The following is a 57,671-nucleotide window of genomic DNA, read 5'->3' as shown; positions in this document are numbered from 1 at the left end:
GGGCTGGTGGTGGACGACGCCATCGTGGTCCTGGAGAACATTTCCCGGCACATCGACGAAGGTATCGCGCCGATGAAGGCGGCGTACCTGGGGGCCAAGGAGGTGGGCTTCACCCTGCTGTCGATGAACGTGTCGCTGGTGGCGGTGTTCCTGTCGATCCTGTTCATGGGCGGGATCATCGAGAGCCTGTTTCGTGAGTTCTCCATCACCCTGGCAGCGGCCATCGTGGTGTCCCTGGTGGTGTCCCTGACCCTGACCCCGATGCTCTGCGCCCGTTGGCTCAAGCCCCACACCCCGGGCCAGGAAAACGCCTTGCAACGCTGGAGCCGGCGTAGCAACGAGTGGATGGTGGGCAAGTACGCCACCAGCCTGGACTGGGTGCTGCGGCACAAGCGCCTGACCCTGCTCAGCCTGCTGGTCACCATTGGCGTCAACGTGGCCCTGTACGTGGTGGTGCCCAAGACCTTCATGCCGCAGCAGGACACCGGCCAGTTGATCGGCTTCGTGCGCGGCGACGACGGCCTGTCCTTCAGCGTGATGCAGCCGAAGATGGAGATCTTCCGCCGCGCGGTGCTCAAGGACGCCGCGGTGGAAAGCGTGGCCGGCTTTATCGGCGGCAGCAACGGCACCAACAACGCCTTCATGCTGGTGCGCCTCAAGCCGATCAAGGAGCGCGACATCTCGGCGCAGAAGGTCATCGAGCGTTTGCGCAAGGAAATGCCCAAGGTGCCCGGCGCGCAACTGATGCTGATGGCCGATCAGGACCTGCAGTTCGGCGGCGGCCGCGAGCAGACCACCTCGCAGTACTCCTACATCCTGCAAAGCGGCGATCTGGGCGAGCTGCGCCAGTGGTACCCGAAAGTGGTGACCGCGCTGCGCGCCTTGCCTGAGCTGACCGCCATCGACGCCCGCGAAGGCCACGGCGCCCAGCAAGTGACTCTGATCGTCGACCGTGACCAGGCCAAGCGCCTGGGGGTGGACATGGACATGGTCACCGCCGTGCTCAACAACGCCTACAGCCAGCGGCAGATCTCCACCATCTACGACAGCCTCAACCAGTATCAGGTGGTGATGGAGGTCAACCCGAAATACGCCCGGGACCCGATTACCCTGAATCAGGTGCAGGTGATCACCAGCGAGGGCGCGCGGATTCCCTTGTCGACCATCGCCCACTATGAAAACAGCCTGGAAGACGACCGGGTCAGCCACGAGGGGCAGTTCGCCTCGGAAAGCATTTCCTTCGACATGGCCGAAGGCGTGACGGTGGAGCAGGGCACCGCGGCCATCGAACGGGCGATTGCCAAGCTGGGCATGCCCGAGGACGTGATCGTCAAGATGGCCGGCACCGCCGACGCCTTCGCCGCCACCCAGAAGAGCCAGCCGTTCATGATTCTCGGCGCGCTGCTGGCGGTGTACCTGGTGCTTGGGGTGCTCTATGAAAGCTACATCCACCCGCTGACTATCCTCTCCACCCTGCCATCGGCCGGGGTCGGCGCCTTGCTCTCGATCTACGTGCTGGGCGGCGAGTTCAGCCTGATCTCGCTGCTGGGGCTGTTCCTGCTGATCGGGGTGGTGAAGAAGAACGCGATTCTGATGATCGACCTGGCACTGCAGTTGGAGCGCCACCAGGGCCTGGACCCGCTGCAATCGATCCGCAGTGCCTGCCTGCAGCGCCTGCGACCGATCCTGATGACCACCCTGGCGGCGATTCTCGGTGCCTTGCCCTTGTTGCTGGGCAACGCCGAAGGCTCGGAAATGCGCCAGCCCCTGGGCCTGACCATCATTGGCGGCCTGGTCTTCAGCCAGATCCTGACCCTTTACACCACCCCGGTGGTCTACCTCTATCTCGATCGCCTGCGCCACAAGTTCAACCACTGGCGTGGGGTCCGTACCGATGCTGCTTTGGAAACGCCGCTATGACCGACCATTCGTCCCGTCCTGTTTCTCCGCTGTCCGCCCAGCGCCTGGCCATGGCCCGGGGTTCGCGGGCCTTGAGCCTGGGCCTGTGCGTGGCGCTGCTCAGTGCCTGCGCCATCGGTCCCGACTATCAGCGGCCCCAGGTGGCCGAACCGGTGCAGTACAAGGAGGCCCAGGGCTGGCGTCAGGCCAACCCCAGCGATGCCCTGGCCCGTGGCGCCTGGTGGGAGCTGTACGGCGACACGCAGCTCAATGGCCTGATCGAGAAGCTCAACAACTCCAACCAGAGCGTCGCCCAATCGGAAGCGCAATACCGTCAGGCCCAGGCCCTGGTGCGCAGCTCCCGGGGGGCGTTCTTTCCCAGTGTCGACTTGAGCGCCGGCAAGACCCGCGCCAGCCAGGGCACCGGCAGCAGCAACTCGGGGCTGAGCAGTTCCAGCAGCGGCATTCGTGACACTTACAACACCCAATTGGGGGTGAGCTGGGAGGCGGACATCTGGGGCAAGCTGCGCCGCGGCCTGGAAGCCAATCAAGCCAGTGCCGAGGCGAGCTTCGCCGATCTGGCGGCCATGCGCCTGAGCCAGCAGTCGGAGCTGGTGCAGAACTACCTGCAACTGCGGGTGATCGATGAGCAGAAGCGCTTGCTGGAAGCCACGGTGGCGGCTTACCAGCGCTCCCTGACCATGACCCAGAACCAGTATCAGGCCGGGGTGTCCGGCAAGGATGCGGTGGCCCAGGCCCAGACCCAGCTCAAAAGCACCCAGGCCGACCTGATCGACCTGATCTGGCAGCGGGCGCAGTTCGAGAACGCCATCGCAGTGTTGATCGGCGTGCCGCCGGCGCAGTTCAACCTGGCAGAAACCCCGCAGATTCCGGCGCTGCCCCAGGTGCCCCTGGCGCTGCCCTCGCAGTTGCTGGAGCGGCGTCCGGACATCGCCTCGGCGGAGCGTTCGGTGATCGCGGCCAACGCCAATATCGGCGTGGCCAAGGCCGCCTATTACCCGGACCTGACCCTGAGCCTGGCCGGAGGCTACAGCAGCAGTACCTACGCCGACTGGATCAGCGTGCCGAACCGGTTCTGGTCGGTGGGGCCGAAACTGGCCATGACCCTGTTCGATGGTGGCCAGCGCTCGGCGGAAGTGGATCGCACTGAAGCCGCCTACGACCAGACCGTGGCCAAGTACCGACAGACTGTGCTCGACGGTTTCCGCGAGGTGGAGAACTACATGATCCAGCTCAAGGTTCTGGAAGACGAAGCCCAGGTGCGCCAGCAGGCCCTGGATTCGGCGCGTGAGGCCCTGCGCCTGACCGAGAACCAGTACAAGGCCGGATTGATTGCCTACCTGGACGTGGTCACCAGCCAGGCCACTGCCCTGAGCAACGAACGCAGCGTCCTCAGCCTGCTGCAGAGCCGGTTGATTGCCAGCGTGCAATTGATCGCCGCGCTGGGGGGTGGCTGGGATGGTCAGGTGCAGGGCGAAGAGCAGAAATAGGCCGCCGCCAGGGCTTTGCGCAGGGGGAGATGCAGGCCCCCTGCGACATGGGCAAAGCCTTTGGCCACAAGGGCTGTAGGGGTATTAAGGGCCCGTGCCAGACGTTCTGTCTGGCTACTGGCTTTTTGCTCACTTTGTAGATGCGTTCTTCTACGCAATCAGTACAATCTGCGCTTTTTCCCGCCGAGCAAACTGTCGGCACAACGACCAAGAGATGCCCCATGCTCATCGGTAGTTACTCCCCCGCACTGGTCGTGATTTCCATTTTCGTGGCGATCCTCGCTTCCTATACCGCCCTTGATCTCACCGGTCGCATTGCCACCACCAAAGGCCGTGCAGCCTATCTATGGATGTGCGGCGGAGCCCTGGCCATGGGCGTTGGTGTGTGGTCGATGCACTTTATCGGCATGCTCGCGTTCGAGCTGCCCATCGACCTGGGCTACGACATCGTGCTGACCGCCTTGTCGTTGCTGATTTCCATCCTGTCCTGTGGTTTTGCCCTGTGGCTGGTGAGCCAGCCGCGTCTGCCGCTGGGGCAATTGCTGTTCGGTGCCTTGATCATGGGCACCGGCATCAGCGGCATGCACTACACCGGCATGGCGGCCATGCGCATGCAGCCGGGTATCGACTACGACCCGAGCCTGTTCAGCGCTTCGTTGCTGATTGCCTTTGGTGCTTCGCTGGCGGCGTTGTGGATCGCCTTTCGCCTGCGCCAGAACACGCCCCATGTGCGTCTTGCCCGTACCGGCGCGGCGATTGTGATGGGCTTTGCCATTGTCGGTATGCACTACACCGGCATGGCCGCGGCGCGTTTCGCCGATGGCAGCTTCTGCGGTGCGCTGGGCAGTGGCTTGAGCGGCAACGGCCTGGACAATCTGGTGCTGATCACCACCCTGGCGGTGCTGATCATTGCCTTGCTGACCTCGGTGCTGGATGCGCGGCTGGAAGCCCGCACCGCAGTGCTGGCGCAGTCCTTGACCGAGGCCAACAAAGAACTGACCCAGCTGGCCCTGCACGACACCCTGACCGGGTTGCCCAATCGCATCCTGCTGGCGGACCGCATCGATCAGGCCATGCACCGGGTCACCGCCCATGGTGGCTGCTTTGCGCTGATGTTCATCGATCTGGACGGCTTTAAGCCGGTCAATGACGCCTTCGGTCACCACATGGGCGACCAGTTGCTGCGAGAAGTGGCCCAGCGCCTGCGCGAGGACCTGCGCACTGAGGACACCCTGGCGCGGATCGGTGGTGACGAGTTCGTGCTGCTGGTACAGCTCGGCGAGCCGGAAGATGCGCTGCGGCTGGCGGCACGCCAGGTGGGCCTGGTGTCCCGTTCGTTCCGCGTGGCCGACCACGATTTGCAGATCTCCGCCAGCATCGGCATCGCGGTGTATCCCGGCAATGGCCTGACCGCCCAGGAACTGTTGATGAACGCCGACGCGGCCATGTATCACGCCAAGGCCACCGGCAAGAACGGCTACAGCTTTTTCGACGCTTCGATGAACACCAATGCCCGGCGTCAACTGCAGTTGCTTCAGGACCTGCGCAATGCCCTGGAGCATCAGCAGTTCCGCCTGTATTACCAACCCAAGTTCGATGCCAGCAATGGTCGTCCGGTGGGGGCCGAGGCCCTGTTGCGCTGGGAACATCCGCAGCACGGCCTGCTGCTGCCGGACAAGTTCATCGAACTGGCGGAGAAGAGCGGGCTGATCATCGCCATCGGCGACTGGGTGCTGCAGGAAGCCTGCCGACAGATGCGCGAGTGGTATGTCCTGGGCTATACCCACTGGCGGATCGCGGTGAACCTCTCGGCCCTGCAGTTCTGTCACGTGGGGCTGGTCAAGAGCGTGCAGGAGGCCCTGCAGCGCTACCAGTTGCCGGCCAATAACCTGACCCTGGAGATCACCGAGACCACGGCGATGAACGACGCCGACGTCAGCATGATCGTCCTGCAGCAGTTGGCGGACATGGGGGTGGACCTGTCCATCGACGACTTCGGCACCGGCTATTCGAGCCTGATGTACCTCAAGCGCCTGCCGGCCAACGAGCTGAAGATCGACCGTGGCTTTGTCCGCGACCTGGAGCACGACAGCGACGACGCCGCCATCGTCTCGGCGATTGTCGCCCTGGGGCAGGCCCTGGGCCTGCGCATCGTCGCCGAGGGGGTGGAAACCGGGGTGCAGCAGACCTTCCTCACCCAACTGGGCTGCGATTCGTTGCAGGGCTATTACCTGGGCCAGCCATTGCCGCCCGAAGGCTTCATGCAGGGCATTCAGCTGGCTGAACACAGGTCCTGAGCAGGGCCCTGACCGTATCCCTGGCTGCAGTTCCTGCGACCTTTGGATAGGGGCTGATTGATGTCACTGCGGTTTTCATCGCTGCCGGTGCAGTGTTTAATGACGGGCGTTGAAACGATCAGTCAGGGAGTCGGCAGCATGGACAAAGTCATCGTCATCACCGGTGGCGGGCGGGGAATCGGCGCAGCCACGGCGTTGCTGGCTGCTCAGCAGGGTTTCAAGGTGTGCATCAACTATCAGGCCGACGAACAGTCGGCTCAGCAGGTTCTGGAGCAGGTCCGCGCCCTGGGCGCCCAGGCCATTGCGGTGCGGGCCGATGTCAGCATCGAGGACGAGGTCATTGGCCTGTTTCACCGGGTCGACAACGAACTGGGCCGGGTCACTGCCCTGGTCAACAACGCTGGCACCGTGGGGCACAAGTCCCGTCTCGACGAAATGTCCGAATTCCGTATCCAGAAGATCATGAAGACCAATGTCATGGGGCCGATCCTCTGCGCCAAGCACGCGGTGCTGCGCATGTCGCCGCGCCATGGCGGGCAGGGTGGCAGCATCGTCAACGTGTCGTCGGTGGCCGCGCGCCTGGGGGCTCCCGGCGAGTACGTCGACTACGCCGCCTCCAAGGGCGCGCTGGACACCTTTACCATCGGTCTGTCCAAGGAAGTGGCGGGCGAGGGCATCCGCGTCAATGCGGTGCGCCCGGGTTACATCTACACCGATTTTCATGCCCTGAGCGGCGATGCCGACCGGGTCAGCAAACTGGAATCGGCGATTCCCATGGGGCGTGGCGGACGTCCCGACGAAGTGGCCGAAGCCATTCTCTGGCTGCTGTCGGACAAGGCGTCCTACGCCACCGGCACCTTCGTCGACCTGGGCGGCGGCCGCTGAGCCCCCGCAAGTCTGCGGCCTATCCCGTAGGGGCCGGCGTGCCGGCGAAGGGGCCCTCAAGTCTTGCGCCGACTTCGCAGACGCTTTCGCTGGCAAGCCAGCTCCTACGGTTTTCTCAGCGGGCGCGGCGGCGGCCGGGGCCGATCAGCAGTGCCAGCAACAGCCCCAGCACGCTGATGCCAAAGCTCATCAACTGTGGCATCAGGTAGCCCTGGGTTTCCCCCGGGCGGGTGCAGCTGTAGCCATATCCATTGCCTTGTTCATGGGCCCAGACGCCCGGTGTGGCGCTCACGTCCACGGGCGCCGAAGGCGCGGGTTCCTCACTGGAGAACCCCAGGTTCGAATGGCTCGCGCTGCGCCTTTCCAGCTGTTCGATGGCCTGCAGCTGAGAGTCGTTGCAGCGGTTATGCGCCCAATTGCCGACCACCACCAGGACGGACAGCAGAAGCAGCAGCGGCACCGGGTAGTAACGCCGGGTCCGCAGCAGGGGCGCCACCACCAGCCCGGCCAGGAAACCCGCCAGCAGCAGATTGACCCAGAACCACGGGCCGCCTTCCCAGCTCGGCGGTATCAGCTGCACCAGCAGCGGGGGCAGCACAACGCGGGCGAACAGCAGGCACAGGGCGGCCGCGAGCAGGGTGATCAGCAGGGTCTTGATCCAGGATTTCATGGGCAATGCATAACCTTTAAGCAGGGGCGGTAAACGCGGTCTATCAGTGCTGCGCCAGCTGTTGGGGAATCGGCGGCGGGGTAAAGCGCCGGGCGTAGTCGAGCATCTCCCGGGGGAAGACCATGTGCTTGACCGCACTGTCGTCCAGGCCGTACAGGTAGGCCACTGCCGCGGCTTCAAAGGCCCAGTAGCCGAAGTAGGATTCACCGTCCAGGTGGGAGTCGTGCCATGGGGCCTGTTCGAACGCTTCGTACCACTGGTCGCAGTACTCCACCAGCAGCTCCCGGGCCTCGTCCGCTTGATCGGCGTAGATGGCCCTGATCAGCGGCGTATAGACCGGGTGGTACCACTCATCGATGTCTGCGCGGCCCGGCAGGCAGGGCTTGAGCAGGTCCTCGACCAGGGTGTCCTCGGCGTGGAAGCCGGCGCGGTCCTGCAGCGCCACCATGCGCGGCAGCAGGTCGCGGCGTTGCAGCAGGATGCACAGGCTGATGACCTGCACGTATTCCTCGTACTGGTCGAGGTAGTCCTCGATGTTCAGCGGCGCGATATCGGGCACCTCGTTGCACAGGGCCAAGGTGCGCTGATGCTCCTCGTAGCTGGCGATCAGTGCTTCCAGCTCCTGGGCCAGCTCCGGCATGGCCTTGCCGCCGGTGTAGCCCAGGATCAGATGGTCCAGGCGTGCTCGCTTGACCTCCCAGGCCTTGAGCGAGGCTTCCTGCCCGGGGTAGTCCTCTTCCATAGAATGTGTCTGCCAATGGGCTTCGGTACCCGCCAGGAACTCCAGGAGGATGTGGTACTGCTTCGGGTCGAGGAACACTTGCCTGCGTTGCATGTCAGCACCTGGTCTCAGTGGAAGGGCATCGGCGGCGGGGTAAAGCGCCGGGCGTAGTCGAGCATCTCCCGGGGGAAGATCATGTGCTTGACCGCGCTGTCGTCCAGGCCATACAGGTAGGCCACGGCAGCCGCTTCAAAGGCCCAGTAGCCGAAATAGGAACCCTCGTCGCCGTCCAGGTGGCTGTCGTGCCATGGGGCCTGTTCGAACGCCTCGTACCACTGGTTGCAGTACTCCACCAGCAGCTCCCGAGGTTCATCCGGATCTTCGGTGTAGATGGCCCGGATCAGGGGCGTGGAGACGTCGTGGAACCACTGATCAACGTCTTCACGATCCGGCAGGTAGGCCTTGAGCAGGTCCTCGATCAGGGTGTCCTGGCCGCCAAAGCCGGCACGGTCCTGCAGCAGCACCAGACGCGGTAGCAGGTCGCTGCGTTGCAGCAGGATGCACAGGCTGATGACCTGGACATATTCCTCGTACTCGTCGGGGTAGTCTTGGATGTTCAGCGGCGCGACATCCGGCCGTTCTTCATAAACCCCCATCTTGCGCTGGTAGTCCTCGTAACCTTCGATCACCCCATCCAGCTCCCGGGCCAGTTGCTCCATGGGTGCGCCGCCGGTGTAGCCCAGGATCAGGTGGTGCAGGCGCGCGCGGCACACATTGGAGGCCTTGAGGGAGGCTTCCTGCTCGGGGCTGTCGGCCATCATCGAATGGGCCTGCCAATGGGCCTCTTCGCCGGCCAGGCTTTCGAGGAAGTCGTGGTACTGCTTGTGGCTGAGAAACACTTGTCTGCGGTTCATGTCGGTGCCTTGGCTCGGTAGACGCGAATCAGGGATAAGGGCGCCCGCGAGTGGGCTGGCCCGCAGGGCTGGATCGAGGATGGAATGGGGCACTCATCGCCGGCAGGAGGCGTGTTTCAGTCCTGCGCCGCCTGCTGGGGAATCGGCGGCGGGGTAAAGCGCCGGGCGTAGTCGAGCAGGTCCCGGGGGAAGACCATGTGCTTGACCGCACTGTCGTCCAGGCCATACAGGTAGGCCACTGCCGCGGCCTCGAAGGCCCAGTAGCCGAAGTAGTAACCACCCTCGTCCATGTCCAGGTGGCTGTCGTACCACGAGGCGTGCTCGAAGGACTGGTACCACTGGTTGCAGTACTCCACCAGCAGGTCCCGAGGTTCGTCCGGGTCTTCGCTGTAGATCGCCCAGATCAGGGGCGAGTAGAGGGTGTGGTACCACTCATCGAGGTCGGCGCGATCCGGCAGGTAGGGCTTGAGCAGATCCTCGATCAGGGTGTCCTCGGCATGGTAGCCGGCACGGTCCTGCAACAGCGCCACCCGGGGCAGCAGGTCGCCGCGTTGCAGCAGGATGCACAGGCTGATGACCTGTACATATTCTTCGTAATCGTGGGGGTAGTCGTCGATGTTCAGCGGCGCGATATTCGGCAGTTCTTCACAAAGCCCCAGCTTGCGCTGGTAGTCCTCGTAGCCCTCGATCACCCCGTCCAGCTCCTGGGCCAACGCCTCCATGGACGCACCGCCGGTGTAGTTCAGGATCAGATGATGCAGGCGCGCGTCCTTGACTTCCGCGGCCTTGAGGGCGGCTTCTTGCTCGGGGCTGTCGGCCGTCATCGAGTGCATCTGCCAGCGGGCTTCGGTGCCCGCCAGGCTTTCCAGGTAGCGGTGGTAATGGGCGTGGCTGAGAAACACTTGTCTGCGGTTCATCTTGGCGCCTTGTCTCAGTAGACGGGAATCAGGGTGAAGGGCGCCTTGCGCTGCGAGGTTTCCAGCAGCAGCGTCGCCAGGTCCACTTCGGCCGGCTCCAGGTCGAGCTGCTCCAGTTCCTCTTCCAGCTGCTGCGCATTGGCGGGAAGGGCCGAGATCGGCTGGCGCAGGTAGGGGCGCGGGTCTTCGCCGTAATACACCTTGGCCGGACCGGGAGGAATGCCCTCCAGGCGGGCGAAGCCCTCTTCGTCAAGGTTGCCTTCGGCTTGCGAGCCGTCGCTGAAGATCACTCGGTAGGCGGCGCCGGACACCGGTTCCAGGTTGGGGTAGTGCAGGTTCAGCTCCAGCCAGTGGTCTTCGCCGGTGAGCTGTTCCATACCCTGGTTGACGTCCCGGGTGATGCGCGCGGCATCGCGGGTTTCAGGCTGCGCAGCGCGGTTGATGGTTGGCGTGCCGGCTTCCAGGGAGGACTGTGGCTTGGGCTGCAGGGCCGGGCCGCGGCTGTGGGCGGCGGCCGAGTTGTTGCGCTGTTCGGCGATCCACGGGGCGATGCGCTCTTGCACCGTCACCATGAGGAAGTCGGTGTGTTCGCAGGCTTCGTTGAGGTTGTGCAGCACCAGGCGCTGCTGCTGGGGCGTGAGGCCGTTGAAGGTGGTGGAGGCGCTCACGCCGCGGATGATCTCGGGCAGCTCTTCGGCCAGGCGCACGGGGTCCAGGCACTTTTCCAGCAGTTGTTCGGGGCTGGTTTTCAGGCGGCAGGCCAACAGGGTGTGGCGGATCAGGTCGAAGAGCTTCTCGGCGTGGCGCTGGGGGGCGCGATTGATCAGGCGCAGGAGGATCTTCAGGCCGTGCCCGGGGCCGGGAATCCAGCCGATCAGGGCCAGGGCCAGGTCGAAGAAGGCGTCTTCCTCGTCCTTGGGGTTGTTGATGGCGTCCAGTTCGAAGATCGCCTGGATGCAGTCGTAGGCGTTGAGTTCCTGGGTCAGCAGTGGCAGGCGGCCGCGTTCGATGGCCTTGATCAGTTCGGCCTTGGCCTCTGGGTAGTCGTCGTAATACAGGTCTTCGACCATGACGTGTTCCTTTCCCTGGAAAATTGGAGCGCGGATGCTGAATGAATTGAGGGGGTGGGGCAAGGTGCTTTGGCGGTTTTTTTATGTTGGGAGGTGTTCATTGTTGTGGTGAGGGGGGCGTTTGGTTTTGTGTGGGGGGTGAGGGGGGATATCCGTTGCTGCGGGTGGGGCGGTTGGCGGTTTCGCTCTTACAGCGACTCACTTTTGAAGAGCGCAAAAGTGAGCAAAACGCTTCTGCCCCTCCACTCGGTGCCTCGCCTAGGCTCGGCATGCCCGAACTCCGGCATTGATCCGTGGGCCGCCGCCACCGGCCATCCCTGGCCGGGTGGCGGCTAAACCGGCGTCCTGCCGGGTTACCCACGGCTCAATACCTGCGTTCGGCCATCGTGGTTAACGGGGCGTTCAGATCAAGATCAAGAGCAAGACGGCGGCCTGGCGGCCGGCCTGGTTTCATTTGTCCTTTACAGGGCGACGTTGCTCTTGGCAGGGGCGAAGGTCCTGCGGACCTTTGCGCAGCTTCGCAGGCTCAGCAGCGGCTACAGAACGCACATACTCTGTAGCCGCTGCCGCAGGCTGCGAACGGCTCCGCAGGAGACGCCACGATCTTTAGGTTGCTGTGCGTTCGACAGGCGATCGTCAGGCAAGGTCCTGCGGACCTTTGCGCAGCTTCGCCGTGGCTCAGCAGCGGCTACAGGGCCAATGCCGATCGGGGATTTGTGTAGACGCTGCCGCAGGCTGCGAACGGCTTGGGCGGCATTCCGGCGCAGCAGACGCTAAACCTGCTACCCCCTGCGCCGCACCACTCAAAAGGAGCGGATGATCCGCCCCAGGGTTTCCATGGCCTGTTCCGCCGCTTCGTTCCAGGGGCTGCCGTAGTTCAGGCGGATGCAGTTGCGAAAGCGCTGGGTCGGGGAAAAGATCGGTCCGGGGGCGATGCTGATGCCCTGGGCCAGGGCCATCTGGAACAGTTTCAACGAGTCCATCTGCGGTGGCAGTTCCAGCCACAGGAAGTAGCCGCCCGCCGGCTGGCTGACCCGGGTCTGCGCCGGGAAGTAGCGGGCAATCGCCGCCAGCATGGCGCTCTGTTGTTCTTCCAGGGCGTAGCGCAGTTTGCGCAGGTGGCGGTCGTAGCCGCCGTGCTGCAGGTAGTCGGCAATCGCCGCCTGGGCCGGCATCGAGGCGCACAGCGAGGTCATGAGTTTCAGCCGTTCGATTTTCTGCGCGTAACGCCCGGCGGCCACCCAGCCAATGCGGTAGCCGGGGGCCAGGCTCTTGGCGAAGGAGCCGCAGTGCATCACCAGGCCTTCGGTGTCGAAGGCCTTGGCCGGTTTTGGCGCTTGCTGGCCGTAGTACAGCTCGGCGTAGACGTCGTCTTCGATCAGTGGCACTTGATGCTGGCGCAACAGTTCCACCAGTTCCTGCTTCTTGGCCTCGGGCATGCTCGCGCCCATGGGGTTCTGGAAGTTGGTCATGCACCAGCAGGCCTTGATCGGGTGCCGCTCCAAGGTCTGGGCCAGGACCCCAAGGTCGATGCCGTCTCGCGGGTGCACGGGTATTTCCACCGCCTTGAGCTTGAGCCGTTCCAGCACTTGCAGGCTGGCATAGAAGGCCGGGGCCTCGATGGCCACCAGGTCGCCGGGCTCGGTCACGGCCTGCAGGCACAGGTTCAGGGCCTCCAGGGCGCCGTTGGTGATCAGCAGTTCCTCCATGGGCAGCATCAGCCCGGCCACCATGTAGCGCAGGGCGATCTGGCGGCGCAGTTGCGGGTTGCCCGGGGACATGTCGGTGACCACTACCCGCGGGTCCATCTCGCGGCTGGCGCTGGCCAGGGAGCGGGACAGGCGTTGCAGGGGGAACAGGGTCGGGCTGGGGAAGGCCGAGCCGAAGGGCACGGTGCTCGGGTCCTTGATCGAGTCGAGCACCGAGAACACCAGTTCGCTGACATCGACTTCGGTGGATTCGTTGACTTCGCTGCTGATCACCGGCTCGGAGAACGGGCTCGGTGCGTGAGCATTGACGAAGTAGCCGGAGCGCGGGCGGGCACGGATCAGACCGCGACGCTCCAGCAGGTAATAGGCCTGAAACACGGTTGACGGGCTGACCCCGTAGGTCTGGCTGGCGTAGCGCACCGAAGGCACGCGCTGGCCAGGGCCCAGGACCCCGGAGCGGATCAGTTCGGCGATGTCGTCGGCGAATTTTTCGTAGCGTTTCATCTGCGGTGCAAGATCCAGTCTGGTCATCGGGTCTAGGTGTTCAGATTCGCAAGGGAAGGCTCGACGGCCAGGGTGGGGCCCGTGGCGGCGTCGAGTACAGGGTTCCCGTGGCCGAGGGACGGCAGCAGGCTCCCTGGCCACGGCATTCTAGAGGCTCAGCGGTTCATCGGCGCAACAAAACGGCTTTTGGCGATGGCGTAGACGCTTGGCTCATCGCTGTCGGCGACCTTGAAGCTGATGGCCTGGGAGCTGCTTTGTGGGCGGTCCTGGGTCATCGCCACCGAGACCGGCAGGTCGGTGATTTCGCCCGGGGCCAGGCTCAGTTCGGTCTTGCCCTGCAGTTCGAAACCATCGCCATCCACCAGGGCCAGGCGATAGTTCTGGCGCTCCTGGGTCTTGTTGATGATCTTCAGGCTGTAGATGTTCTCGATCTGCCCCAGGGCGTTCTCGCGGAACAGGCCACGGTCCTTGCTCACGTCCAGGGACACCATCGGCCGTTGTACCAGGGCCAGGGCCAGGGCGCCGATCATCACCAGCAGCACCGCGCTGTAGCCCACCAGGCGCGGCCGCAGCAGGTGAGTCTTGCCCCCTTGCAGTTGGTGTTCCGAGGTGTAGGCGATCAGGCCCCGGGCGTAGCCCATCTTGTCCATGATCGAGTCGCAGGCGTCGATGCAGGCGGCGCAGCCGATGCATTCCATCTGCAGGCCGTCGCGAATGTCGATGCCGGTAGGGCAGACCTGCACGCACACCTGGCAGTCGATGCAGTCGCCCAGGCCGACGTCGGCGGGCTTGACGTCACGCTTGCGCGGGCCGCGGCTTTCACCGCGCACCGGGTTGTAGGAAATGGTCAGGGTGTCCTTGTCGAACATCACGCTCTGGAAGCGCGCATAAGGGCACATGTGCATGCACACCGCCTCGCGCAGCCAGCCGGCGTTGATGTAGGTGGCCGCAGCGAAGAACAGCACCCAGAACAGACTCAGGCCACCGATCTGCAGGGTCAGCAGTTCCTGGGCCAGAGGGCGGATCGGGGTGAAGTAGCCAACGAAGGTCAGACCGGTGAGCAGGCTGATGCCCAGCCACAAGGTGTGCTTCATGGCCCGGCGGGCCAGCTTGTTCAGGCCCCAGGGCGCAGCTTGCAGCTTGATGCGCTGGTTGCGTTCACCTTCAGTGACCTTCTCGCACCACATGAACAGCCAGGTCCATGAACTTTGCGGGCAGGTGTAGCCGCACCAGACCCGGCCGGCGAACACCGTGATGGCGAACAGGCCGAAGGCGCAGATGATCAGCAGCGCCGAGAGGAGGATGAAGTCCTGAGGCCAGAAGGTCGCGCCGAAGATGTGGAACTTGCTTTCGGCCAGGTCCCAGAGCACCGCCTGGCGGCCGCCCCAGTTCAACCAGACCGTGCCGAAGAACAGCAGGAACAGGAAACCTGCGCCGGTCATGCGCAGGGTACGGAACAAACCGGTGAAGCTGCGGGTGTAAACGTGTTTGTCGGTGGTCTTCGACTTCATCTGTTTAGGGGGTGAAGGTTCGAAGGTCTCTACTAATCGGACGGGGATTCTTTCGCTCATGGTCGTTCGCTCATCAGCCTCCATCAGGCCGCGCAACTATGACCACGGATCTGTTTGCATAACAGACTCAGGTATTTGATAAAAAACCGTATCAGATGAGCCTTTACGGTGCCCCTGCGACAACTTGCTGCACCCCCTCAAGAGCCACCAGGGAGGGCCGCAGGGACCTCTGGCACAGGCCTTCGCGGCGAGCCCTGATCCAGATCAGTCAAATCACCGAATCACCGTCGGTGGCCTTCAGATGGCGCCGACCGTCGGTGGCGCCTGCTACGGTCAAAGCATCGGCTTCTGCTTCGGTGACGTAGATGCGTTCTCCCGCCAGCTCCACCGCCGACATGGATTTGGCAGCGTCGGTGATGACGGTCAGGGCGCTGGCGGGAAGGCGTTGGTGGAGGGTGTCGGTGTCGATGTAGCAGGTCTGGTTTTCGATGCGCAGGCTCATGATGCGTACCTCTTGGCAATGGGCGTACAGATTAGGCTGCAGGGCCTGGCCAGGGTTCGGCAGCGGCGATCAACGGTGGTCGTTGCAGGCCGCGGGTGCAGGAGCCGACTGGCCGGCGAACAGGTCCGTCAAGAGGACGGGTGTTTTGGCCGGCAAGCTGGCTGCTGTGGTGTCAGCGGGTCGACGCTCCATGCGTGACCACCACCGGCGGCATGGTATTGGGAGGATCGCCCTTGGGCGGTGGGGTGGTCTCTGGTGGTTCCTGCTCGGGAACCGGTTGCGGCTCGCTGGGGGGCAGGGTCGGTTGGTCGATGTTCGGATCGGGAGTTTCTGCCGGGATCGGGATATTCATCGCTGTGGCCTCCTTTGTGCTTGTCGATGCACGGGCTCTCTGGGTGGACCCTGGGAGCAGGGAATTGATTCCCGTCGATTTGGCCAGCGATCGCGGTGAACTTTCGCCGATGCCGGTGGCTCGGAAACAAGGTGCATTGATTCATCGGGGCGCTGGGCGCCCTGCGACCAGAGCGTCCATGGCGCGTTAAAGGGGTGATGCTCAATGACTGCAGAAAAACCGACTGAACAGCAATACCAGGCGCAGTTGCCCTTGTCTCAGGCCTTGTTGCTGCCGCGCATTGCCATCGAGAACACTCGCCCGGTCCTCGACGGCGGGCAGTTCGCGGTCAAGGCGGTGGCCGGCCAAGAGGTCGAGGTGACGTGCAAGGTGTTCGCCGACGGCCACGACAAACTGGCCGTGCGGGTGCGCTGGCGCGAGGAGCAGCAGGACGCCTGGAGCAGCCAGGCCCTTGAGGACCAGGGCAACGATGGCTGGCTGGGGCGCTTTCCCGTGCCCACCGTGGGCCGCTATCGCTTTTGTATCGAAGCCTGGATCGATCAGTTCGCCAGCTTCTGTTACGAACTGGAGAAAAAACACCGGGCCGGGGTGCCGGTGAGCCTGGAGTTGCAAGAGGGGCGGACTTCGGTGCAGCAAGCCGCCGAGCGTAGCGAAGGGCCGTTGCGCGAGCGGTTGCTGGCGCTGCAACAACAGCTTGCCGGCTTGCTGGAGACCGAGCAGGTCGCCTTGTTTCTCAAGGATTCCAGTGCCCGGCTGATGGCCGAGGCCGACCACCGGCCCTACCTGAGCCTGAGCCCCGAATACCCGCTGGATGTGGAGCGGGTACAGGCGCAGTTCGCCAGTTGGTACGAGCTGTTTCCGCGCTCGATCACCGAGCATCCGTCCCGCCATGGCACTTTCAACGACGTCCACTCGCGGCTGTCGATGATCCACGACATGGGCTTCGACGTGCTGTATTTCCCGCCCATCCATCCCATTGGCCGCAGCCACCGCAAGGGGCGCAACAACGCGTTGACGGCGGCCCCGGGCGACCCCGGCAGTCCCTACGCGATTGGCAGCGAGGAGGGCGGCCACGAGGCGATCCATCCGCAGTTGGGCAGCCTGGATGACTTCCGTCGTCTGGTAGCCGCCGCTGCCGACCACGGCCTGGAGATCGCCCTGGATTTCGCCATCCAGTGTTCCCAGGACCATCCCTGGCTCAAGCAGCACCCGGGCTGGTTCAACTGGCGCCCGGACGGCACCATCAAGTACGCCGAGAACCCACCGAAGAAGTATCAGGACATCGTCAACCTCGACTTCTATGCCGCCGACGCCATACCCAGCCTGTGGCTGGAGCTGCGGGACATCGTCATCGGCTGGGTCGAGGAGGGGGTCAAGACCTTTCGCGTGGACAACCCCCACACCAAGCCGCTGCCGTTCTGGCAATGGCTGATCGGCGACGTGCGCCGCCAGTACCCGGAGGTGATCTTCCTCGCCGAGGCCTTTACCACCCCGGCGATGATGGCGCGCCTGGGCAAGGTCGGTTACACCCAGAGCTACACCTACTTCACCTGGCGCAACACCAAGAGCGAGCTGGCCAGCTACTTCAGCGAGCTCAATCAGTCGCCGTGGCGCGAGTGCTTCCGACCGAACTTCTTCGTCAACACCCCGGACATCAATCCGGCGTTTCTGCATGACTCGGGGCGCACGGGGTTTCTGATCCGCGCGGTGCTGGCCAGCATGGGCTCGGGACTGTGGGGCATGTACTCCGGGTTTGAACTCTGTGAATCGGCACCGGTGCCGGGCAAGGAGGAGTACCTGGATTCGGAGAAGTACGAGATCCGGCCCCGGGATTTCAACGCCGCCGGCAACATCATTGCCGAGATCGCCCAGCTCAACCGCATCCGCCGGCAGAACCCGGCGCTGCACAGTCACCTGGGGCTCAAGCTGTACAACGCCTGGAACGATCAGATCCTGTATTTCGGCAAACGCAACGCCGAGGGCGACAACTTCGTCCTGGTGGCGGTCAGCCTCGATCCCTTCAATGCCCAGGAGGCCCATTTCGAACTGCCGCTGTGGGAGCTGGGGCTGGCTGACGATGCCGCCACCCAGGGGGAGGACCTGATGAACGGCCATCGCTGGACCTGGTACGGCAAGACCCAATTCATGCGCCTGGAACCGGCGCAACCCTTCGGCATCTGGCGCATCACCCCCACGTAGACGGCGGCTTGCCGCGTTTTTCCTCATAGGCGCCGGCTTGCCGGCGAATCGGCCCGCGAGCCTTGTGCAGGCCGGGCGACGCCTTCGCTGGCCAGCCAACCCCAACCAAGGGCGTGCTGTGTGGCGGCTGCGAATTCATTTTTCAGGAGTCCGACATGGCCAAGAAACCCCGCTCAGCGACCTTTATCAAGGACCCGCTCTGGTACAAGGACGCGGTGATCTACCAGGTGCATGTGAAGTCCTATTTCGATTCCAATAACGACGGGATCGGCGACTTTCCCGGGCTGATCGCCAAGCTCGACTACATCAAGGAGCTGGGGGTCAACACCCTCTGGCTGTTGCCGTTCTATCCCTCGCCACGCCGTGACGACGGCTATGACATCGCCGAGTACCGCGGGGTCAGCCCCGACTACGGCACCCTGGCCGACGTCCGGCGCTTTATCGCCGAGGCCCACAAGCGCGAGCTGCGGGTGATCACCGAGCTGGTGATCAATCACACCTCGGACCAGCACCCCTGGTTCCAGCGGGCGCGCAAGGCCCGGCCCGGTTCGGCGGCGCGCAACTTTTACGTGTGGTCCGACGACGAGCAGAAATACGCCGGCACGCGGATCATCTTCCTGGATACCGAAACGTCCAACTGGACCTGGGACCCGGTGGCCGGCCAGTACTTTTGGCACCGCTTCTATTCCCACCAGCCGGACCTCAATTTCGACAATCCCCAGGTGATGAAGGCGGTGCTCTCGGTGATGCGCTACTGGCTGGACATGGGCATCGACGGCCTGCGCCTGGACGCCATTCCCTACCTGATCGAGCGCGATGGCACCCACAACGAGAACCTGCCCGAGACCCACGACGTGCTCAAGCAGATCCGCGCCGAGATCGACGCCCACTACCCGGACCGCATGCTCCTGGCCGAGGCCAACCAGTGGCCGGAGGACACCCAGCTGTACTTTGGCCAATCAACCAATGGCGACGACGGCGACGAATGCCACATGGCTTTCCACTTTCCACTCATGCCGCGCATGTACATGGCCCTGGCCCAGGAAGACCGCTTCCCCATTACCGATATCCTGCGCCAGACCCCGGAGATTCCGGCCCACTGCCAGTGGGCGATCTTTCTGCGCAACCACGATGAGCTGACCCTGGAAATGGTCACCGACAAGGAGCGTGACTATCTGTGGAACTACTACGCCGCCGACCGCCGGGCGCGGATCAACCTGGGGATTCGCCGGCGCCTGGCGCCGCTGATGGAGCGCGACCGGCGGCGCATCGAACTGCTCAACAGCCTGCTGCTGTCGATGCCCGGCACCCCGACCCTGTATTACGGCGACGAGATCGGCATGGGCGACAACATCTACCTGGGGGACCGCGACGGCGTGCGCACGCCAATGCAGTGGTCCATCGACCGCAATGGCGGCTTTTCCCGCGCCGACCCGGCGAGCCTGGTGCTGCCGCCGATCATGGACCCGCTGTATGGCTATCAGTCGGTCAACGTCGAGACCCAGTCCGGCGATCCCCACTCGTTGCTCAACTGGACCCGCCGCATGCTGGCGGTGCGCAAGCAGTCCAAGGCCTTTGGCCGGGGCACGCTGAAGATGCTGTCGCCGAGCAACCGGCGGATTCTGGCCTATACCCGGGAATACACGGGGCCTGACGGCAAGCAGGAAATCATCCTCTGCGTGGCCAACGTCTCGCGCAGTGCCCAGGCGGCGGAACTGGACCTGTCGGCCTTCGCTGGCATGGTGCCGGTGGAGATGCTCGGCGGAAATGCCTTTCCTCCCATCGGCCAGTTGAGTTTCCTCCTGACCCTGGCGCCCTACGGCTTCTACTGGTTCGTTCTGGCGGCAGAAAACCAGATGCCCAGCTGGCATGTGGAACCGGCCCAGAGCCTGCCGGACTTCACCACCCTGGTGCTGAAAAAACGCCTCGAAGAATTGCTCGAAGCGCCATCGCGCACCACGCTGGAGCACAGCGTCTTGCCCCACTGGCTGCCCAAGCGCCGCTGGTTCGCTGGCAAGGACAGCGCCATCGAGCAGGCACAGATCGCCTACGGCGTAGGTTTTGGCGATCCCCAGCATCCGGTGCTGCTCAGCGAGATCGAGGTCACCAGCGATGGACAGCGCCAGCGCTATCAACTGCCCTTCGGCCTGCTCGCGGAAGAGCCGCTCGGCAGTGCCTTGCCTCAGCAACTGGCCATGGCCCGGGTGCGGCGCGGGCGCCAGGTCGGGCTGATCACCGACGCCTTCGCCCTCGACAGTTTCGTGCGCAGCGTGCTGCAGGCCCTGCAGGCGCAGACCCGGCTGGACAGTGCTGCCGGGCAGATCCGTTTCGACGGCACCGAGCTGTTGGCCGAGTTGGGGCTGACCGGCGACTCCGAGGTGCGCTACCTCTCGGCGCAACAGTCCAACAGCTCGGTGGTGGTGGGGGGCAGCCTGGTGCTCAAGCTGATTCGCAGGGTGGAAGGAGGCACTCACCCGGAACTGGAAATGGGCGCCTTCCTCACTGCCGCCGGATTCCGCCATATCTCGCCCTTGCTGGGCTCGGTGGTGCGCCGCGATGAGCAGGGCGAGGATCATCTGCTGATGATCGCCCAGGGCTACCTGAGCAATCAGGGGGATGCCTGGGAATGGACCCAGAACAACCTGGAGCGGGCTATCCGCGATGAGTGGGCGCAGGCCATGTCCGAGCATGAACAACACTACAACGCCCTCGGGGAGCTTGAGGATTTCGCCGGCCTGCTGGGGCAGCGTCTGGGAGAAATGCACCTGTTGCTGGCGGCCCGCGACAGCCCACCGGACTTTGCACCGCAAGTGAGCACCCTCAAGGACACCCAGGCCTGGAATCGTCAGGTGGCGGCACAAGTGGAACGGGGGTTGCAGTTGCTCCAGCAGCGTCAGGGCGAGCTGAGTCCTGGCGACCAGAAACGGGTGAGCCGATTGTTGCAGCACAAGACGAAAATCCTCGGTCACATCCAGCAACTGGCCAGGCAGTTGGTGGGTGGGCTGCGGATCCGGGTGCATGGTGACCTGCATCTGGGGCAGGTGCTGGTGGTCAAAGGCGATGCCTACCTGATCGACTTCGAGGGTGAGCCGGCGCGGCCTCTGGCAGAGCGTCGGGGCAAGCACAGCCCATACAAGGATGTCAGCGGGGTGTTGCGCTCCTTCGACTACGCTGCCGCCATGGCCCTGGAGACGCCAGCGGTGGAGGGCGCGCAGATGGCCGAGCAGGCCCGGCAACGGGTGGTCCGTCGTTATCTGCAGGAGGCGCGGCAAGCCTTTGTCCAGGCGTATCGGCTGGCGACGGCTAGTCTTGCCCATGAGTGGCAGGACCCGGCGGCTGCGGAGGCCGCACTGGCCCTGTTCAGTCTGGAGAAGGCCGCCTATGAGCTGGCCTATGAAGCGGAAAACCGGCCCACCTGGCTGCCTGTGCCCTTGCACGGCCTGGTGGGGCTGTTGCGTGAACTGGAACCCTTTTCCGATCTTGAGCGTGATGGAGAGCAGTCATGAGTGTCTCGAACAAGGAACAGGGAAAGAACCAACCGGCATTGCTCCCTTCAGCCGAGGTCATCGATGCCTTGGTGCGGGCCGAGCATCCTGATCCGTTCGCTGTGCTCGGGCCCCACGGAGACGGTGCCGGCGGGCAATTCATCCGGGCCTATCTGCCCGGCGCCCTGAGCGTGCAGGTGCTGGACCGGGAGCAGCAGCAAGTGCTCGGCAGCCTCCACGCCGCCGAAGTGCCCGGGCTGTTTGCCGGGCATTTCAGCCAGAGTCGGCCCTATCTGCTGCGGGTGCAGTGGGCCGGTGGCGAGCAGGTCAGTGAAGACCCCTACAGCTTCGGCCCGTTGCTGGGGGAGATGGATCTGTATCTGTTTGCCGAAGGCAATCATCGGGACCTCGGCTCCTGCCTGGGGGCGCAACCGACCACCGTGGACGGCGTCCAGGGCGTGCGCTTTGCAGTCTGGGCGCCCAACGCCCGGCGGGTTTCGGTGGTGGGGGACTTCAATATCTGGGACGGGCGGCGCCACCCCATGCGCCTGCGGCATCCCTCCGGGGTCTGGGAGCTGTTCGTTCCGCGCCTGCAACCTGGAGAGGCCTACAAGTACGAGATTCTCGGGCCCCAGGGCATCCTGCCGCTCAAGGCCGACCCCATGGCCCTGGCCACCCAGTTGCCGCCGGACACTGCGTCCAGGGTCGCCGAGCCCTTGCAATTCCACTGGCAGGACCAGGCATGGATGCAGGCCAGGGGCGAACATCAGCGAACCGATGCGCCCTTGTCCATCTACGAGTTGCACGCCGGCTCCTGGCAGTGCGAAGTGGATGACCTTGGGGAAGTGGCCCGCCAGTACAGTTGGGCCGAGCTGGCCGAACGCCTGATCCCCTACGTCAAGGACCTGGGCTTCACCCATATCGAGCTGATGCCGATCATGGAACACCCCTTCGGCGGTTCCTGGGGGTATCAACCGCTGTCACAGTTCGCCCCCAGTGCCCGCTATGGCTCGCCCCAGGATTTCGCCGCCTTTGTCGATGCCTGCCATCAGGCGGATATCGGTGTGATCCTCGACTGGGTGCCGGCGCACTTTCCCACCGATACCCATGGCTTGGCCCAGTTCGACGGCACCGCGCTCTATGAGTACGGCAACCCCCTGGAGGGCTTTCACCAGGACTGGGACACCCTGATCTACAACCTCGGGCGCACGGAAGTGCACGGTTTCATGCTGGCCTCGGCGCTGCACTGGCTCAAGCATTTCCATGTCGACGGTCTGCGGGTGGATGCGGTGGCCTCGATGCTCTATCGCGACTATTCGCGCAAGGCCGGTGAATGGGTGCCGAACCGTCACGGCGGCCGCGAGAATCTGGAAGCCATCGACTTTCTGCGCCACCTCAACGATGTGGTGGCCCTGGAAGCGCCGGGCGCCCTGGTGATTGCCGAGGAATCCACCGCCTGGCCCGGGGTCAGCCAGCGCACCGACCAGGGCGGCCTGGGCTTTGCCTACAAATGGAACATGGGCTGGATGCACGACTCCCTGCATTACATCCAGCAGGACCCGGTGTACCGCGCCCATCACCACAACGAACTGAGCTTCGGCCTGGTGTACGCCTGGTCCGAGCGTTTCATTCTGCCGATCTCCCATGACGAGGTGGTGCACGGCAAGCATTCGCTGATCGACAAGATGCCAGGCGACCGCTGGCAGAAGTTCGCCAACCTGCGGGCGTACCTGAGCTTCATGTGGGCCCATCCGGGCAAGAAACTGCTGTTCATGGGCTGCGAGTTCGGCCAGTGGCGCGAGTGGAATCACGATCAGCAACTGGACTGGTACCTGCTGCAGTACCCGGAGCACCGGGGCGTGCAGCAATTGGTGGGCGACCTCAACCGGCTGTATCGCCAGTACCCGGCGTTGCATGACCAGGACGACGTGCCCCAGGGTTTCCAGTGGCTGATCGGCGACGATGCGATCAACAGCGTCTATGCCTGGTTGCGCTGGAGCAAAACCGGCGAGCCCTTGCTGGTGGTGGCCAACTTCACCCCGGTGCCGCGCCAGGCCTACCGCGTCGGCGTGCCGCTGGCGGGACGCTGGAGCGAGCTGCTCAACAGCGATTCGCAACTCTATGCCGGTTCCAACTATGGCAATGGCGGCGAAGCCTTCAGTGAAGAACAGGGCAGCCATGGCCAGGCCCTGTCCCTGGTGCTCAACCTGCCGCCCCTGGCGGTGTTGATCCTGCGCCCCGACAGCCTTTAGCCGCGGGTGGCCGGTAATGGTCAACATCAGGCCATTACCGGCACCGTCCTGGGCGCATCACCAACGCATGCGCACGCCCAGGCTGCCGATCAGGCCGTTGAGGTCGTTGTCATCCACATCGCTGCTGTAGTCGGCACTGACGTACAGGCTCACGGCGGGGGTGACCCTGGCCACCAGCCCCAGGCCAACCTCTACGGTGGAGGATTTGCGGCTGCTGCTGATCTTGTCCACCTGGTCCAGGCTCAGGGTCTCGCCGCTGTAGACCGTATGCCAGAGGTTGGTGCGCACATAGGGTTCCAGGGGCAGGCCGTGGACGTCATAGCGCCCTTGCAGGCGCGCGCCGACCCGGCCGCTCCAGGCGTTGAGGTCGTTACTGCTATTGCCACCGTCCAGGCGAATGCGTTGGTTGATCACCTGGGCCTGGGGTTCGATCACCCAGTTGTCACTCAGGCCTATGGCCACGCCGCCCTGCACGGAAAAGGTCATGGCGTTGCCTTCGGTGGTCATGCCCCGGCCCTGCTCATTGCGACTGAAACCGCTGACCCGGCCGCCGCTGGCGGACATGTCCAGGTGCCAGCCCTCGGCACCCTGCAGCCTCCAGAAGGCGCCCAGGCCTTGCCCCTGGACGCTGAGCCCGGCATTGCGTGGGTCGTTGACGGTGCTCGGGGCGCTGCCTTGGGTGAGGGTGTAGGTGTTGGGGGTACTCAGCAGGCCGATCTGTTGGGTGGTGCCGTTGTTCTGGATGCTGTAGAGCAGGGGGCCTTTGCGCGGTTCGCCGCCAGCGCCGGGCAGCGCCAGGTAGCCGACTTCAAGGTGCGTCGGCAGTCCGGGCCGGTCCAGGACCGCGAAGTCGCTCGGTCGCGGGCTGCCCAGGGGTGGGGCGCTGATCGGCAGGCTGCTCAGGGTTGGGGGGTACCCGGTGTTGTCGGTGTCCTCCCCCGGGGACGCCGCGACCTCCATGGAGCACAACAGCAAGGATGTGTACAGGCTGCACAAGGCGAACGGCAGAGGGCTTGAGATGAGTGAGGTATTCATGGAGGCCTACCTTGCAAATGCATGCTTTATCTCGTTGGGGGCGCCTCTCCCACCCCTGTTCGAGAGGCAGCCGGATTCAATCGGGTAAAGTCCGCCGACCCGCTCTGCAGCAGGTGTTTTCGGCCTTTTCCCGGTTACTTTTTCCAGGGGTGGTCATTGGTAGCTAAGGAGAGAGCAGGGGGCTCGTCAAGAAAATGACTGATAAACGGAAGGGTTATTTTTGGGTGGCCAAATCACTGAAAAATGGCACTTTGTCCGAAGGCCAGGGATGTGGGGCGGGCAGGGCGATCAGGGGCGACTCCAGCCCGTGGATTTGCTCGTCGCCAGGGTTCAGCAGGTCGACCAGACCTGCTGCCACTGGGCGGCACCGCCCCGGAATCCGTGAGCCGGGACGATCGCGGTTTTAGCGTTCATCGCTCGATGTCTGCGGTGCGGCCACGGGCGGCAGTTGCACCTCCACCGCCAGGGGCAGGTGATCGGAGAGGTGGGTCCAGGGCTTGTTGCCGAGGATCTGTGGCCGGTGGCTGCTGGCATTGCGCAGGTAGACCCGGTCCAGGCGCAGCAAGGGCCAGCGCGCGGGGTAGGTCTTGGCCGGGCGGCCGTGATGGCGTTCGAAGGCTTCGTGCAGGTCGTCGCGCCGGCCCAGGGCGACATTGCCGTGCATCTGCCAGTCGTTGAAGTCGCCGGCAATGATCACCGGCGCTTCCTCGGGCAGGGATTCGAGCAGTTGGCAGAGCAGCGCCAGCTGCAGTTGCCGGTGGCTTTCCAACAGGCCGAGGTGCACGCAGATGGCGTGCACCTCGGCGTATCCGGGTACATCCAGGACACAGTGCAGCAAGCCGCGGCGCTCGGGGCCGGTGATGGAAACATCCAGGTTGCGGTACTGGCGGATCGGGTACTTGGACAACAGGGCGTTGCCGTGATGACCGTCGGGGTACACCGCATTGCGTCCGTAGGCGTAATCGCTCCACATGCTGTCGGCGAGAAACTCGTACTGCGACTGCTGCGGCCAGTTGTCCAGGCGCGACGCATGGCGTTCATGCTCGCCCAGCACTTCCTGGAGAAACACCAGGTCGGCCTGGGTGCTGCGTACCGCTTCGCGCAGCTCCGGGAGAATGAAACGTCGGTTGAGGGCGGTGAAACCCTTGTGGGTGTTGACGGTCAGGATCTGCAGACGCTGGATGCTTCCCGGCTGGGGCTGGCGGGTGGACTCGCTGCTCACGCTCACTCCTGTGAATCAGTGACGGTTTCTCATGGGACTGATGGCCGGCACTCGCGTTCAGGTTATTTTCCGCCCGGGCCCGGCCTACATCAGGATGATTTCGTAGGGCAGGCGCAGGCGCTCCAGCAGAATCGGCGACAGCGACGGTTCCAGGCCGATTTCCGGTTCGCCCTGCAGCTGGCTGGCGTAGGCGTGGGCCGCGTGGCGCTTGCGGGCCACGGTCCAGGTGTCCAGGCGCAGCTTGCGTGCCCGCTGCCAGGGAATCTGGTGCTCCTCGCGCGAGGACCAGTGCCAGGCCCAGATCGGAATCTCGTAGAAGCGCGCCCCCACCTGGCCGGCAGCCTTGGCCGCGGCCCGGCCCACGGCTTCGTGATCGAGGTTGCCGTCGCCGCGCCAGGTGCTGAACACCACATCGCTGTCGCGCAGGTAACGGCTGATGAATGGCGCCAATTGCTGTTCGCGCTCGCTCAGGGCGCTGTCGGCAAAGCCACCACGAATCCACTTCAGGCTGTGCAGGGGCAGCCCCAGGCGGCGCAGGGCCTCGGCGCTTTCCTGGGGCCGGAACACGCTGAGGCGGCGCTTGGGCCACAGCTCGGAGCCTGGGTGACTGGCGCTGCCGTCGCTGATGGAGATCAGTTGCAGGGGGTGGCCATGGTGGGCCAGCACTTGCAGCAGGCCGCCGCTGGCTACCACTTCATCGCCGGGGTGGGGGGCGATGATCACGGCCCGGGAGCCGGGTGGAACCAGATTGCCAAGGTTGATGGGGGGAACGTCGGCCAGGTGGCGGGCGCCGTTCCAGATCTGGCTGGGCCAGCTGTTGTCTATTGCGGTTATGGCTTTCATGAGGTGTCACATCCCTGTTTTCCGGGTCACGGCAATGAGGCCTGAACATCCGTTCAGTAGCGACCCTGGGTTTGCACGTACGCTGATTCCATGGCATCTGCCTCAGCGTCATGTACCGGTGCTCCATACCTTTGGGGCACCCTGATCCGAGCGCAATCATACTCAGCCCGTGGCTGCCTACACAGAGGGTTGAGTTGAATTTGTCGATTGCGACCCGTTTCTCAGGGTAGTCGCATTTTGTTGCCAGGCCCGAACTCCTGACGAATGCCTGGAATTTGCCGACGCTTGGCTTGTCGGCCAAGGCGGCATCGAGGGCGCGCTGCAAGGCTGGCGCTCAGTCGTCCTGTTCATGCTCAAGCTCGAAGAACAGCAGCGATCGCCCGGTCACCGAGTACTCGTGGCCAAAGACGAAGCGCTCCTGGCCGTGCACCGCCGGCTGGTGGGTGTCGAGCATGCAGGTCCAGAACTCACCGGCCGGCACTTGCGGCAGGCGGAAGTTGACGATGTCGTGGTGGGCGTTGACCACCAGCAGCACCGTGGCGTCGGACCCGGGGCGGCGGATGCCGGTTTCCTGGGCGCGGCCGTCCAGCAGCATGCCCAGGCAGCGGCCATGGGCATCCTGCCAGTGCTCGGTGGTCATTTCGTTGCCATCGGGAGCCAGCCAGGTGACGTCCTTGACGCCGATGTCCTCGTTGTAGTTGCCCACCAGGAAACGCCCGCGGCGCAGGATCGGGTAGCTCAGGCGCAGCTTGATCAGGCGCTTGACGAACTTGAGCAGCGACTTGCCGTCGGCATCCAGGTTCCAGTTGATCCAGCCGATCTCGCTGTCCTGGCAGTAGGCGTTGTTGTTGCCATGCTGGGTGCGGGCGAATTCGTCGCCGGCCACCAGCATCGGCGTCCCCTGGGCCAGCAGCAGGGTGGCGAAGAAGTTGCGCATCTGGCGCAGGCGCAGGGCGTTGATCTGGGGGTCGTCGCTGGGACCTTCGACGCCATGGTTCCAGGACAGGTTGTTGTTGCTGCCGTCCTGGTTGTTCTCGTCATTGGCCTGATTGTGCTTGTCGTTGTAGGACACCAGATCGCGGAGAGTGAAACCGTCGTGGGCGGTGACGAAGTTGAGCGAGGCATAGGGGCGGCGGCCGCGCTGGTTGAACATCTCCCCAGAGGCGGTCAGGCGCCCGGCAAAGTCCGCCAACTGACCGTCGTCGCCTTTCCAGAAGGCCCGCACCGTGTCGCGGAAACGATCATTCCACTCCACCCAGCCCGGTGGGAAATTGCCCACCTGATAGCCGCCGGGGCCACAGTCCCAGGGTTCGGCGATCATTTTCACCTGGCGCAGCACCGGGTCCTGGCGACAGGCCACGAGAAAGCTGTGGCGCTCGTCGAAACCATCGTGGTAGCGGCCGAGGATGGTCGCCAGGTCGAAGCGGAAGCCGTCCACGTGCATTTCCGTGGCCCAGTAGCGCAGGGAGTCGGTGACCATCTGCAGCACGCAGGGATGGCTCAGGTCCAGGGTGTTGCCGGTGCCGGAATCGTTGATGTAGAAGCGCTTGTCGTCGGGCATCAGGCGGTAGTAGGAGGCGTTGTCGATGCCGCGCATGGACAGGGTCGGGCCTTGCTCGTTGCCTTCGGCGGTGTGGTTGTAGACCACGTCCAGCAGCACCTCCAGCCCGGCCTCATGCAGGTGCGCGACCATTTCCTTGAACTCGGCGATCTTGCCGCTGGACAGGTAGCGCGGGTCCGGGGCGAAGAAGGCGATGCTGTTGTAGCCCCAGTAGTTGGTCATGCCCTTGTGCAGCAGGTGCTGGTCATTGACGAAGGCATGGATCGGCAGCAGCTCCACCGACGAGACGCCAAGCTTGCGGATGTGCTCCAGCACGTCGTCCACCATCAGCCCGGCAAAGGTTCCCCGCAGGTGTTCCGGCACTGCGGGGTGGGTCATGGTGAAACCGCGCACGTGGGTCTCGTAAAGGATGGTCTTGTCCCAGGGCACGCTGACCCGATGGTCGTGGCCCCAGGTATGGGCCGGGTCGATGACTTTGCACTTGGGCACGAAGGGCGCGCTGTCCCGTTCGTCAAAGCTGAGGTCGGCGTCAGGATGGCCGATGGTGTAGCCGAACAGCGCCTCGGACCATTTCAATTGGCCCACCAGCTGCTTGGCATAGGGGTCGATCAACAGTTTGTTGGGGTTGAAACGGTGACCGTTGGCCGGCTCATAGGGACCGTGCACTCGGTAGCCGTAGATCAGCCCGGGGTGAGCGTCGGGCAGGTAGCCATGGAAGATTTCGTCGGTGTACTCGGGCAGTTCGATACGTTCGAGCTCCACTTCGCCGGCAGCGTCGAACAGGCACAGTTCGACCTTGGTGGCATTGGCCGAGAACAGTGCGAAGTTGACGCCCAGGCCATCCCAGGTGGCGCCCAGAGGGAAGGGCAGGCCTTCACGGATGCGCGAGGGTTCGTTCTCGGGAGTCGGCGGAGTCTGCTTGGATCTGCTCATGGTTGCTCCTGCAAAAAGGATCAGGGGGCCCGCCGTGGGTTTTCCAGGGCGAAGCCATCCAGGGTGGCGTGCGGGCGCGCCACCGGTTCAGGGCGATAGAGGGGCGGGAGTGTCGTCAGTGGGCTGGCGGCTTGCGCGGTGCCCGGGGTTTCTTCGGCGCCGCAGGCTTCTCTCCCGGCGGCACTACCACCGCGGCGGCCGACTTGGCCTTGGGTTTGCTGGCGCTCTTGCCGGGCGGACTGGCGGCGGCAGATTTGCTCTTGGCGCCCTTGGGCGGCTGGCTCGGGGCCAGGGCCTCGGCCTCGGCGAGCTTGCGGGCCATTTCCCAGTGTCGGGCTTCGTGGCCCTCCGGTTTCCCTTCCGACTCCCAGATCTGATAGGCGAATTCACGTATGCGTTTGTCGTCGGTACTCATCGCAATGCTCCTGGACTGAACTCAATGTTGAATCAAAAGGTTGAGTGGAAAGTCTTGCAATACGGCGCTGATCAGCAATTCCTTGTGGGGTGTGACTGCTCCGGTTGAAAAAAGTCCATTCAGGTTGCGGCCCGAAGCGGTGAACGGTAGTTGCACCCGGGTATCGCCCCATCGCTGCGCATCCACCTTGGGGATTGCACTGTCATCCAGCAGGCCGGCGACCTGGATCGGCACTATCACCACGGCTCGTTGCTCCTGGTATTCACGCATGAACGCCAGCACCCGGCCGGCTTCCTGCCCCAGCACCATCAGCGGCTGGTAGCTGCCGCGCTGGAACAGCTGCGGGTACTGACCGCGCAGGCCCAGGGTGCGGGCAATCAGGCCCTGCTTGATACGTCCGTCACGCCACTGGGCCAGCCACTGCCGAGGATCGCGCGGGCTGTCCAGGGCGCGTTGCCGGGCCGGGTAGTCCGGCAGTCGGCGGTTGTCCGGGTCCACCAGGCTGAAGTCCCAGAAGTCGTTGCCCTGATACAGGTCCGGCACCCCTGGTACGGTCATGCGCAGCAAAGTTTGCGCCAGGCTGTTGAGGGCGCCGCCAGGGGCGATGCTGTTGGCTGCCGCCGCAAGCGACTGGCGCAGGGCCAGGCCTTGCGGCGAGACCAGCACGGCGCTGACAAACGCCTGAACGCTCTCTTCGTAATCAGGATTGGGGGCTGCCCAACTGCTGTGCAGCTTGGCTTCACGCAGGGCCTTGAGTTGCCATTGCCAGATGCGCTGGGCATAGCGCTCCAGGCCCGGCTGATCCTCGGCCTGCAAATCCAGGGGCCAACTGCCCAGCAGGGTCTGATAGAGGATCAGTTCATCGCCTGCCGAAGGGGCGTCGGGGTGCTGGTGCAAGGGGGCAGCCAACAGCCGCCAGCTGGCCACTTGGCGGGCATACCAGGGGGCCCGCTCACTGAGCAGGGCCAGGCGCGCGCGGCTGTCTTCGCCACGCTTGTGGTCATGGGTGGCGCTGGTCAGCAGGTTGTCGGGGAAGCTGTCCAGGCGCTGCTGGCAAGCGCTGTGGAAGGCCGAGATCGGCGCACTGAACTGTTCGCTGTTGAAGCCCACGTCATTGCGCGCCAGGAGCACCGCCGAGCGGTAGAAGGCGGTGTCTTCCACGGCCTTGGCCGCGGCCGGCGAGGTCAGTTGCTGGAAGCGCACGCAGGCGTGGCGCAGCAGCTTGCGCGCCCGGCCCGGGGGTTGCCGGCGCCAGCCCTGGCCGCCGAGCCAGCGCTCCAGGCAATCGAGTACCGGCCAGTCGGCTTCGCTCAGGCGGCCTCGGGCGCCGTCCATGGCCTGTTGGAAAAACCGCTGGTCCTGGGGCCCGCGGCCCTGGGCACCGATGTAGGTGCGGTACACCGGAAAGTGCACGATCAGCTCCTGCAGCGCCCGGCGGATGGCCCCCAGGGTCAGGTCGCGGCTCATCAGGTCCAGCCGCGCCACTTGCAGCAGCGCCTGGGCCACGTTTTCAAAGTCACCGGCCAGGGAACCGTTGAGGATCTGCTGGCGTGCCTGCAGGGCTTCCTCGCCGAACTGCGGCGTCCGCTGGCTGTGCCGGCTCCACAGCTCTGCTAGCAGCGGCTGGCCGGCGGGGGCCTGTTGCAACAGCGACAGCTGGTTCATGAATTCGTAGCCGGTGCTGCCGTCCACGCCCCAGTCGCGATGCAGGGTCTCGTCCGCGCCGAGGATCTTCTCGACGTAGATCGGCAGGTGCTGGCCTGGACGCAGGCGGTCGACCCGGCGCCGCAGCTTGCGGCAGTAACCCCGGGGATCGGCCAGGCCATCGATGTGGTCGATGCGCAGGCCATCCACCAGGTTTTCTTCGATCAGCTGGAAGACCTTGGCGTGGGTGGCTTCGAACACGGCCGGGCGTTCGACCCGCAGGCCCCCCAGTTCATTGACGTCGAAGAAACGCCGCCAATTGATGTCATCGGCTGCGGTGCGCCAGCTGGCCAGACGGTAGCTCTGTTGTTCCAGCAACTGATGCAAACGGGTGAAGCCGCCGGCCTGGCGCGCGTCGTAGCCTTGCAAGTGGGCGTCGATGGCCTGGCGCACTGACGGCTGGCGCAGTTGGTGTGCCAGGGCTTGTTGCAGGGGCCGGGCCTGGGCATGGGCGGCGCCGTTGAAGCGCAACGCCGCAAAACCGTCGGCCAGGGATTTCAGGGCGCCGCTGGACTCGGCGTCCAGCGGCTCCGGAAGTCGCAGCAGTGGTGCGTAGTCCCAGGGGCAGATGGGAAAGCAATGTTCGTGGTGCTGTACGTGAAAGCCGCTCAGGTCGTCGTCCAGGCGCAGCTTCAAGCGGCCTTCCTGCAGCGCCACGCCATAGTCGCTGTCGAGGAACGGCAGGAGCAACTGGCCTTCCATCAGCGGGTCCGCGGAGTGCCACTGGATATCGAAGAATTCGCCATAGGGGCTCAGCCGCCCCCATTGCAGCAGGTCCAGCCACCAGGGGTTGTCGCTGCCGCCCACGGCCATGTGGTTGGACACGATGTCGAGGATCAGCCCCATCCCTTGTTGACGCAGGGCCGCCACCAGGCGCCGCAGGGCCGCTTCGCCCCCCAGCTCCGGGTTGATCTGGGTCGGGTCCACCACGTCATAGCCGTGCTGGGAGCCGGCCCGGGCCCGGAGCAGGGGTGAGGCATAGAGATGGCTGATGCCCAGGCGGGCGAAGTAGGGCACCAGGGGTACGGCGTCGTCGAGGGTGAAGCCTTGATGAAACTGCAGGCGCAGGCTGGCCCGCAGCAAGGGCAGGGACGGCAGGTTCATCGGTCACGCTCTAGGGCTTGTTGCCGGGCACAGGCCAGCAGTTCCAGGCGCCGGGCGGCATCGCTGTCGTCCAGCAGGCGTCGGCTGGCACTGGCCAGGCGACGGCGCCAGTTGGGGTGGCTGTCGAGGGTGCCGGGCAGGTTGGCCTGTTCATCGATGCCCAGGGCATCTTCCAGGGGGAGAAGCACCAGGGGCGCACGGGTATGGCCAAGAAAGCGCACGCTGGCGTCCAGCACTTGGTCGGCTTCGTGGGCCTCTTGGTGAAAGTTCTGTGGGTCCTGGGCCAGGGCCTGGCGCAGGCCGTCACGCTCGCGCTGGCGGTGTTCGCGCCATTGTCGCGCGCCCTGTTCATCCACCATGCCCAGGCGCAGGTTCCAGTCGATGTCGCGGCCCTGCCACCAGCCGTTGAGGGTGGGCAGATCGTGGGTGCTGGTGGTGGCCAGGGCGTTGTCCGGCCAGTCCAGGATCGGCTTGAAGTGGCAGCCGTGGTCCTGTTCGAACAGCAGCACGCGCATGCCGAGCATGGCCCGGGCGGCGAGCTTTTCCCGCAGGCCGTCGGGCACCGTCCCCAGGTCCTCGCCGAGGACAATGGCCTGGTGCCGATGGGATTCCAGGGTCAGCAGGCGCAGCAGATCGTCCACCGGGTAGTACAGGTAGGCGCCGTCGCAGGGCGGCGCTCCCGACGGGATCACCCAGAGCCGTTGCAAGCCCATCACATGGTCAATGCGCAAGCCGCCGGCATGGGCGAAGTTTGCCCGGAGCATTTCGATGAAGGCGCGATAACCATGGCGCTGCAAACCTTCGGGAGAGAAGGCACAGATGCCCCAGCCCTGGCCCTGGCGATTGAGGATGTCCGGTGGCGCCCCCACGGTCAGGGACGCCAGCAACTGCTCCTGGCGGCTCCAGGCCTGGCTGCCACCGCCGTCGGCGCCCACCGCCAGGTCGGCGATCAGGCCGATGCCCATGCCGCTGCTGTGGGCCGCGCTCTGCGCCCGTTCCAGGCTGCGGGCGATCAGCCACTGGCAGAAGGCATGGAAGCCGATTTCATGGGCCTGCTCCTCGGCGAACCGGGCCAGGGCCGGGCTCGCCGGGTTACGCCAGTGTTGCGGCCAGTGACGCCAGTCCAGGTCTTCGCCGCGGGCGGCGCGCTCGGCCTGGATGGCCTCGAACCGGCAGTGGTTTTCCAGGGCTTCGCCGGCGCTGCGGCGATAGCTGGCGAAGTCCTCGTGCAGGGGGTGCTGGCCGTGGCAGAAGCCTTCGTACAGGGCGCGCAGTGCTTGTTGCTTGGCCTGGGCCGCCTGGGGCCAGTCGATCAGTGGTTGCTGTTCCAGGGCTTGCAAGGTCTGGCCAAGGCCACAGGATTCGATGGCGCTGCGCCAGGCCCGGTCGCCGAGAATGGCCCCGGGAGCGGCGTACAGGCTGTTGAGAAACAGCCGGCTGGAGGGCGAGTAGGGGCTGTAGCGCTGAGGATCGCTGTTGAACATGGCGTGCAGCGGGCTGATGGCCAGGGCATCGGCGCCGCGCTCGGCGGCTTGCCGGGCCAGCTCTTCCAGTGCCTGGGTATCGCCGAATCCACCGTCACCGGGGCGGCGCAGGGCATACAGCTGTACGCTCAGGCCCCAGGCTCGCGGGGTCGGCTGGCCCACGGCGTCGGCCACGCTGTAGCAGCGTGCGGGGGCCACCGCGAGGGTGAAGTGTTCCTCCTCGATGCGCACCGAGTGGTAACCCACCGGGATCTGTCCTGGCAGCACGCTCTGTTCATCGAGCTGCAGCGACAGCGGTTCGCCGTTTTCCAGCTCGATGGCACAGCGGGTCCCGGGCGCGAAGTACCGGGCCAGGTCCAGGCCCTGGCCGACGTCGGCGGTCAGCAGCGGTGGCAGGTGCCGGCTTTGCTGCAGTTGGTGCAACTGCTGCAGGCTGTCGGCGATTTCCTGGTCGCTGTCGGCGGGGTGGCCCAGGCCCGCCAGCACGGCCCGCAACACCCGCGCCTCAACCTTTTGCGGTCGGCCGTTGGCGTCGATCCAATCCACTGCCAGGCCGGCGCGGCTGGCGAGTATTTCCAGTTGCGCATCGCTCATCGGCGTTCTCCATCGGGGGCGGTGGGGCAAGGCCCGCTGTCCAGTTGCACCACTGCGCTGAAGGCGGGTAACCAGCCCTGCTGCCAGTGTTCAAGGGCTCGCGGTGGGTGTTCAAACCACAGTTGTGCTGTTGCTTCGGGCTCCAGTTCGACCCGGTGTGGGCTGAGGTTGAGGTCGATGCGCAGCAGGCTGCCGTCACCCAGGCGCCAGCGTGCGCTCAGCGCGCCTTCGGCCAGCACCCGGGTGTCCAGGGCCTGGGCGCCGGGCAGGCGCGGGATCAGTTCGCGGTGACGGATACGCAGCAGGCTGCGGTACAGCTCACGGGTCGTCTTGGCCTGTTGCGACTGGGGCCGGGGCCGTGATGCCTGGAAGGTCGAGGGGGCGTTGGGATCGGGGATGCGCTGGCGCTGGGCGGCGTCGGCAAAGGCGCTGAAGGCGGCGAACTCGTTGCGCCGACCCTGGCGCACGGCCTCGGCCAGTTCCCCCTGGTGGCTGGTGAAGAACAGGAACGGCTCCTGGGCCGCCACTTCATCGCCCATGAACAGCAGCGGGATCATCGGCGACAACAGCAGCAACACCGTGGCCGCCTGCAGCGCCTGGGTCGGCGCCAGCTGGTTGAGGCGCTCGCCAAAGGCCCGGTTGCCGATCTGGTCGTGGTTTTGCAGGAACAGCACAAAGGCGCTGGGGGGCAGGTGGCCGCTGGGTTCGCCCCGGGATTGGCCGTGGCGGTTGGCATGGCCCTGGAAGGCGAAGCCCTGGCTCAGGCAGCGGGCCAGTTGCGCGGTGGGGGCGTCGGCGAAGTCGGCGTAGTAAGCGTCGGTTTCCCCGGTGAGCAGTACGTGCAGGGCGTTGTGCCCGTCGTCGTTCCACTGGGCGTCGAAACCCTGCTGCAGCAGGCTGGCCTGGTTGAACTCGTTTTCCAGGTTGAGCCACACCTGGCGCGACGCCGGCACCGCCTGGCGTACCCGCTGGGCCAGTTCATGGAGAAAGTCCGGGTCGTCGATGGCGTGCACGGCGTCCAGGCGCAGGCCGTCGAAACGGTACTCCAGCAGCCACATCAGGGCGTTGTCGATAAAGAAGTCGCGCACCTGCCGCCGGCGGAAGTCGATGGCCGCGCCCCAGGGGGTGTGCAGATCCTCGCGGAAGAAGCCCTTGGCGTAGCGCTGCAGGTGGTTGCCGTCGGGGCCGAAGTGGTTGTAGACCACGTCGAGGATCACCGCCAGGCCCAGGCCGTGGGCGGCGTCGATCAGGGCCTTGAGGTCGTCGGGAGCACCGTAGGAGGCTTCCGGGGCGTAGGGCAGGACGCCGTCGTAGCCCCAGTTGCGCTCGCCGGGGAACTCCGCCAGGGGCATCAGCTCGATGGCGGTCACCCCCAGGTCCACCAGGGCCGGCAGGGCCTGCTGCACCGCCAGGTAGCCGCCCATGACCCCGACATGCAGTTCGTAGATCACCGCCTCGTGCCAGGGCCGGCCAAGCCACTGGGGCTGCTGCCAGGCGTAGGCGTTGTGGTCGACCACCAGGCTGGGGCCATGCACATCGCCGTCCTGGGCCCGGGAGGCCGGGTCCGGCACCTGGATCTGCCGATCGATGGTGTAGCGGTAGCGGCTGCCCGCCGGGCAGCGTGCCTGAGTCACGAACCAGCCGTCGGCCTCGGGCCGCATCGGCAGTGACTGGCCGTCCGCCAGTTCAACGCTGACCTCACGGGCATCCGGGGCCCACAGGGCGAACCGGGTGTGCTCGCTATCCAGCATCACTGCGCCGTGGGTCCAGCTGTGCAGGGTGCTTGATGGCATGGGTCCAGGCCCCTTTATTGTCGGGTGGCCTGCCCCAGGGCCTTGGCCACCAGTTGTTCGTAGAGTTCGGCGTAGGGTTCCACCGCCTTGCACCAGTTGAACGGGGCGGCCATGGCCCGGCAGCGCATGGCGTTGAGCAGCGCTGGATAGGCGAAGACCTTGAACGCCCGGGTCAGCGCCTCCTGGTAGCTGGCGACCGTGGATTCGTCGAACAGAAAGCCGGTGACGCCATTCTCGATGGTGTCCGCCAGGCCGCCGGTGTTGCGCGCTACCGGCAGCGAACCGAAGCGCTGGGCGTACATCTGGCTCAGCCCGCAGGGCTCGTAGCGTGACGGCATGAGCAGAAAGTCGCTGCCGGCGAACATGCGCCGGGCATCGGTTTCATTGAAGCCGATATTGACCCCGATGCGCCCGGGAAAACGCCGGGCCAGGGCGCGCATGGATTGTTCCTCTTCCGGTTCCCCGCGGCCGATGATGGCGATCTGGCCGCCGTTGGCGACGATGAATTCGGCCACGCCCTCGGTGAGGTCCAGGCCCTTCTGGTAGACCAGCCGCGAGACCACGGCGAACAGCGGGCCGTCGCTGGCGTCGAGACCGAACATCTGCCGCACATGGGCGGCGTTGGCCGCCTTGCCGTCCCAATCACCCATGCTGAAGGGGCAGAACAGGTGCGCATCGGTGGCTGCGTCCCAGCTTTCGTCGATACCGTTGGGGATGCCACTGAGCAAGCCTTGCTGGGTCTTGCTGGCGAGAAAACCGTCGAGGCCGCACCCGAAGGCCGGGGTAGTGATTTCCTGGGCGTAGGTGGCGCTCACAGTGGTGATGTGGCTGGCGTAAGCCATGCCGGCCTTGAGGAACGACAGCTTGCCGTAGAACTCCATGCCTTCCTGTTGCAGGGCGTGTTCGGGGATGCCCAGCTCCGGGCACGAGGCCAGGCTGACCACGCCCTGGTAGGCCAGGTTATGGATGGTGAACAGGGTCGGGGTGCGCTGCCCGCGCCAGTGCATGTAGGCCGGGGCCAGCCCGGCGGGCCAGTCGTGGGCGTGCACCAGGTCGGGGCACCAGTGGATCTGCGCCAGGTTGGCGGCGATGTCGGCGGCGGCCAGCCCCAGGCGGGCAAAGCGAATGTGGTTGTCGGGCCAGTCGCGGCCATTGTTGGCGCCGTAGGGCGTGCCTTCGCGCTCGTACAGCTCCGGGCAGATCAGCACATAGATCACCAGGCCGTCGGGCATGTCCATGCGCCCGATCTTGCAGGCCGGCAGCGCCGCGTGGCCCCCCAGCTCGCCGATGATATGGATGGGGTTCTCGCTGTGCAGCACCTGGGGATAGCCGGGAATCAGCACCCGCACATCGTGCAGCTGGGCCATGGCCCGGGGCAGGGCGGCGGAGACGTCGCCCAGGCCGCCGGTTTTCACCAGATCGGCGATTTCCGAAGTGACGAACAGCACCCGCTTGCGGTTGGGATTCTGACGAGCCAGCGGCAGCAGGGTCTTGCCTCCAGGGATGGAAATCGCCTGGGGGGCACGTTCACCGGCCTGCTGTTGAGGATGCTCTCCCTGAGTGTCCAATGCGGCGCTGATCATAGGTCTCTCCCGTTTTATTGATCTGTTCTGCTGTCTCAAGCGCTGCTGTCGGGCCATTCCTGTGGCCGGGCGCAATTGCGCCACACATCGATCAGCCTGAGCTGCTCGAGCGCTGCAGCAGAAAGGGTGGAGGAGCCGTTGCAAGGAATGCACCAGTGGCAGCGACCCTACCTTTAACCTGACCTTGGGCCGACGCGAAAAGTTTCGACTTTTTCAATGCCAAAGTGACCGCTCGGTCACAATGCGAAAATCAGTCTAGGACAGAACCTAGAGCGGCGTCGGGCAGGGCGGGGCGTTGATTTGGCGTGGGCGCAGGGCGACGGATCTATCCCGACGAAAGGTCGGCCGTGCACCGCAGCAGAGCGCGGGTGACATGGCCTCGGCGCGAAAACGGTGAGGGCGCGCCAGGGGTTGGTGCAGATCGCTGGTGGCCTTGCCCGAAAATGGGCAGGGCCGCCGCGGGAGAGGTTTGTGCTGTTGCGCCTAGCTGAGCGGACGGATCGGCTGGCCGCTGTGCCAGGTCGGCAGGTCCTCGATCATCTGAGTAAAGCATTGTCGGTCGTTCTGCTGGCAGGCATCTCCGATCCGGCAAGCGTCATCTGCACTGCTGTGCGCGAAGGCGTTTAGAGAAGGATTGCAGTCGGGTTTCGATTTTCACTACGCAAATCAGAGAACGCGCGCTTTTTCACTCAGAACTATCCCATAGCCAGAATATTCCTCTCTCTTTAGCATGAACCCGCACATGACCTTGCGAAAATCGCGCGCTCCCAAGCGTTCTTTTTCGCTCTAGCGCTTAAGGACAAGCCTATGTTCACACCTGCCCATTTCGCGCGCTTCGAACTGCTTATTCCCGCCGTCCGCCACGATTTCCAAGTACTGGCCTTTGATGGCCTCGAAGCCATCAGCGCCTTGTATGCGATCCACGTTGAGCTGGTCAGCGAAAACCCCGATTTCGATCTGCAAAGCCTGCTTTGCCAGCCCGCGTTTCTGCGCTTTGGCCTCAACGGCGAGGGCCTGCATGGCCGCATCGAAGAGGTCAGGGTCGGCGAGTCCGGCAGGCGCCTGACCCATTACCACCTGACCCTGGTGCCAGCACTTTATTATCTGCAGTTCAGCCACAACCAGCGGATTTTCCAGCACCTGACGGTGCCGCAGATCGTGGCTCAAGTGCTCCAGGAACATGGCATTTTGCCGGATGTGTTTACCTTTCATATCGGCAATGCCCCACAGCGCGAATACTGCACCCAATACGCTGAAAGCGATTTTGAGTTCATCCAGCGCCTGTGCGCCGAAGAGGGCATCGCCTGGCACCACCAGCACTCGATCGATGATCACCTGCTGGTGTTTAGCGAGGATCAGACCTGGTTCCCCAAGCTCGGCGTCACGCCCTATCAACCCGGCAGTGGTAGCGTCGCCGATCACCCGGTAATCAGCCGTTTTTCTCAGCGTTTCAGCACCCGTACCGCTGCGGTCACCCGCCGTGACTATGACCTTGAGCGGCCCAGCCGTTTGCTGGAAAGCCAGGACGCCTGCCAACAGGGCCCACGGCTTGAGGACTATCGCTATCCGTTGTCGATGCCGACCGAGGCACGTGGCAAGCATCTCACCCAACGCGCCCTGGAAAGTCATCGCGTCGACTACCAGTTGGCCGAAGGCGAGAGTGATCAGCCGACCTTGCGCAGCGGCCACTTCTTGACCTTGGCCGGGCACCCGCGCCAAGCCTGCAACGATTTGTGGCTGCTGCTCAGCGTTCATCACACCGGCAAGCAGCCTCAGGTACTTGAAGAAGTGATGAGCGGCGACGCTTCTGAAGCGGAGTTCACCCAGGGTTACCGCAATCATTTCAGCGCCATTCCCTGGGACGTGCCTTATCGCCCGCCATTGCCGGCCCGCAGACCCCTGCTGGTGAGCCAGACCGCACGGGTTACGGGGCCTGTGGGCCATGAAATTTTCTGTGATGCCCATGGTCGGGTCCGCGTCGAGCTGCCCTGGGACCGAGCAGAACTCAATAGCGACAAAAGCAGTTGCTGGTTGCGGGTTTCATCCAGTTGGGCCGGGGAGCATTTTGGTGCGGTGACCATTCCCCGGATCGGCATGGAGGTGGTGGTGACCTACCTTGAAGGCGATCCCGACCAGCCCTTGATCACCGGTTGTGTGGTCAACAAGGCGACTGCGGTGCCTTATCCCTTGCCGGCGAACCAAAGCCGCACCGTGCTGCGTAGCCACAGCACGCCCAACAGTGGCGGCTACAACGAACTGATGATCGAGGACCGGGCCGGACAGGAGAAGATCTTCCTGCGGGCGCAACGGGATCTCGAACAACTGATCCTCAACGACAGCGACACCCGCATTGGCCACTCGCGTCGTGAGCAAATCACCCAGGACAGCCATAGCCTGATCGGCAACGACCGTTCCGAGCAGGTCGATGGCAACAGCTCAAGCCTGATCCAGGGCGATGAAACCCACACCACCCAAGGCGCGCGCAACACCGCGATTGTCGGTGATGAGCTGCTGTCCATCAGCGGCAACGCCAGCACCACTGCTGCGGGGACTTGGGTGATCCAGGCAGGCGCCCTGGCCCGGGTCAACGCCGCCAACGTAGTGATCGATGCCGGTACGAGCCTGACCCTTCAGGCGGGTGGGCAGCATATTGTCATCAGCTCGGGCGGGATCTTCAGCAGCGTGCCGATTGTGGTTGGGGGGGCGCCGTTGGCGGGTGTGTCCGCGGTGCCGGCGCAGTCGCTGCTGCCGGCACTGGCCGAAGCCTTGGTCGCACCGTCGCTGCCGGCCCAGCAAGCAGCGTTGGCTCAGGCAGCCCGGCAAGCGGCTCCAGTCTGTGCCATTTGCGCAAAAATGGCGGAGCTGAGTCTATGAATCAGGCGTATGTGTTACTGGATCCGGCGCAAATCGAACATCTGCCCGAGCGCCTGTTTGAACTGAACGCTGGCGCACAAGTGCGAGCCTTGTACCAACACACCGTCTACCACGCGCTGGCCAGCCTCGGGCCAGTGTTGATCAGGGTTCAGCCGCACAGTGAACTGGCGCAGACCTTCACTCGGGAGTGGGCGGCATCGGCCGGTATCTGGTTGGAGTCCGAGGCCCCTGAACAGGTCTTGTGTGAACACCTGCGCAGCCTGATCCATGCTCGCGTCGAGGGCGGCGCCACAGTATTTTTTCGTTACTACGACCCGCGCATCACCGCCCTATGGTTGACCGACCTGCCGCCTTCGCAGCGGGATCGACTGATGGGGCCGGTGCGCTTGATCCGTTTGCCCCAAGCGCTTCATGCCACCGGACACATCTGCCAGGAAACCCCGCAACCGGCCGCGCAGTATGCCCCGATCCCTTGGCTGGCTCTGACTGCGGAGCAGCTTGAACACTTGTCCAGCGCCAAGCGGCAGTGCTTCACCCGGCAGTTGATCGAGCACGGCCTGCGGTTTTTCCCGGAGCAACTCAATGCGCTGCACAGTGATGCTTTGCAGCAATGGGCCGTCGGTTGCCAGCAAAGCGCGGCGCGCCAGGGTTACAGCGCCATCGATGAAGTCATGGCCTGGGCGCGCTTGTACGCCGTGCTGGGCGAGGACTTTCCCACACGCGCCGAACAGGCGGTCTACCGACAGCTCCTGGCCGAACCGGGCGTGAGCCCCGCACAACGCCTGGACAACCTGAACAGTGAATTGAACCGTCAGTTACTGACCGATAAGGGACCTTTGGCATGAGCGCGGAAAAACTCGCCATGATTGATCGGCATGCCCAGGCTGAACGCGCGGCCAAGGCCTGTCCGCATGTCGATATCAACAACCAGATTGAGCCTTGTCCGGCCAGTCAACCCGAGTTGTTCGTGGTGCCGGTGCGTTACGCCCTGGCGGAGCAACCGGCCACCCATCCCTGCTGTGTGCCGGGTGTCGAGACTCACAGCCGGCCCATGGCCGCGCGGCGCTTGCGCGCAGGGTTCCTCTATCTGTGGCAGAACCAGGGGCCACTGCAACGTTACGCCGTATCCCCCGAAGGCCTGCTTACCGCGCAGGCCCTGGAAGACGATGACTCGAGTGTTCAAAGCGGGCAGTTGGCGGGCCTGCCCCTGAAAAAAATCCATGATGCATGGATGCTTTACAGCGAATACCCGCTGGCGGCGGCCCAGTGCCAAGCCCTGAGCGACAGTCCCGCCAAGCGCGGCAAGCACATGCGCCATGTGGCTCTGCGCATGGTGGCCAACGAGCTGCAAGCGGCGCATTGCCCGCCTCTGGCTCAGGCCAGCCAGGTGATGGCCGAACTTATTGCGCAGGTCTATGCCCAGTCGATGAAAGCCGATCAGCGGCAGGGCTCGGTGGATACCGATGCGCTGGGCGCTGCGGTGATGAAAGAGCCGACCGATGCCAATATCCGGGCCTATACCGAGGCCATGCACCGCGCACGCGAGCGCGAAAGGATCATTGCTCAGTACCCTGAAGTCAGCGATGAGCCTCCTGGCGAATGGAGCGCACAGCCTTGGGAAGGTCAGGCTACCCAGGATTGGCTGGACAGCGCCAAGGCCCAGGCCCGTGGTTTGTTCCCGGTGTTCGCCTGCCTCGACGACGACCTGGGTGTGCTGCGCGACATCAACCATGAACAGGAATGGCTTGAGGCGCGCCACGAACAGTGGATGGCCGATAACAGCCTGCGCCTGAGTATCGGCGGGTTTGTGCGCAGCCTAGTGACCGAAGACGGTGCCGAACTGGCCCAGACCCTGAGCTACACCTACAAAGGCCGCAACATTCAACTCACCCCCGAACAGGGCCAGACCCTGCTCAACGCCCAACGTCAGCTCGACGAACAACTCAAAGCCGAGACCCGCGCCCGTCAGTACGGTGGCCAGCACAGCCCGGCCGAAGCAGCCGTGCGCGATGCCCGGATCGCCAGCATCCTGGCCCCGGTGCGCGAATTCATCCCTGCGGACCTGCACACCGAGGCTGAGTACCTGGTGCGTGAATACCGCGCGCAAAAACAGGCCAACCTCAGCAACCACCTGCTCAGCGCAAAAGTCAGCCAATACATCGATCTAGAAGCCATGAACAACTGGCTCGAACACATCGCTCCAGCGCACTACCAGCACATCGAGTTGCGTCACAAGCTACTGTTTAGCGACCGTGAGACCTTTCTGCCGCGCAATGCCCGCGGCACCTGGTTTGTCGACTATGAACACCGCCCCACACGACGTTGGCTGGAGGAACTGGCCATGGGCTGCTTGAGCGCACAATGCCTGCGCAGCCAGGGCGCCGAGCAATATGCCCAGTATGTGCGCAGCGCCGACGGCAGCGTCCTGAGCCAACTGTTCAGCGCTTGGGTGCCGTCCCTGGACGGCGGTGTCACCAGCAGCGCACGCCTGGGCGAAGTGCTGGCCGCCCTGGCCTCGGAGAACATCAACGCCACCCACGATGCGCTGAAACCCTTGAGCGCACCGATTCTGGAAGACTTGGCACAGATGGGCCGCAACCTCCACTCAACCTGGGCGGTGCTGGTCAATCGCCTGGCGCCCGCGTTGCTGCTGCTCAAAAGCGACAAGGGCATAAGCCCGACCTGGCTGGGGGTATTCGTGACCGCGCGCCTGGGCCGCAATATCCGTTTTCAGGCCGTCACCGAGGGCGGGCTCCAGGTGTGGAGAATGCTTGGCGCCGAGGCTAGCGCCTTCAACCAATGGCTCAACACCACCGCAAAAGCCATAGGCACTGGGCGAGTCGGCGATATCATGCGTTCCCCCGCGGTGACCAATAGCGGCTCGACCGTTGCCGTGGCGGCCTTGCTGCTTAACGTCCTCAATGCCGAGCGCTCCCTGAGCCAAGCGGCGGCCTTGGAGGGGGTGGGGCAAAAGCGCATCAACGATACGGTGTCCGCTTCCTTGTATGCAGCGGCGGCGTTGACCGGGGCGATTGATAATGTGGTGAGGGTGGGGGTGGAGCGAGACAGGTTCCTGATCCGCTCGTCTGCGGCCCCTACACTCACTCTGTTTGGTGGGGTGATTGGTGGGTTTTCATTCGGCGCAGCAGCAAATGAGTTCAGATCCCTGCAAATACAGCTCGAGCGCGCACAAACCCACATCGATCCGTGGCTGGATATGCGCCAGGCGGTGGTCGGCGGGCAAGTCGCGGTCTTTGGCGCCCAGGCCTTGCTGGGGGTCAACTACACCTTCAGGGCCCTGGCGGGGCTGCTGGAAGTCGAAGTGGCGATTTTGCGCTACTCGACCCTGATGGGGCCGTTGAACTTGCTGATCGCCGCGCTGGGGGTGCTGTACCTGATCAGTTGGCTGTTTGAGCAAAAGCCCCTGCAAAACTTTCTCAACCACTGCTGCTGGTCAAAGGGCCGCGCCGGCAATCTGACGCCGATTCCGGCTCAGGCCCAGCAACAGGAACTGAATCGGCTGTATGCCATTCTCTATACGCCCCGGGTCAGCATGCGCAGCCACGCGGCAACGGCTCCGGCGGTTAATAGCCCCAGTGGCATGACCTATGTCAGTGCCATCGACGCCCTGACCATCGACCTGCCCGGCGCTGAGCCGCAAAGCGTCTACCTGGAGCTGAGCATGATCGGTGACCCGGTGGACAGCCAAGCTTCGCGCCACCTGATCAAAAACAGCCCGCCCCATGCGCGCTACCAGCCCCCCCGGCCCTGGCGCGACCTGACGCCCCATTGGCTGCCCAGCAGCGCCTGCAGCTGGATCCCGGCCAAGGAAGGGCAGGGCCTGCGCTTGAGCGGGCCCTTTAACACCGTGCCCAACGTACTGAGCACGCTACCCGGCACCGTCTCCCTGCGCCTGCGTTATCGCACACCGCTGCTGGCGTTGCTGGGCGCCAGAAATTTTATCGGCGGTGAGCGCGGCGTGGCCTTTACCTTGAAAGACGGAGTGGGCGTCACTGCATTATACGACGACCCCACGCCCGAGCTGGACCGCGTACCGAGCTACCCGCTCGCCAGTCAGCAGAGCGGCGTTACTTACCTGCAACCCAAGGACGACACGTGAGCAAACCCGCGGCCGGTACAACAAAAAAACGGATCTTTTCGCGCAAGGATTATCTGGCGCCCTTGCCCGTTCCCACCGGGCAAAAACCGTCCGACATGCTCAATATCATCTGGCGCAAAAACGAGGTGTTTCTCGATATTGGCAACTACAGCATCGGCTCGGCGGTAATGGGGTTGTGGCCGTTGGTGATGGTGTTTGTATTTATGACTTACATCAATCCTGATCCATTGATATGGGGAGGAGGGCTAATAATCACTGGCATCCCCACACTTCTCCTGATCTATTCCCTTTACCGCAAGGTGCCTTTGCCCATTCGCTTCAATCGCCAACGCCGCGAGGTGTGCGTACCCCGTGAGGATGGTGAGTATTGGATCGTCCCCTGGGAAAGCGTGACGGCCGCCGCTACGCAACATTCCTCGGTCAGTCAGGCGGGTAAAAACACCATGGGGCTGCTGTTTATCGGTTTTGAAAACCCGGACCTCACGGCCAAGGAAGGCAACCAGCACTTCTACTGGGGGTTCAACTGTGGCGGTGGCACATCGGCCATGGCTTTGTGGGAGTGCGTGCGCAGTTATATGGAAGTAGGGGCAGAAGCGGTTGAGGATCAAACAGCACGCTTTGATAGGTCTAAGGGAATCTGGGCAACTTATCTGGATGACCTTATCAAGGCAGCAAAATTGAGAGGCTGGCCGGTCACCTTACTGTGGGAAGGTTTTTGTGGGATTTTCATTTTTAACACCTTATTGATAGATGTCCTTGAGCGCTGGAAGCTGAATCCGCCACCCGATCTTACCGATTCAGCCATCATCGAATGGTCAAAACCTCTGCCTCCCGAGCAATGGGCCAAACCCTCCCCCGAACTCCGTGCAGCCATAGCCGAACGCGAAGCCGAGTTGGCCAGCCAGGACCAAGGTACGTGAGCAAGCCCGCCGCCGGCACCAGCCAAAAACGGATCTTTTCACGCAAGGATTATCTTGCGCCCTTGCCCGTTCCCACCGGGCAAAAACCGTCCGACATGCTCAATATCATCTGGCGCAAGAACGAGGTGTTTCTCGATATTGGCAACTACAGCATCGGTTCGGCGGTGATGGGGTTGTGGCCCTTGGTGATGCTGTCTGCATTTATGGGCTATTTGTTCAGGCACGATCATGACGAAATGCATATTTTTGCAGTTATGACGACTCTGGTGATCGGCATCCCAACGCTACTTTTGATCTATTCCCTGTACCGCCAGGTGCCTTTACCCATCCGCTTCAATCGCCAACGCCGCGAGGTGTGCGTGCCTCGCGAGGATGGCGAATATTGGATCGTCCCCTGGGAAAGCGTGACGGCCGCCGCCACGCAACACTCCTCAGTCAGTCAGGCGGGCAAAAACACCATGGGGCTGCTGTTTATCGGCTTTGAAAACCCGGACCCCACGGCCAAGGAAGGTAACCGGCACTTCTACTGGGGGTTCAACTGTGGCGGTGGCACATCGGCCATGGCTTTGTGGGAGTGCGTGCGCAGTTATATGGAAGTAGGGGCAGAAGCGGTTGAGGATCAAACAGCACGCTTTGATAGGTCTAAGGGAATCTGGGCAACTTATCTGGATGACCTTATCAAGGCAGCAAAATTGAGAGGCTGGCCGGTCACCTTACTGTGGGAAGGTTTTTGTGGGATTTTCATTTTTAACACCTTATTGATAGATGTCCTTGAGCGCTGGAAGCTGAATCCGCCACCCGATCTTACCGATTCAGCCATCATCGAATGGTCAAAACCTCTGCCTCCCGAGCAATGGGCCAAACCCTCCCCCGAACTCCGTGCAGCCATAGCCGAACGCGAAGCCGAGTTGGCCAGCCAGGACCAAGGTACGTGAGCAAGCCCGCCGCCGGCACCAGCCAAAAACGGATCTTTTCACGCAAGGATTATCTGGCGCCCTTGCCCGTGCCCACCGGGCAAAAACCGTCCGACATGCTCAATATCATCTGGCGCAAGAACGAGGTGTTTCTCGATATTGGCAACTACAGCATCGGCTCGGCGGTGATGGGGTTGTGGCCGTTGGTGATGGTGTTTTTAGCCATGTCCTACTTCACACGAAATTTTGCCTTAGATTTCAGCCAAGATATTTTGTTGCTAGGTTCAGTAATCACCGGCATCCCCACGCTCCTCCTGATCTATGCCCTGTACCGCCAGGTGCCTTTGCCCATCCGCTTCAATCGCCAACGTCGCGAGGTGTGCGTACCTCGCGAGGATGGCGAGTATTGGATCGTCCCCTGGGAAAGCGTGACGGCCGCCGCCACGCAACATTCCTCGGTCAGTCAGGCGGGTAAAAACACCATGGGGCTGCTGTTTATCGGCTTTGAAAACCCGGACCCCACGGCCAAGGAAGGCAACCAGCACTTCTACTGGGGGTTCAACTGTGGCGGTGGCACATCGGCCATGGCTTTGTGGGAGTGCGTGCGCAGTTATATGGAGATTGGGCCGCAGTCGGTGCCTGATAGTCGAGTAGGTGTTGCGCCTTATGAGGAAACGCAAATCGGCTCGATCATCATGGATCTGCGTAAGGGCAATGTGTTGGGCGTTCTGTGGGGCATCTTTTGCATTACGATTCTGGGAACCTATTTCGCGGAGAAATTACAGAATCTAAAGCTGTCTGATCCGCCCGATTTGCCTTGCCCAGCCATCATCGAATGGTCAAAACCTCTGCCTCCCGAGCAATGGGCCAAACCCTCTCCCGAGCTCTGCGCAGCCATCGCCGAACGCGAAGCCGAATTGACCGCCCAGGCGCAAAACCCATGAGTAAGCCCACCGCCGGCACCAGCCAAAAACGGATCTTTTCACGCAAGGATTATCTGGCGCCTTTGCCCGTTCCCACCGGGCAAAAGCCGTCCGACATGCTCAATATCATCTGGCGCAAGAACGAGGTGTTTCTCGACATTGGCAACTACAGCATTGGCTCGGCGGTAATGGGGTTGTGGCCGTTGGTGATGGTGTTTGTATTTATGACTTACATCACTCCTGATCCATTGATATGGGGAGGAGGGCTAATAATCACTGGCATCCCCACACTTCTCCTGATCTATTCCCTGTACCGCAAGGTGCCTTTGCCCATCCGCTTCAATCGCCAGCGTCGCGAGGTGTGTGTACCCCGCGAGGATGGTGAGTATTGGATCGTCCCATGGGAAAGCGTGACGGCCGCCGCCACGCAACACTCTTCGGTCAGTCAGGCCGGTAAAAACACCATGGGGCTGCTGTTTATCGGCTTTGAAAACCCGGACCCCATGGCCAAGGAAGGTAACCAGCACTTCTACTGGGGGTTTAACTGTGGCGGTGGCACATCGGCCATGGCTTTGTGGGAGTGCGTGCGCAGTTACATGGAGATTGGGCCGCAGGCGTTACCGATTACTAACGACTTTGAAGGCGGACGAGAGCGGTTAGGTGGGAAAAGTGTGTTTTGGGGAATTTGTCGCGACTACCTTGATGGCATCAGGCAACACCTGATGGCTCAGGAGGTAGGACAAGCGGTTTGGCTGGTGATCGCGGCGGTGCTGCTTGGCGCTCCGTTGGCAATGATGCTGCAAACCTGGAAGTTGTCGCCGCCACCCGACCTTACCGATCCAGCCATCATCGAATGGTCAAAACCTCTGCCTCCCGAGCAATGGGCCAAACCCTCCCCAGAACTGGCGGCAGCCATTGCCGAGCGCGAAGCCGCGTTGGCCAGCCAGGCTCAAAACCCGTGAACAAGCCTGCGGCCGGGACAACAAAAAACGGTTACTTTCGCTTAAGTAGCAGGTTTCGCGTGCCCTGCGGCGTATTGGGCGCAATCGTTAGGTGCAGGGCTTGGTCGGCGACCGGTGACTCGGTACCCAACAGGCTGCAGCGGCTGATCATGTGGCCGGCGTCCTGCTCGCTGAAGTCTCCTGGCCGAGGCCGAGGTTGCGGCTCAGCCGAGCCAGCCCAGGGTCAGCCACACCAGCACGGCGTAGCGGGCGCCCTTGGCCAGGCTGACGATCAGCAGGAAACGCTTGAGGGGTTCGCCCATGACGCCTGCCACCAGGGTCAGCGGATCGCCGATCACCGGCATCCAGCTCAGCAGCAGCGTCCAGTGGCCGTAACGCTGGTAGTGCACCCGGGCCCGCTCCAGGTGCTTCGGACTGACGGGAAACCAGCGACGCTCCTTGTAGGTGTCAAGGCGCTGCCCCAGCCACCAGTTGACCAGGGAGCCCAGGACGTTGCCCAGGGTCGCCACCAGCCAGAGCCCGAGTACCGTCAGTTGGCTGTTGTGCAGCAGGCCCACCAGCAGCGCTTCCGACTGCAGGGGCAGCAGGGTGGCGGCGGCGAAGGCGGCGAGAAACAGGCCGAGGTAGGCGCTGGCGATCAACGGGCCGGGTAGTCCGCTACCACGACATCCTGGCCGTCACGGGTCAGGCCGATGACTTGGAAGGCGTCGGCGCCCATGCCGTCCATTTCCATGCCGGGGGAGCCCATGGGCATGCCCGGGGCGGCGATGCCCAGCAGGTCGTCGCGCTTGCGCAAGGCCAGGACCTGTTCAGCAGGCACGTGGCCTTCGACGAACTTGCCGTCGATCACCGCGGTGTGACAGGAGCCCAGGCGCGGAGCCACGCCCAAGCGCTGTTTGACCGCGCTCATGTTGCTTTCCACGTGGTCGGTGACGGCAAAACCGTTGTCCTGCAGGTGCTCGATCCACTTTTTGCAGCAGCCGCAGTTGGCGTCGCGGTGCACGTCGATGGGGATCAGTTCGCCCGCCTGAGCCAGGGAGCCGATCAGCAGGGCGGACAGGGCCGCTAGACGCAGTGAAGTTTTCATCGAAAGTCTCGTTGTCGCTGTTGAATAAGGGGCGCTGGCAGGGCCGGCCCTTGTGGGGACACGCTGGGGGTGGTGCATTTTGCGGCTTTTTTTGCCAGCTGCCGGCGGCTTTTGTTTCAAGTTGATACCAAGCCCCGGGCGCGGAGCAAGGGTTCTAGAACCACATTCGCAGCCCCAGCACCAGGCGAGCGCCGTTGTCCGGTTCGCCGTCGTTGCGGGCGTAGTCGGCGGTCCGCCCATGGCTGCGGTTCCAGGTCACACCTATATAAGGTGCGAATTCCCGGCGCAGTTCATAGCGCAGCCGCAGGCCGATTTCGCTTTCGGCCAGGCCGGCGCCTTGGCCCCGTTGCGGATCGTTGCGGCCGTACAGGTTGAGTTGCGCCGACGGCTGCAGGATCAGGCGCTGGGTCAGCAGCAGGTCGTAGTCGGCCTCGACCCGCAAGGCGCTCTGGCCGCCTTCTCCAAGATAGGCGGTGACCTGGCTTTCGACGTTGTACAGCGCCATGCCTTGCAGGCCCAGGGCTGCCCAGGTCTGGGCCGTGCCGGGCTTGAAGTCCTGACGCAGGCCGCTGACCAGATCCCACCAGGGGCTGATGGCGTGGCCCCAGAGGGCTTGCAGCTCGGCATGCTCAGTGACGCCCCGGGTGCGTTCACCCTCGCTGCGCAGCCACAGCCGGTCACGGTCGCCACCTATCCAGCCATTGACCTCCCAGCCCAGGCTCGTGCCGCGCTCGGCGTCCTGCCATTCGAGCCGCTCCACCAGGAAAAAACTGTTCAGCGACTTGCCGTGGAGGACGTGACCGGCCGCGCTTGGGTAGACCGTCCGGCGATCGGCATCGGTCAACGGCGCAATCGGTGTACGGCTTTGCAAGGGGGCTGCGACTTGCAGGCCCGGCATCGCTGAGTGATCCATGCCGCGCATGTCGTGTCCGGGCATCTGTTGTGGTGCCCGGGTGTCGTGGTCCATGCCGGGCATGGACTGACCATGGGCCGGGGTACCGGGCCAGGCCAGCAGGACGATGCCCAGGCCGAGACCGCTCAGCTCGCCCGGCAGCAGTGGCAGCAGGGGCGTCTCAATCGGCATGGGGCACCTCCCGTTCTTCGACCCGGACTTCGCGGAACATGCCGCTCTCCATGTGGTACAGCAGATGGCAGTGGTAGGCCCAGCGCCCCAGGGCATCGGCCGTGACCCGGTAGCAGCGGCGGGTGCCCGGCGGCATGTCGATGGTGTGCTTGCGCACCTGGAAACGGCCGTGTTCGTCCTCAAGGTCGCTCCACATGCCATGCAGGTGGATGGGGTGGCTCATCATGCTGTCGTTCACCAGTTCAATCCGCACCCGCTCGCCATACTCCAGGCGCAGGGGCTCGGCCTCGGCAAAGGCGATGCCGTCGAAAGACCAGGCGAACTTTTCCATATGGCCGGTCAGGTGCAGGGTCAGGGTACGGCTCGGTTCGCGGCCGTCGGGGTCGGCGAAGGTGCTTTTCAGATCGGCGTAGGTCAGCACTCGACGGCCGTTGTGGCGCAGGCCGAGGCCAGGGTCGTCCAGGCGTGGCTGGGGATTCATGGCTTGCATGTCCACCAGCGGGTTGGCGGTTTCCGAGGCTGGATGGGGGATCTGGCTGCTCATCGCGCTGTGGTCCATGCCGGGCATGGCCATCGACTTGTGCAGCATGCCCGGCATCGCCGCCTGATCCCTGCCGGGCATCGGGGCCATGCCCATGTCCTCCAGGGTCAGCAGCGGCCGGGGGGCCAGGGCCGGCGCACGGGCCTTGAGGCCGGGGACGCTGCTCAGTGAACCCAGCGCGTAGCCGCTGCGGTCCATGGCCTGAGCGAACAGACTATGGGCACCGGCGCTGGGCTGCACCAGCACGTCGAAGGTTTCTGCCACGGCGATCCGCAGCTCATCCACCGATACCGGCTCCACGTGCTGGCCATCGGCGGCCACCACGGTCATTTTCACGCCGGGAATGCGCAGGTCGAAGTAGGTCATGGCCGAGGCATTGATCAGCCGCAGGCGCAGGCGTTCGCCGGGGCGGAACAGTCCGGTCCAGTGGTTGTCCGGTGCCTGGCCGTTGAGCAGGTAGGTGTAGGTGGCGCCGCTGACGTCGGCAAGGTCGGTGGGGGTCATGTTCATCTGCGCCCACATTGTGCGCTCGGCCACAGTGGCGGCCCAGCCGTCGCGGCCGACGTCTTCGATGAAGTCAGCGAGGGTGCGTTTGTGCCGGTTGTAGTAGTCGGACTGCTTTTTCAGGGTGCGCAGGATCTGTTCCGGCGCCTCGTCGCTCCAGTCCGACAGCAGCACCACGTAGTCGCGGTCGTACGTGAAGGGCTCCGGCTCCCGGGCGTCGATCACCAGTGCCCCGTACACCCCCAGTTGTTCCTGGAGCCCGGAATGGCTGTGGTACCAGTAGGTGCCATGCTGCTTGACCGGGAATGAATAGCGGTACAGACCGCCGGGCTCGATGCCTTCGAAGCTCAGGCCGGGTACGCCGTCCATGTCGGCGGGCAGGATGATCCCGTGCCAGTGGATCGACGTCATCTGGTGCAGCTGGTTGCGCACCCGCAGGGTGACCCGGTCGCCCTCGCGCCAGCGCAGCAGGGGGCCGGGCAGGCTGCCGTTGACCGTCATGGCCTGGCGCGGCTGGCCGCTGAAGTTCACCGGCAACTGGCCAATGGACAGGTCGAAATCGGTGCCTGCCGCGACCTCGGGCTGACCCGGACTGCTGATGGCCCAGACCGGATTGCGCCACAGCCCCAGACCGGCGAGAACGCCTCCGGCCGCCAGGGCCTTGACGAAGGTGCGTCGGGACGGGCTGTGTCTTGATGGGGGGAACGGCATGGCGGGCTTCCAGTCGGTCAGCGGATTGGAGGGGACTCTAATCAGCGCTGGCTGTCAGGAAACTGAGGCGGGCATTACAGATTTGTCAGTCGCCCGGATGCTCCAGGCGTTGCTTGAGATTGCCCAGGGCCTGGGTCGACAGCTGTTCCATGCGCGCCCGCAGGCCGCTCAGTTGCAGGTCGGTGCAGTAGTCCAGCGTGTGCCGCAACAGCGTGCCGTCGCTCTGCTTGTTCAGTTGGTAATGGACAGTGCCGTCCAGCGCCGCGGAGCTGAAGACGGCCTTGAACTCCTTGGGAAATACCGCGTTCAGCACGCGATAGCTCATGGGGATCTGTACTCCGAGCAGATTCATGACTTCGCTGAAGCGGTGACCCGCCGGCAGCGAGCCACAAAAGCCGGTGTCGGCCCGCAGGCAGGAGGGCTGCCACTCCGGCCAGCGGTCCGGCTGGGTCACGTAGTAATAGACAGTGTCGATATCGGCCTGGATATACAGCTCGTGGCTGAGCCGCTCTTGCAGCAGATGTGATTGGCGCTGACCCATGATGCACCCCACTTCCTTGTGACCGGAGCCTCCAATATAGTCCCGCCGCCTGGGGGTGCCAGCGGCGGCGGCAGACCGTTCAGCGGACTTTGAAGCGGCTCATCAGGTGGCTGACCTGGGCATTGGCCTGCAGCAGGCTCTGGGTATTGCTTTCACCGGCTCGGGCACTCTCCACCAGCTCCTCGACCATGTGTCGGATGCTGACCATGCTGCGGTTGATCTCCTCGGTCACCGCGCTCTGCTGCTCGGCGGCGGTGGCGATCTGGGTGCTCAGGCTGTTGATCTGGTTCACCGAGTCGGCCATTTCATCCAGGCCGCTGTTGACCCGGGCCGTGGCGTCCGCCGCGGACTGGCAACTGGCCTGGGTGTTTTCCATGGCGCTGACCGAGGAGCTCACGCCCTGGGTCAGGCGGCTGAGCATTTCGTTGATTTGCGAGGTGCTGTCCTGGGTCCGCGCGGCCAGGGCCCGGACCTCATCGGCGACCACGGCAAAGCCGCGTCCCTGCTCCCCAGCCCGGGCCGCCTCGATGGCGGCGTTGAGGGCCAGCAGGTTGGTCTGCCCGGCGATCGCGCCGATTACCCCGAGGATCTCGGTGATGCGCTGGGCGTCGGCTTGCATGGCCTCGACCTTGTGGGTGGCATCGGCCACTTCGTCGATCAGCGCAATCACGCTGCCGGAGGCTTCGCCCACCACCACCCGCGAGTGTTCGGCATGCTCGTTGGCGCGCCGGGTGAAGTCCGCGGTCTGGGCGGCGTTGGCCGCGACGCTCTCGGCCGTGCTGCTCATTTCGGTGATGGCGGTCACGGTCTGGTCGGTTTCCGAGGCGTGGCGCATCAGGATCTGCTGGCTGTGGGCCGAGGTCTGCTGCAACTGCGCCAGGCTGCCGGCCATGGCTTCGGTGGCCTGGGTGACTTCGCCGATCATGTTCTGCAGGTACTGGATGAAGTGGTTGACCGAGTGCCCGATGGCCCCCAGTTCGTCCTCGGCGCGGATCACGATGCGCCGGGTCAGGTCGGCGTCACCGGTGGCCAGGGCATCGATATTGCCCTTGAGGATCTTCATCCGCCGCACCAGTTGGCGGATCGCATAGACCTGCAGCAGCACCAGCAGGATCACCATGGGGATCTGCAACAGGCTCAGGGTGCTCAGCACATCGTCGCGCTGGGCGGTGATCAGGTGGGTGGGCAGGGCGCTGGCGAGGAACCACGGGGTGCCTTCGATGGCGCGCATAAAGAAGGTGCTGGGCACCCCGGCGTTATCGAACTCGATACGTTGGGCGCTGTTGTCGCGACGTTCCAAGGCGCTCTGCACCTGGGCCGCGAAGGGCGAGCCGGCGGCCAGTTCCCGGATGTTCTTCAGCACGATCGGGCCATTGATCCGCGAGCTGTTGCTGATGACCTTGCCGTCGGCCTCGACGATCAGCATCTGGGCGTCGAGCGCTTTCTCCTGGCGGGCCACCAAGTCGTTGAAGAAACCCAGGGTGACGTCGATGGTGGCCACGCCCCAGGGTTGGCCGTCGCGGCGGATGGCCATGGCGCAGTTGGTGCGTGGCTCGGCGCTGGCGTCGTCCTTGTAGGCCGCGGCCCAGGCGCACTGGCCGGGAGCGCTCTGCAGGCCGCCTTTGTACCAGGACTGGTCGTAGTAGTTGGGGGCCGGGTCGCTGTTCCAGAAGGTGTTGACCACCAGCTTGCCAGACGCATCACGGTGCCAGAAGGTGCTGTGCTTGTTGCGCCCCGGGGTGCGCTGGCCGGGCAGGGGCCAGATCCCGCCGCCGAAGACCTTCTGCTCGCCGTACTGGTCCACCAGGCCGGGCAGGACCTTGTCGATGCTGTCGCTGTCGAGCAGGGGCACGGTCTGGGTGATGCTGCGTTGCTGGGCCTGGACCTTGTTCAACTCGCCCTGAATGCGCTGCGCCACTTCGGCGATGCGATTGAGGACCACCTGTTCCTCGGTGTGGCGCAGCTTGGGCGCCACCATTTGGCTGATGCCCACGACTGTGAGTACCAGCATCAGGACAATGAACAGGACCAGAAAGAGCGTGTAGCGGGCTTGAATCGTGCGCAAAGCGGGCATGGGACCTGTCCTTACCGAGCGTTTTTTATTATTTGGAGAGGGGGGAGCCTTGTCGGGGCATCCTCAGGATGTCGGCGCGGTTTTTCTGCTCTTTAGTACGATCGTCCAAAAAACTTCGATGTCGTTGAAAAAGTGTCGCAGGTGACATAGAGGAGGGTCAGACAGACGCTGAACGGTTCGATTGCGAGCAGGAAAAGATCAGGGTTTGCGGATGCTGAAAACAGCCGGCGCCGCTTAAATCGGGCCTTCTGGCTAATTGTGTCGAGTTTGTACAGAAATTGTAATTTGTGGAAATAAAGCGTTGTTGGGAGGTCGTCCTGGCGTTGATACTTGCGCCCATTCAGATGATTCAACACGGCTTGCACCCAGTTTCAGACGCCAGGTAAGACTTTTCCGGTCCTCTCTGAGCCAGGCTGAACAGGAGGATTGGCAAGCCGGACTACAGGAGTGTCAGCATGGCAATCGGATACGTTGGAGGCTGGACCAGCAAGGCGGGTCTGTTGGTGCAGGACGGCGGTGGCAGCGGTTCCTCCAAGCCGGTCTCGCAAAGTGCCAAGGTACGGCAGATGTTGAGCCTGGTGGGAAGCAACCCCACCGTGCTGGATATCCGCAAGATGGACCAGTTGAAGCTTCACAAGCAGATCAAGGGTTTCGATCCGACCAACGTGACCACCAAGTCCCTGGGTGGCATGAGTACCTTCCTCAAGAACAACGGCCTGATTTCCGACATCACCGCGTTGAACCTGATCAACGCCGGCGACAAGTTCGACCGTTTCGGCATTCCGAAGAACCCGGATGAGCCGTTCAATGCCCTGGAATACTTCGCGATGAAGCTCGATGACATCCAGAACAACAACATCAAGGGCAACAAGTACGCCAACTACCTGGTTCCCGAGTACAAGAAGGCCATCTACGTCCTGCAGAGCCTGCAGAACTATGGCAAGGGCAACGGCACTACGGTGACCGACAAGAACGTCTCCGCCAAAGCCTGATCCAGCCGCGGCGCGCGCTCTTGCCGAGCCCGCGCCGCGTTCCTTGCGTCAGCGATTCAGCAGCGCCATCACCTCCTCGGTGTACCGGGGACCTGCGGTGGCCTGCGGGCTGAAAATGCCCTCCAGCGAAGCCAGCTCCGCGGCACTCAGGCGGATCTGCAGCGCTGCCACGTTTTCCTCCAGATAGCGCCGTTGCTTGGTTCCGGGAATCGGGATCAGGTAGTCGCCCTGTGCCAGCACCCAGGCCAGGGCCAGTTGCCCGGCGCTGACCTGTTTGTCCGCCGCCAGTTGCTGCACCTGCTTCACCAGTTGCAGGTTGCGCTGGAAATTCTCGCCTTGGAAACGCGGGTTGGAACGCCGGAAATCGTCGGCGGCAAAGTCATCAGGACTTTTCAGGGCGCCGGTCAGAAAGCCGCGACCCAGCGGGCTGTAGGGGACAAAGGCGATCCCCAGGCGCTGGCAGGCGGCCAGGCAGCCGTTGTCTTCCTGATCCCGGCTCCACAGCGAGTATTCACTTTGCAGGGCGCTGATGGGGTGCACTTTGTGGGCGCGCTCCAGGGTACTTGCCGACGCTTCGCTCAGGCCCAAGTAGCGCACCTTGCCGGCCTGGACCAGCTCCGCCATGGCGCCGACGGTTTCTTCGATGGCCACGTCCGGGTCGACCCGATGCAAGTAATACAGGTCCAGGGTTTCCACGCCCAGGCGCCGTAGGCTGCCGTCGATGGATGCGCGCACGTATTCGGGGCGGCCGTTGACGCCGCGAGCCTGCGCATCGCCCGGATCGCGGACGATGCCGAACTTGCTGGCCAGGAACACTTGCTGGCGCTTGCCGCGAATCGCCTGGCCGATCAGTTCCTCGTTGCTGTGGGGGCCGTACATATCGGCGGTGTCCAGCAGGTTGATCCCCAGTTCCAGGGCGCGGTGCAGGGTGGCAATGGCCTCCTTGGGGTCGTTGCCGGTGGTGTAGAAATCGCTCATGCCCATGCAGCCCAGGCCAATGGCAGAAACCTGCGGACCCTGATGGCCCAGTTGTCGAGTGTGCATCGCTCAATACTCCGATGAGGGGGAAAGAGCGCTCAGTGTGCTACTCGACAAAAGCTGTATAAACAGGCTAAAAGTGCTATCACTATTATCATTATCTAAATAATCGTGAGCCTGTTTCATGGACCGTTTCAACGCCATGCGTGTCTTCACCCGAATTGTCGAGCTGGGCGGCTTTGCCAGGGCCGCCGAGGATCTGCACATGCCGGCGGCCTCGGTCACCATCCTGATCAAGCAACTGGAAGCTCACCTGGGCGTGCAGCTTCTGCACCGCACTACCCGTCAGGTGAGCCCGACCCTGGACGGCGCCGCCTATTACCAGCGCTGCGTGCGCCTGCTGGCGGACCTGGAGGAGGCCGAAGCGGCATTTTCGGTGACCCGGCACAACCCCCGGGGGCTCTTGCGCATCGATATGCCGGTGGGCATCGGTCGGCTGATCGTGATTCCCGCGTTACCGGAGTTTTCCGCCCGCTACCCGCTGATCGAACTGGAGATCGGCCTCAATGACCGCCCCGTGGACCTGATCCGGGAGGGCGTGGATTGCGCCTTGCGGGGCGGCCCGACCCTGGATGACAGCCTGGTGGCCCGGTCGCTGGTGCAGTTGCAGCAAGTGACGTGCGCCAGCCCGGGCTACCTGCAGCAACAGGGAACGCCCCAGTCGCTGGCCGACCTGCAAGGGCATCGGATGGTGGAGTATTTCTCCAGTGTCAGCGG

General features: G+C 63.8%; 41 protein-coding genes (2 of these 41 cut by a window edge). 16 read left to right on the top strand and 25 right to left on the bottom strand.

All coding sequences use genetic code 11. The features are described from left to right. From WIN67_RS16485 to WIN67_RS16470, 4 genes are all read left to right on the top strand, one after another. Positions 1 to 1,920: the 3' portion of an efflux RND transporter permease subunit gene (locus WIN67_RS16485; protein ID WP_102879180.1), read on the top strand. The gene continues 1,188 nt to the left of window position 1, outside the view; only the last 1,920 of its 3,108 coding nucleotides appear in the window; the start codon falls outside the window, past its left edge; the stop codon is at positions 1,918 to 1,920. Beyond that, positions 1,917 to 3,410, top strand: a complete 1,494-nt coding sequence (locus WIN67_RS16480; protein ID WP_317068793.1) for an efflux transporter outer membrane subunit — start codon at positions 1,917 to 1,919, stop codon at positions 3,408 to 3,410. Before WIN67_RS16485 ends, WIN67_RS16480 begins: the two co-directional genes overlap by 4 nt. 221 nt (positions 3,411 to 3,631) lie before the next feature. Further along, positions 3,632 to 5,707 carry a putative bifunctional diguanylate cyclase/phosphodiesterase gene (locus tag WIN67_RS16475; protein WP_339069323.1) on the top strand — a complete coding sequence of 692 codons (2,076 nt, stop codon included), beginning with the start codon at positions 3,632 to 3,634 and terminating at the stop codon, positions 5,705 to 5,707. Between the two features lie 138 nt (positions 5,708 to 5,845). Further along, positions 5,846 to 6,592: an SDR family oxidoreductase gene (locus WIN67_RS16470; protein ID WP_102879187.1), complete on the top strand. Its 747-nt coding sequence runs from the start codon at positions 5,846 to 5,848 to the stop codon at positions 6,590 to 6,592. Between the two features lie 115 nt (positions 6,593 to 6,707). Here WIN67_RS16470 and WIN67_RS16465 read toward each other — a convergent pair whose 3' ends face one another. The 9 genes from WIN67_RS16465 to WIN67_RS16425 all read right to left on the bottom strand — a co-directional run bounded on the left by WIN67_RS16465 (position 6,708) and on the right by WIN67_RS16425 (position 15,462). Continuing rightward, positions 6,708 to 7,262 carry a hypothetical protein gene (locus WIN67_RS16465; RefSeq protein WP_339069320.1) on the bottom strand — a complete coding sequence of 185 codons (555 nt, stop codon included), beginning with the start codon at positions 7,260 to 7,262 and terminating at the stop codon, positions 6,708 to 6,710. A gap of 43 nt (positions 7,263 to 7,305) precedes the next feature. Beyond that, on the bottom strand, positions 7,306 to 8,097 hold the full coding sequence (locus tag WIN67_RS16460) for a PoNe immunity protein domain-containing protein (protein WP_339069319.1): 792 nt from the start codon (positions 8,095 to 8,097) through the stop codon (positions 7,306 to 7,308). A 14-nt stretch (positions 8,098 to 8,111) separates the two neighbouring features. Further along, positions 8,112 to 8,897: a PoNe immunity protein domain-containing protein gene (locus WIN67_RS16455; protein WP_339069317.1), complete on the bottom strand. Its 786-nt coding sequence runs from the start codon at positions 8,895 to 8,897 to the stop codon at positions 8,112 to 8,114. Positions 8,898 to 9,013: 116 nt separating this feature from the next. Then, positions 9,014 to 9,814 carry a PoNe immunity protein domain-containing protein gene (locus WIN67_RS16450; RefSeq protein WP_102879191.1) on the bottom strand — a complete coding sequence of 267 codons (801 nt, stop codon included), beginning with the start codon at positions 9,812 to 9,814 and terminating at the stop codon, positions 9,014 to 9,016. A gap of 14 nt (positions 9,815 to 9,828) precedes the next feature. Continuing rightward, positions 9,829 to 10,884 (bottom strand): hypothetical protein, encoded by a 1,056-nt coding sequence (locus tag WIN67_RS16445; protein ID WP_123390633.1) that lies wholly within the window; start codon positions 10,882 to 10,884, stop codon positions 9,829 to 9,831. 803 nt (positions 10,885 to 11,687) lie between these two features. Beyond that, positions 11,688 to 13,097, bottom strand: coding sequence for a GntR family transcriptional regulator MpaR (gene mapR / locus WIN67_RS16440; RefSeq protein WP_053151441.1), 1,410 nt, complete (start codon positions 13,095 to 13,097; stop codon positions 11,688 to 11,690). A gap of 155 nt (positions 13,098 to 13,252) precedes the next feature. Further along, positions 13,253 to 14,668, bottom strand: coding sequence for a cytochrome c oxidase accessory protein CcoG (gene ccoG / locus WIN67_RS16435; protein ID WP_102863435.1), 1,416 nt, complete (start codon positions 14,666 to 14,668; stop codon positions 13,253 to 13,255). 208 nt (positions 14,669 to 14,876) lie between these two features. Then, complete coding sequence (locus tag WIN67_RS16430) at positions 14,877 to 15,110, bottom strand: DUF3203 family protein (RefSeq protein WP_102879194.1); 234 nt, start codon at positions 15,108 to 15,110, stop codon at positions 14,877 to 14,879. 172 nt (positions 15,111 to 15,282) lie between these two features. Continuing rightward, positions 15,283 to 15,462 (bottom strand): hypothetical protein, encoded by a 180-nt coding sequence (locus WIN67_RS16425; RefSeq protein WP_102863437.1) that lies wholly within the window; start codon positions 15,460 to 15,462, stop codon positions 15,283 to 15,285. 204 nt (positions 15,463 to 15,666) lie between these two features. Here WIN67_RS16425 and WIN67_RS16420 point away from each other — a divergent pair, with 204 nt between their 5' ends. The 3 genes from WIN67_RS16420 (at position 15,667) to glgB (ending at position 23,398) form a co-directional block, all read left to right on the top strand. Further along, entirely contained in the window at positions 15,667 to 17,661 is a 1,995-nt protein-coding gene (locus tag WIN67_RS16420) for an alpha-1,4-glucan--maltose-1-phosphate maltosyltransferase (protein ID WP_339069313.1), read from the top strand. Between the two features lie 155 nt (positions 17,662 to 17,816). Beyond that, positions 17,817 to 21,167: a maltose alpha-D-glucosyltransferase gene (gene treS / locus WIN67_RS16415; protein WP_339069311.1), complete on the top strand. Its 3,351-nt coding sequence runs from the start codon at positions 17,817 to 17,819 to the stop codon at positions 21,165 to 21,167. Beyond that, positions 21,164 to 23,398: a 1,4-alpha-glucan branching protein GlgB gene (glgB, locus tag WIN67_RS16410; RefSeq protein ID WP_110596902.1), complete on the top strand. Its 2,235-nt coding sequence runs from the start codon at positions 21,164 to 21,166 to the stop codon at positions 23,396 to 23,398. The genes treS and glgB overlap by 4 nt, the downstream gene beginning before the upstream one ends. Before the next feature lie 57 nt (positions 23,399 to 23,455). On the opposite strand, the gene WIN67_RS16405 is transcribed toward glgB, so the two are convergent. From WIN67_RS16405 to glgA, 9 genes are all read right to left on the bottom strand, one after another. After that, complete coding sequence (locus WIN67_RS16405; RefSeq protein WP_339069309.1) at positions 23,456 to 24,433, bottom strand: autotransporter outer membrane beta-barrel domain-containing protein; 978 nt, start codon at positions 24,431 to 24,433, stop codon at positions 23,456 to 23,458. Positions 24,434 to 24,836: 403 nt separating this feature from the next. Then, positions 24,837 to 25,655, bottom strand: a complete 819-nt coding sequence (locus WIN67_RS16400; protein WP_339069307.1) for an endonuclease/exonuclease/phosphatase family protein — start codon at positions 25,653 to 25,655, stop codon at positions 24,837 to 24,839. A gap of 84 nt (positions 25,656 to 25,739) precedes the next feature. Further along, a complete protein-coding gene (locus WIN67_RS16395; RefSeq protein ID WP_102863443.1) occupies positions 25,740 to 26,498 on the bottom strand; it encodes a PIG-L deacetylase family protein in 759 nt (252 codons plus the stop codon). Between the two features lie 334 nt (positions 26,499 to 26,832). Further along, on the bottom strand, positions 26,833 to 28,992 hold the full coding sequence (glgX, locus tag WIN67_RS16390) for a glycogen debranching protein GlgX (RefSeq protein ID WP_339069304.1): 2,160 nt from the start codon (positions 28,990 to 28,992) through the stop codon (positions 26,833 to 26,835). A 115-nt stretch (positions 28,993 to 29,107) separates the two neighbouring features. After that, on the bottom strand, positions 29,108 to 29,407 hold the full coding sequence (locus tag WIN67_RS16385) for a DUF2934 domain-containing protein (RefSeq protein WP_102879202.1): 300 nt from the start codon (positions 29,405 to 29,407) through the stop codon (positions 29,108 to 29,110). A 21-nt stretch (positions 29,408 to 29,428) separates the two neighbouring features. Beyond that, positions 29,429 to 32,215 (bottom strand): malto-oligosyltrehalose synthase, encoded by a 2,787-nt coding sequence (locus WIN67_RS16380; protein WP_339069300.1) that lies wholly within the window; start codon positions 32,213 to 32,215, stop codon positions 29,429 to 29,431. Continuing rightward, positions 32,212 to 34,293 carry a 4-alpha-glucanotransferase gene (malQ, locus tag WIN67_RS16375; RefSeq protein ID WP_110596906.1) on the bottom strand — a complete coding sequence of 694 codons (2,082 nt, stop codon included), beginning with the start codon at positions 34,291 to 34,293 and terminating at the stop codon, positions 32,212 to 32,214. Before malQ ends, WIN67_RS16380 begins: the two co-directional genes overlap by 4 nt. Beyond that, positions 34,290 to 36,086: a malto-oligosyltrehalose trehalohydrolase gene (gene treZ / locus WIN67_RS16370; RefSeq protein ID WP_339069296.1), complete on the bottom strand. Its 1,797-nt coding sequence runs from the start codon at positions 36,084 to 36,086 to the stop codon at positions 34,290 to 34,292. Before treZ ends, malQ begins: the two co-directional genes overlap by 4 nt. Positions 36,087 to 36,100: 14 nt before the next feature. Then, on the bottom strand, positions 36,101 to 37,669 hold the full coding sequence (gene glgA / locus WIN67_RS16365) for a glycogen synthase GlgA (protein ID WP_339069294.1): 1,569 nt from the start codon (positions 37,667 to 37,669) through the stop codon (positions 36,101 to 36,103). Positions 37,670 to 38,476: 807 nt separating this feature from the next. On the opposite strand from glgA, the gene tssI reads away from it, so the two are divergent. Genes tssI through WIN67_RS16330 form a run of 7 tightly spaced genes read left to right on the top strand, consistent with a single transcriptional unit; the run spans position 38,477 to position 48,382 of the window. Next, positions 38,477 to 40,543: a type VI secretion system tip protein VgrG gene (gene tssI, locus WIN67_RS16360; RefSeq protein ID WP_339069292.1), complete on the top strand. Its 2,067-nt coding sequence runs from the start codon at positions 38,477 to 38,479 to the stop codon at positions 40,541 to 40,543. Beyond that, complete coding sequence (locus WIN67_RS16355; RefSeq protein ID WP_339069290.1) at positions 40,540 to 41,388, top strand: DUF4123 domain-containing protein; 849 nt, start codon at positions 40,540 to 40,542, stop codon at positions 41,386 to 41,388. The genes tssI and WIN67_RS16355 overlap by 4 nt, the downstream gene beginning before the upstream one ends. Beyond that, the gene (locus tag WIN67_RS16350) at positions 41,385 to 44,663 is read left to right on the top strand and encodes a toxin VasX (protein ID WP_339069288.1); all 3,279 of its coding nucleotides are present in this window, start codon (positions 41,385 to 41,387) and stop codon (positions 44,661 to 44,663) included. The genes WIN67_RS16355 and WIN67_RS16350 overlap by 4 nt, the downstream gene beginning before the upstream one ends. Continuing rightward, entirely contained in the window at positions 44,660 to 45,583 is a 924-nt protein-coding gene (locus WIN67_RS16345) for a hypothetical protein (protein WP_339069286.1), read from the top strand. The genes WIN67_RS16350 and WIN67_RS16345 overlap by 4 nt, the downstream gene beginning before the upstream one ends. Continuing rightward, positions 45,580 to 46,518 carry a hypothetical protein gene (locus tag WIN67_RS16340; protein WP_339069285.1) on the top strand — a complete coding sequence of 313 codons (939 nt, stop codon included), beginning with the start codon at positions 45,580 to 45,582 and terminating at the stop codon, positions 46,516 to 46,518. The genes WIN67_RS16345 and WIN67_RS16340 overlap by 4 nt, the downstream gene beginning before the upstream one ends. Continuing rightward, a complete protein-coding gene (locus tag WIN67_RS16335; RefSeq protein ID WP_339069283.1) occupies positions 46,515 to 47,441 on the top strand; it encodes a hypothetical protein in 927 nt (308 codons plus the stop codon). The genes WIN67_RS16340 and WIN67_RS16335 overlap by 4 nt, the downstream gene beginning before the upstream one ends. Continuing rightward, on the top strand, positions 47,438 to 48,382 hold the full coding sequence (locus WIN67_RS16330; protein ID WP_339069281.1) for a hypothetical protein: 945 nt from the start codon (positions 47,438 to 47,440) through the stop codon (positions 48,380 to 48,382). The genes WIN67_RS16335 and WIN67_RS16330 overlap by 4 nt, the downstream gene beginning before the upstream one ends. A gap of 203 nt (positions 48,383 to 48,585) precedes the next feature. Here WIN67_RS16330 and WIN67_RS16325 read toward each other — a convergent pair whose 3' ends face one another. The 6 genes from WIN67_RS16325 to WIN67_RS16300 all read right to left on the bottom strand — a co-directional run bounded on the left by WIN67_RS16325 (position 48,586) and on the right by WIN67_RS16300 (position 54,924). After that, a complete protein-coding gene (locus WIN67_RS16325) occupies positions 48,586 to 49,023 on the bottom strand; it encodes a YqaA family protein (protein ID WP_102863454.1) in 438 nt (145 codons plus the stop codon). Continuing rightward, entirely contained in the window at positions 49,020 to 49,469 is a 450-nt protein-coding gene (locus tag WIN67_RS16320) for a DUF411 domain-containing protein (protein WP_102879207.1), read from the bottom strand. The genes WIN67_RS16325 and WIN67_RS16320 overlap by 4 nt, the downstream gene beginning before the upstream one ends. A 154-nt stretch (positions 49,470 to 49,623) precedes the next feature. Next, entirely contained in the window at positions 49,624 to 50,553 is a 930-nt protein-coding gene (locus WIN67_RS16315; protein WP_422394617.1) for a copper resistance protein B, read from the bottom strand. Beyond that, entirely contained in the window at positions 50,543 to 52,309 is a 1,767-nt protein-coding gene (locus WIN67_RS16310) for a copper resistance system multicopper oxidase (protein WP_339069277.1), read from the bottom strand. The genes WIN67_RS16315 and WIN67_RS16310 overlap by 11 nt, the downstream gene beginning before the upstream one ends. An 85-nt stretch (positions 52,310 to 52,394) precedes the next feature. Further along, positions 52,395 to 52,850: an SRPBCC family protein gene (locus WIN67_RS16305; protein WP_102879210.1), complete on the bottom strand. Its 456-nt coding sequence runs from the start codon at positions 52,848 to 52,850 to the stop codon at positions 52,395 to 52,397. A gap of 79 nt (positions 52,851 to 52,929) precedes the next feature. Next, the gene (locus tag WIN67_RS16300) at positions 52,930 to 54,924 is read right to left on the bottom strand and encodes a methyl-accepting chemotaxis protein (RefSeq protein WP_339069275.1); all 1,995 of its coding nucleotides are present in this window, start codon (positions 54,922 to 54,924) and stop codon (positions 52,930 to 52,932) included. A gap of 455 nt (positions 54,925 to 55,379) precedes the next feature. Between WIN67_RS16300 and WIN67_RS16295 the strand changes: the two genes are divergently transcribed. Next, positions 55,380 to 55,916: a hypothetical protein gene (locus WIN67_RS16295; protein ID WP_102863460.1), complete on the top strand. Its 537-nt coding sequence runs from the start codon at positions 55,380 to 55,382 to the stop codon at positions 55,914 to 55,916. 48 nt (positions 55,917 to 55,964) lie between these two features. Here the strand turns inward: WIN67_RS16295 and WIN67_RS16290 are convergent, their stop codons facing one another. Then, a complete protein-coding gene (locus WIN67_RS16290) occupies positions 55,965 to 56,960 on the bottom strand; it encodes an aldo/keto reductase (RefSeq protein WP_123390676.1) in 996 nt (331 codons plus the stop codon). Positions 56,961 to 57,078: 118 nt separating this feature from the next. On the opposite strand from WIN67_RS16290, the gene WIN67_RS16285 reads away from it, so the two are divergent. Next, positions 57,079 to 57,671, top strand: the 5' portion of a protein-coding gene (locus WIN67_RS16285; RefSeq protein ID WP_339069271.1) for a LysR family transcriptional regulator. The gene runs 322 nt beyond the window's last position; 593 of the gene's 915 nt are visible here — the first part of the coding sequence; it begins with the start codon at positions 57,079 to 57,081; its stop codon lies off the right edge, out of view.

Source organism: Pseudomonas idahonensis (assembly GCF_037903935.1).
Taxonomy (GTDB): domain Bacteria; phylum Pseudomonadota; class Gammaproteobacteria; order Pseudomonadales; family Pseudomonadaceae; genus Aquipseudomonas; species Aquipseudomonas danubii.
The sequence above is the reverse complement of the archived record's forward strand: the minus strand, read 5'-3'. Positions and strand labels throughout refer to the sequence as shown.

Bases quoted from the DNA above. Each gene is read 5' to 3' on its own strand.
- mapR (WP_053151441.1), bottom strand. From the start codon at position 13,097: ATGAAACGCTACGAAAAATTCGCCGACGACATCGCCGAACTGATCCGC.
- WIN67_RS16430 (WP_102879194.1), bottom strand. From the start codon at position 15,110: ATGAGCCTGCGCATCGAAAACCAGACCTGCTACATCGACACCGACACC.
- treZ (WP_339069296.1), bottom strand. From the start codon at position 36,086: ATGCCATCAAGCACCCTGCACAGCTGGACCCACGGCGCAGTGATGCTG.
- WIN67_RS16465 (WP_339069320.1), bottom strand. From the start codon at position 7,262: ATGAAATCCTGGATCAAGACCCTGCTGATCACCCTGCTCGCGGCCGCC.
- WIN67_RS16450 (WP_102879191.1), bottom strand. From the start codon at position 9,814: ATGAACCGCAGACAAGTGTTTCTCAGCCACGCCCATTACCACCGCTAC.
- WIN67_RS16405 (WP_339069309.1), bottom strand. From the start codon at position 24,433: ATGAATACCTCACTCATCTCAAGCCCTCTGCCGTTCGCCTTGTGCAGC.
- WIN67_RS16475 (WP_339069323.1), top strand. From the start codon at position 3,632: ATGCTCATCGGTAGTTACTCCCCCGCACTGGTCGTGATTTCCATTTTC.
- WIN67_RS16305 (WP_102879210.1), bottom strand. From the start codon at position 52,850: ATGGGTCAGCGCCAATCACATCTGCTGCAAGAGCGGCTCAGCCACGAG.
- WIN67_RS16295 (WP_102863460.1), top strand. From the start codon at position 55,380: ATGGCAATCGGATACGTTGGAGGCTGGACCAGCAAGGCGGGTCTGTTG.
- WIN67_RS16355 (WP_339069290.1), top strand. From the start codon at position 40,540: ATGAATCAGGCGTATGTGTTACTGGATCCGGCGCAAATCGAACATCTG.
- glgA (WP_339069294.1), bottom strand. From the start codon at position 37,669: ATGATCAGCGCCGCATTGGACACTCAGGGAGAGCATCCTCAACAGCAG.
- WIN67_RS16385 (WP_102879202.1), bottom strand. From the start codon at position 29,407: ATGAGTACCGACGACAAACGCATACGTGAATTCGCCTATCAGATCTGG.
- WIN67_RS16460 (WP_339069319.1), bottom strand. From the start codon at position 8,097: ATGCAACGCAGGCAAGTGTTCCTCGACCCGAAGCAGTACCACATCCTC.
- WIN67_RS16290 (WP_123390676.1), bottom strand. From the start codon at position 56,960: ATGCACACTCGACAACTGGGCCATCAGGGTCCGCAGGTTTCTGCCATT.
- WIN67_RS16330 (WP_339069281.1), top strand. From the start codon at position 47,438: ATGAGTAAGCCCACCGCCGGCACCAGCCAAAAACGGATCTTTTCACGC.
- WIN67_RS16380 (WP_339069300.1), bottom strand. From the start codon at position 32,215: ATGAACCTGCCGTCCCTGCCCTTGCTGCGGGCCAGCCTGCGCCTGCAG.
- ccoG (WP_102863435.1), bottom strand. From the start codon at position 14,668: ATGAGCGAAAGAATCCCCGTCCGATTAGTAGAGACCTTCGAACCTTCA.
- WIN67_RS16470 (WP_102879187.1), top strand. From the start codon at position 5,846: ATGGACAAAGTCATCGTCATCACCGGTGGCGGGCGGGGAATCGGCGCA.
- WIN67_RS16455 (WP_339069317.1), bottom strand. From the start codon at position 8,897: ATGAACCGCAGACAAGTGTTTCTCAGCCACAAGCAGTACCACGACTTC.
- WIN67_RS16310 (WP_339069277.1), bottom strand. From the start codon at position 52,309: ATGCCGTTCCCCCCATCAAGACACAGCCCGTCCCGACGCACCTTCGTC.
- glgB (WP_110596902.1), top strand. From the start codon at position 21,164: ATGAGTGTCTCGAACAAGGAACAGGGAAAGAACCAACCGGCATTGCTC.
- WIN67_RS16445 (WP_123390633.1), bottom strand. From the start codon at position 10,884: ATGGTCGAAGACCTGTATTACGACGACTACCCAGAGGCCAAGGCCGAA.
- glgX (WP_339069304.1), bottom strand. From the start codon at position 28,992: ATGAGCAGATCCAAGCAGACTCCGCCGACTCCCGAGAACGAACCCTCG.
- WIN67_RS16315 (WP_422394617.1), bottom strand. From the start codon at position 50,553: ATGCCGATTGAGACGCCCCTGCTGCCACTGCTGCCGGGCGAGCTGAGC.
- WIN67_RS16300 (WP_339069275.1), bottom strand. From the start codon at position 54,924: ATGCCCGCTTTGCGCACGATTCAAGCCCGCTACACGCTCTTTCTGGTC.
- WIN67_RS16420 (WP_339069313.1), top strand. From the start codon at position 15,667: ATGACTGCAGAAAAACCGACTGAACAGCAATACCAGGCGCAGTTGCCC.
- WIN67_RS16480 (WP_317068793.1), top strand. From the start codon at position 1,917: ATGACCGACCATTCGTCCCGTCCTGTTTCTCCGCTGTCCGCCCAGCGC.
- WIN67_RS16350 (WP_339069288.1), top strand. From the start codon at position 41,385: ATGAGCGCGGAAAAACTCGCCATGATTGATCGGCATGCCCAGGCTGAA.
- WIN67_RS16320 (WP_102879207.1), bottom strand. From the start codon at position 49,469: ATGAAAACTTCACTGCGTCTAGCGGCCCTGTCCGCCCTGCTGATCGGC.
- tssI (WP_339069292.1), top strand. From the start codon at position 38,477: ATGTTCACACCTGCCCATTTCGCGCGCTTCGAACTGCTTATTCCCGCC.
- WIN67_RS16425 (WP_102863437.1), bottom strand. From the start codon at position 15,462: ATGAATATCCCGATCCCGGCAGAAACTCCCGATCCGAACATCGACCAA.
- WIN67_RS16395 (WP_102863443.1), bottom strand. From the start codon at position 26,498: ATGAAAGCCATAACCGCAATAGACAACAGCTGGCCCAGCCAGATCTGG.
- malQ (WP_110596906.1), bottom strand. From the start codon at position 34,293: ATGAGCGATGCGCAACTGGAAATACTCGCCAGCCGCGCCGGCCTGGCA.
- treS (WP_339069311.1), top strand. From the start codon at position 17,817: ATGGCCAAGAAACCCCGCTCAGCGACCTTTATCAAGGACCCGCTCTGG.